This window comes from Kiritimatiellia bacterium (assembly GCA_026417735.1).
Lineage (GTDB): Bacteria > Verrucomicrobiota > Kiritimatiellia > PWTM01 > PWTM01 > CAACVY01.
In genome coordinates this window covers 230,686-279,914 of the sequence record JAOACR010000003.1, presented here as the reverse complement: position 1 = coordinate 279,914, position 49,229 = coordinate 230,686, and the positions used below count along the sequence as shown (strand labels likewise).

39 protein-coding genes, 1 tRNA gene and 1 pseudogene (1 of these 41 running past the window's edge) are annotated in these 49,229 nt (G+C 66.8%); 22 read left to right on the top strand and 19 right to left on the bottom strand.

The features are described 5' to 3' along the window. The coding region (locus N2652_01340; protein ID MCX7817852.1) for an autotransporter-associated beta strand repeat-containing protein at window positions 1–611 on the top strand (611 nt) is incomplete at its 5' end. 7 nt (window positions 612–618) lie between these two features. On the opposite strand, the gene N2652_01335 is transcribed toward N2652_01340, so the two are convergent. Genes N2652_01335 through N2652_01325 form a run of 3 tightly spaced genes read right to left on the bottom strand, consistent with a single transcriptional unit; the run spans window position 619 to window position 2,119 of the window. Beyond that, a complete protein-coding gene (locus N2652_01335; GenBank protein ID MCX7817851.1) occupies window positions 619–1,080 on the bottom strand; it encodes a hypothetical protein in 462 nt (153 codons plus the stop codon). Next, window positions 1,077–1,616: a rhodanese-like domain-containing protein gene (locus N2652_01330; protein MCX7817850.1), complete on the bottom strand. Its 540-nt coding sequence runs from the start codon at window positions 1,614–1,616 to the stop codon at window positions 1,077–1,079. Before N2652_01330 ends, N2652_01335 begins: the two co-directional genes overlap by 4 nt. Continuing rightward, window positions 1,592–2,119: a hypothetical protein gene (locus N2652_01325; protein MCX7817849.1), complete on the bottom strand. Its 528-nt coding sequence runs from the start codon at window positions 2,117–2,119 to the stop codon at window positions 1,592–1,594. The genes N2652_01330 and N2652_01325 overlap by 25 nt, the downstream gene beginning before the upstream one ends. Before the next feature lie 304 nt (window positions 2,120–2,423). Between N2652_01325 and infA the strand changes: the two genes are divergently transcribed. The 3 genes from infA (at window position 2,424) to N2652_01310 (ending at window position 5,922) form a co-directional block, all read left to right on the top strand. Next, window positions 2,424–2,696 (top strand): translation initiation factor IF-1, encoded by a 273-nt coding sequence (infA, locus tag N2652_01320; protein MCX7817848.1) that lies wholly within the window; start codon window positions 2,424–2,426, stop codon window positions 2,694–2,696. 61 nt (window positions 2,697–2,757) lie between these two features. Further along, window positions 2,758–4,488: an FAD-dependent oxidoreductase gene (locus tag N2652_01315; GenBank protein MCX7817847.1), complete on the top strand. Its 1,731-nt coding sequence runs from the start codon at window positions 2,758–2,760 to the stop codon at window positions 4,486–4,488. Window positions 4,489–4,668: 180 nt separating this feature from the next. Further along, the gene (locus N2652_01310) at window positions 4,669–5,922 is read left to right on the top strand and encodes a transaldolase family protein (protein MCX7817846.1); all 1,254 of its coding nucleotides are present in this window, start codon (window positions 4,669–4,671) and stop codon (window positions 5,920–5,922) included. 112 nt (window positions 5,923–6,034) lie between these two features. Here N2652_01310 and N2652_01305 read toward each other — a convergent pair whose 3' ends face one another. From N2652_01305 to N2652_01280, 6 genes are all read right to left on the bottom strand, one after another. Next, window positions 6,035–7,297, bottom strand: a complete 1,263-nt coding sequence (locus tag N2652_01305) for a TRAP transporter large permease subunit (GenBank protein MCX7817845.1) — start codon at window positions 7,295–7,297, stop codon at window positions 6,035–6,037. Next, window positions 7,294–7,812: a TRAP transporter small permease subunit gene (locus N2652_01300; GenBank protein ID MCX7817844.1), complete on the bottom strand. Its 519-nt coding sequence runs from the start codon at window positions 7,810–7,812 to the stop codon at window positions 7,294–7,296. The genes N2652_01305 and N2652_01300 overlap by 4 nt, the downstream gene beginning before the upstream one ends. Next, window positions 7,809–8,858 (bottom strand): TRAP transporter substrate-binding protein DctP, encoded by a 1,050-nt coding sequence (dctP, locus tag N2652_01295; GenBank protein ID MCX7817843.1) that lies wholly within the window; start codon window positions 8,856–8,858, stop codon window positions 7,809–7,811. The genes N2652_01300 and dctP overlap by 4 nt, the downstream gene beginning before the upstream one ends. Continuing rightward, entirely contained in the window at window positions 8,845–9,648 is an 804-nt protein-coding gene (locus N2652_01290; GenBank protein ID MCX7817842.1) for a TRAP transporter TatT component family protein, read from the bottom strand. Before N2652_01290 ends, dctP begins: the two co-directional genes overlap by 14 nt. 390 nt (window positions 9,649–10,038) lie before the next feature. Beyond that, window positions 10,039–12,267, bottom strand: a complete 2,229-nt coding sequence (gene glgB / locus N2652_01285) for a 1,4-alpha-glucan branching protein GlgB (protein MCX7817841.1) — start codon at window positions 12,265–12,267, stop codon at window positions 10,039–10,041. Window positions 12,268–13,525: 1,258 nt separating this feature from the next. Further along, window positions 13,526–13,600, bottom strand: a tRNA-Asn gene (locus N2652_01280). Between the two features lie 236 nt (window positions 13,601–13,836). Between N2652_01280 and acs the strand changes: the two genes are divergently transcribed. From acs to ilvE, 3 genes are all read left to right on the top strand, one after another. Beyond that, window positions 13,837–15,813: an acetate--CoA ligase gene (gene acs, locus N2652_01275; GenBank protein MCX7817840.1), complete on the top strand. Its 1,977-nt coding sequence runs from the start codon at window positions 13,837–13,839 to the stop codon at window positions 15,811–15,813. Window positions 15,814–15,894: 81 nt separating this feature from the next. After that, entirely contained in the window at window positions 15,895–17,283 is a 1,389-nt protein-coding gene (locus N2652_01270) for an OFA family MFS transporter (protein ID MCX7817839.1), read from the top strand. Between the two features lie 154 nt (window positions 17,284–17,437). Continuing rightward, window positions 17,438–18,349 (top strand): branched-chain-amino-acid transaminase, encoded by a 912-nt coding sequence (ilvE, locus tag N2652_01265; GenBank protein ID MCX7817838.1) that lies wholly within the window; start codon window positions 17,438–17,440, stop codon window positions 18,347–18,349. A gap of 333 nt (window positions 18,350–18,682) precedes the next feature. Here ilvE and N2652_01260 read toward each other — a convergent pair. Next, window positions 18,683–18,787: pseudogene (locus N2652_01260) on the bottom strand (regulator). Here N2652_01260 and N2652_01255 point away from each other — a divergent pair. The 7 genes from N2652_01255 to N2652_01225 all read left to right on the top strand — a co-directional run bounded on the left by N2652_01255 (window position 18,757) and on the right by N2652_01225 (window position 25,123). Further along, window positions 18,757–18,897, top strand: coding sequence for a UvrB/UvrC motif-containing protein (locus N2652_01255; GenBank protein MCX7817837.1), 141 nt, complete (start codon window positions 18,757–18,759; stop codon window positions 18,895–18,897). The pseudogene N2652_01260 and the gene N2652_01255 sit on opposite strands and share 31 nt — an antisense overlap. A gap of 65 nt (window positions 18,898–18,962) precedes the next feature. Then, window positions 18,963–19,970: a protein arginine kinase gene (locus tag N2652_01250; protein ID MCX7817836.1), complete on the top strand. Its 1,008-nt coding sequence runs from the start codon at window positions 18,963–18,965 to the stop codon at window positions 19,968–19,970. Then, window positions 19,967–22,471 (top strand): ATP-dependent Clp protease ATP-binding subunit, encoded by a 2,505-nt coding sequence (locus N2652_01245; GenBank protein ID MCX7817835.1) that lies wholly within the window; start codon window positions 19,967–19,969, stop codon window positions 22,469–22,471. Before N2652_01250 ends, N2652_01245 begins: the two co-directional genes overlap by 4 nt. A 52-nt stretch (window positions 22,472–22,523) precedes the next feature. Next, on the top strand, window positions 22,524–23,408 hold the full coding sequence (locus N2652_01240) for a lysophospholipid acyltransferase family protein (GenBank protein ID MCX7817834.1): 885 nt from the start codon (window positions 22,524–22,526) through the stop codon (window positions 23,406–23,408). Between the two features lie 13 nt (window positions 23,409–23,421). Further along, window positions 23,422–23,892 (top strand): phosphatidylglycerophosphatase A, encoded by a 471-nt coding sequence (locus N2652_01235; protein MCX7817833.1) that lies wholly within the window; start codon window positions 23,422–23,424, stop codon window positions 23,890–23,892. Window positions 23,893–23,923: 31 nt separating this feature from the next. Continuing rightward, window positions 23,924–24,586, top strand: coding sequence for an SOS response-associated peptidase (locus N2652_01230; protein ID MCX7817832.1), 663 nt, complete (start codon window positions 23,924–23,926; stop codon window positions 24,584–24,586). 327 nt (window positions 24,587–24,913) lie between these two features. After that, window positions 24,914–25,123 (top strand): hypothetical protein, encoded by a 210-nt coding sequence (locus N2652_01225; GenBank protein ID MCX7817831.1) that lies wholly within the window; start codon window positions 24,914–24,916, stop codon window positions 25,121–25,123. A 187-nt stretch (window positions 25,124–25,310) separates the two neighbouring features. Here N2652_01225 and zwf read toward each other — a convergent pair whose 3' ends face one another. Next, window positions 25,311–26,879, bottom strand: coding sequence for a glucose-6-phosphate dehydrogenase (zwf, locus tag N2652_01220; GenBank protein MCX7817830.1), 1,569 nt, complete (start codon window positions 26,877–26,879; stop codon window positions 25,311–25,313). A gap of 173 nt (window positions 26,880–27,052) precedes the next feature. Here zwf and N2652_01215 point away from each other — a divergent pair, with 173 nt between their 5' ends. Both N2652_01215 and N2652_01210 read left to right on the top strand, forming a co-directional pair. Further along, complete coding sequence (locus N2652_01215; GenBank protein ID MCX7817829.1) at window positions 27,053–29,173, top strand: hypothetical protein; 2,121 nt, start codon at window positions 27,053–27,055, stop codon at window positions 29,171–29,173. Then, window positions 29,170–29,925, top strand: a complete 756-nt coding sequence (locus N2652_01210; protein ID MCX7817828.1) for a hypothetical protein — start codon at window positions 29,170–29,172, stop codon at window positions 29,923–29,925. Before N2652_01215 ends, N2652_01210 begins: the two co-directional genes overlap by 4 nt. Window positions 29,926–30,025: 100 nt before the next feature. Here N2652_01210 and xth read toward each other — a convergent pair whose 3' ends face one another. Genes xth through N2652_01190 form a run of 4 tightly spaced genes read right to left on the bottom strand, consistent with a single transcriptional unit; the run spans window position 30,026 to window position 34,739 of the window. Then, window positions 30,026–30,799, bottom strand: coding sequence for an exodeoxyribonuclease III (gene xth / locus N2652_01205; protein ID MCX7817827.1), 774 nt, complete (start codon window positions 30,797–30,799; stop codon window positions 30,026–30,028). After that, window positions 30,796–31,551, bottom strand: coding sequence for an outer membrane lipoprotein-sorting protein (locus N2652_01200; GenBank protein MCX7817826.1), 756 nt, complete (start codon window positions 31,549–31,551; stop codon window positions 30,796–30,798). The genes xth and N2652_01200 overlap by 4 nt, the downstream gene beginning before the upstream one ends. Further along, window positions 31,548–33,932 carry an endopeptidase La gene (gene lon, locus N2652_01195; GenBank protein ID MCX7817825.1) on the bottom strand — a complete coding sequence of 795 codons (2,385 nt, stop codon included), beginning with the start codon at window positions 33,930–33,932 and terminating at the stop codon, window positions 31,548–31,550. The genes N2652_01200 and lon overlap by 4 nt, the downstream gene beginning before the upstream one ends. A gap of 48 nt (window positions 33,933–33,980) precedes the next feature. Continuing rightward, on the bottom strand, window positions 33,981–34,739 hold the full coding sequence (locus N2652_01190; protein MCX7817824.1) for a sugar phosphate isomerase/epimerase: 759 nt from the start codon (window positions 34,737–34,739) through the stop codon (window positions 33,981–33,983). Between the two features lie 589 nt (window positions 34,740–35,328). Between N2652_01190 and N2652_01185 the strand changes: the two genes are divergently transcribed. From N2652_01185 to N2652_01175, 3 genes are all read left to right on the top strand, one after another. After that, window positions 35,329–36,447, top strand: coding sequence for a lactonase family protein (locus N2652_01185; GenBank protein ID MCX7817823.1), 1,119 nt, complete (start codon window positions 35,329–35,331; stop codon window positions 36,445–36,447). A 131-nt stretch (window positions 36,448–36,578) separates the two neighbouring features. Continuing rightward, window positions 36,579–37,577 carry a pyridoxal-phosphate dependent enzyme gene (locus N2652_01180; protein ID MCX7817822.1) on the top strand — a complete coding sequence of 333 codons (999 nt, stop codon included), beginning with the start codon at window positions 36,579–36,581 and terminating at the stop codon, window positions 37,575–37,577. Between the two features lie 229 nt (window positions 37,578–37,806). Continuing rightward, a complete protein-coding gene (locus N2652_01175; protein MCX7817821.1) occupies window positions 37,807–38,127 on the top strand; it encodes an RNA-binding protein in 321 nt (106 codons plus the stop codon). Between the two features lie 578 nt (window positions 38,128–38,705). Here the strand turns inward: N2652_01175 and N2652_01170 are convergent. The 4 genes from N2652_01170 to N2652_01155 form a co-directional block, all read right to left on the bottom strand. Beyond that, window positions 38,706–39,569: an AAA family ATPase gene (locus N2652_01170; GenBank protein MCX7817820.1), complete on the bottom strand. Its 864-nt coding sequence runs from the start codon at window positions 39,567–39,569 to the stop codon at window positions 38,706–38,708. 9 nt (window positions 39,570–39,578) lie between these two features. Beyond that, complete coding sequence (locus N2652_01165; protein ID MCX7817819.1) at window positions 39,579–40,454, bottom strand: hypothetical protein; 876 nt, start codon at window positions 40,452–40,454, stop codon at window positions 39,579–39,581. Next, window positions 40,447–40,851, bottom strand: coding sequence for a response regulator (locus N2652_01160; protein MCX7817818.1), 405 nt, complete (start codon window positions 40,849–40,851; stop codon window positions 40,447–40,449). Before N2652_01160 ends, N2652_01165 begins: the two co-directional genes overlap by 8 nt. A gap of 114 nt (window positions 40,852–40,965) precedes the next feature. Further along, window positions 40,966–44,778: a DUF3857 domain-containing protein gene (locus N2652_01155; protein MCX7817817.1), complete on the bottom strand. Its 3,813-nt coding sequence runs from the start codon at window positions 44,776–44,778 to the stop codon at window positions 40,966–40,968. A gap of 96 nt (window positions 44,779–44,874) precedes the next feature. Between N2652_01155 and N2652_01150 the strand changes: the two genes are divergently transcribed. From N2652_01150 to tilS, 3 genes are all read left to right on the top strand, one after another. Beyond that, complete coding sequence (locus tag N2652_01150; protein MCX7817816.1) at window positions 44,875–46,659, top strand: FHA domain-containing protein; 1,785 nt, start codon at window positions 44,875–44,877, stop codon at window positions 46,657–46,659. 96 nt (window positions 46,660–46,755) lie between these two features. Further along, entirely contained in the window at window positions 46,756–48,030 is a 1,275-nt protein-coding gene (gene serS, locus N2652_01145) for a serine--tRNA ligase (protein ID MCX7817815.1), read from the top strand. Between the two features lie 14 nt (window positions 48,031–48,044). Further along, window positions 48,045–49,229, top strand: the 5' portion of a protein-coding gene (tilS, locus tag N2652_01140) for a tRNA lysidine(34) synthetase TilS (protein MCX7817814.1). 300 nt of this gene lie beyond the right edge of the window; 1,185 of the gene's 1,485 nt are visible here — the first part of the coding sequence; it begins with the start codon at window positions 48,045–48,047; its stop codon lies off the right edge, out of view.

Here is a 49,229-nt window from a genome sequence, read left to right as displayed (position 1 = left end):
CTGGTTCGCTGGTGCAGGTCGGCAGCGGGACGACGATTCTGACCGCCTCGAACTCGTATAGTGGCACGACGACGATTTCGAATGGCACGCTGCGGATCAACGGTGTCCACACCGGCAGCGGCCTGATCACGGTGGCGGGTGGCCGGCTGGAGGGGCTTGGCTCGGTGACGGGGGTGATCCAGGTGCTGGCGGGCGCGACGCTGGCCCCGGGTGCAAGTCCCGGCCAGTTCACCGCGTTGCACAACGTGGTGCTGCAGGGTGGGTCCATCTTTGAGGTCGAGCTGAACGGTCTTACGCCGGGCACTCAGTACGACCAGTTGCTGATGGGGACGAACACGGTGCTGACGCTGTCGAACCCGACGTTGCAGGTGATTCTCGGTTTCACGCCGAACATTGGGGATACGTTCCAGGTCGTCAGCGGATTCGCGTCGCTGAGCGGCACATTTGCGGGATTGCCATCTTCCGGAAGCACGTTCAACGTCGGTTCGACGCAGTTCCAGATTGACTACAACGCGAGCGACATCACGCTGACGGTGATTCCGGAGCCTTCGACGCTGGGACTGGTGGGCATGGTGGCGGCGGCAATGCTGCTGCGCCGTCGCCTGCGCTGAGGCGCGGTTAGGGGCAGGGGCCCCCATCCCGGGGGCGAGCGCGGGGGAGAGGGGGCGTGGGCTCGTGGCGTAGACCGACTGCGCTAAGCGCAGCGAGCGCCAGATTCGCGGCGACGTGCCACCAGGAGGGGGGAAGCTCGGCGATCCCGGGGAGACATCCGCAGGGAATTTGCATCCGGCGCAGGAGCAAAGACGCGACGGCGGCGGCAAAGACAAGAAAGAGAGCGATCGCCAGCAGCCAGCCGCCGCGGCGCAGCGTTGGAATCGCGATCAGCGCCGCGGCGGCGGTGAGCTCGAGCCACGGCAGCAGCCACGCGAGTGGCAGCCACCAGGTGCCGGGCCACTCGTAGGCGGCGACGCGCGCTGCGAAGGTGGTGGGATCGAGCACCTTGGGGATCGCGGCAGCGGCCAGCAGCGCAGCGATCCCGTTGCGATAGAGCGCCCCGATCCAGTGGGATGGAAGCTTCATCGCTCCTGCTCGCCAGTTCGCTCAATGGGTCCGCCCGCAGCGGCCCAGCCGGCGTATCCTTCGACAAAGATTGCGACTCGGCGGAATCCGGCCGCGCGCAGCCGCAGCGCCTCCCGCAGCGCCGAGTCGCACGCCGGGGAACCGCAGTACAACACGAGCGGGCGGTCCGGCTCCACGGCCGGAAGTGGAGGCGCGGCATCTGCGGGGACCGCGTGGGGCAGGGGGATCGCCCAAGGAATCCGTCCCTGTCTCTGCTCCGCGAGCGGGCGAACGTCCACCCAGACTTGCTCGCCGCGCAGCGCCTCTTCGAGCGCGCCGGGCAGGCGAACCGTTTCGATGTCAGCCGTGCGCGCGCGCCAGTCGAGCAAGTCCGCCGCGGTGCCCACCAGCGGCGGTCGCGGCGGGGCATGGATCCACCATCGCGCCGCGGCGCCGGCCACGGCGACGAGCACGAGCACCGCAGCCTCCGCCAGCGCACGTTGGACGCCCGCGGCGGATATGCGCGCTGCGGTTAGCTCGTAGCTCGTGTGCTCCATCGCGACCGCCGCCCCAGCTCAGCGCAGGCGACATCTGCGGGCGTACCACGGTGACGTGCGGCGAGCGCGGCCGCGGCACGGGCAGCCTCGCCGAGCCGATTTGCCTTGCCGATCATCCCCTGAGCCGCGTGGACGCGAAAATCACCGTTCATGCAGCGGCCCGGCATCATTCGATGGCGCGGATTCGCCGAGCCAGGCGCGCGAGACGGGATGTCGCAGGGTCGGGTGTGCCACGTGGAGGCGACGACGTCCCGCGCACGGGTCACGAGGACGCCGTATGGATGGTTGGGGACCGGCGCAACCAGGTCGGTGCGGACGCGGTGGCGGGCGGGCGTTGCGCGAGACGGCGTGCGGCCGCCGCGCTCCATTTCCCTGCATGGACGATTCTTCGGCGGAGTCCCCTCGCCGCGCTCGTCGTGGGGATGGAACGGCGCGATTGTGGCCGCGCTGTGTGCGGTCACCACCAGCTCGGTCAACGACACCCGTGGGATGCGGCTGGTCATGGGACATCCGGCGCGAATGCGCAACCGGCGTGAACGGCGAGGTCGCTGCCACTGGTGCGATCCATAAAGACACGTGCCGGTAGCCGGCGATCCGATACTCGCACGCGGGCGCCAGAGGGCGTTCGGCGACGGATCTCGCCGCGGCTGGGGCCGGTCTCCTGCGTGAGCGCCGGCGAAGCGGCGAAGAGACCCGCAGTGCAATGAAATGAACGGCGATGAACGGTCCGCCGGCTCATCGTGTGCGTGCCGTCGCAGCGCGGCGGCCGCGCTTGCGTTGGTGGCCACCTCTCCGTATAAAGCACCCATGCCGAAAGAGCAACCAGATCGGCCGACGGGAGACAGCGCGCCACCGGCGCATGAGTCGTCGGACTGTATTGTCGTGGACGGCATCGTGACGAAGGTGCTGCCGGCGACGATGTATCGCGTCAAGCTGCCGAACGGTCACGAGGTGCTCGCGCACATTTCGGGCAAGATGCGAAAAAATTTCATCCGCATTACTACCGGTGATCGTGTGACGCTGGAAATCTCGCCGTATGATCTGACGAAGGGTCGGATCACGTTCCGGCACAAGACCTGATCCGGGCGCACGCGCGAAGGGAGGCGGCGCGGGCGTCAGCCCGGACCAAAGGTGTTTCGCAGTGGGTGCGGTCATCCGGGAAACCGTTCCTTCGAGGGTGCTGTCGGTGGAGTCGGGGTGGGCCCGCACGCGGGCCGACCTCGACTGGCTGGCCCGCAACATCCCCTGCGAGGCGGCCTGTCCCGTGCGGACGGACATCCCCGGGTATCTTGAGGCGATCGCGGCGGGGGACTACGACGCCGCCTACCGCATCAATCTCCGCGACAACGTGTTTCCGGCTGTGCTTGGGCGGGTGTGTGCGCGGCCGTGCGAGCCACCCTGTCGGCACGGTTGGCCGGGACTTGGCGAGCCGGTGGCCATCTGCTGGTGCAAGCGCTCGGCGGCGGACTTTTCGCGGCGAAACGATTTGGTGGTGTTGCCGTCCTGGTTTCCGCCGAGCGGCCGCCGGGTGGTGGTGGTCGGCGGCGGCCCGGCGGGGCTGGCTGCGGCGCGGGACCTGCGGCTTTTCGGGCACGAGGTGACGGTGTTGGAGCGGGATGAGGCTCCGGGCGGGCTGCTGCGCACCGGCATTCCGCCGTTCCGGCTTCCACGCGACATCGTGGAACGGGAGGTCGCGCAGGTGATCGCGCAGGGCATCACACTGCGCTGCGGCGTCGAGGTGGGGCGCGACGTGACGGTTGCGGAGCTCCTCGCTGACCACGATGGGGTGATCGTCGCAACCGGCGCAGAGCGTCCGACGCTGCCGGACGTGCACGGCGTGCAGGCGGTGGGCGTTGAACACGGGCTGAAATTTCTGCGCGAGGTGAACGTGGGGGCGCGCCGGGCGGTGGGACGCGCAGTGCTGGTGATCGGCGGTGGATTCACCGCGCTCGACTGCGCGCGGGTCGCGCTGCGGCTCGGTGCCGCATCGGTGACGATCGCCTATCGGCGGGGGGCGGAGGACATCGCGGTGACGCCCGGCGAGCGCGAGGAGGCGGAGCGCGAGGGTGTTCGGTTCGAGTTTCACGCAATGCCCGTGGAGGTGCGGGCCGGGTCGGACGGCCGCGCGACCGCGGTGCGAATGATGCGGACCCGGCCAGGTCCGCCCGACGAGCGCGGACGACGACGGCCGGTTCCGGTGCCGCAGGAAGAGTTCGAGATTGCGGCGGATCATGTGTTGTTCGCAACCGGGCAGACGCCGGTGCCGCCCGCGCTGCCGGACCCGCGGCCGCCGCGGTTGCTGGTCTGTGGCGATGCGGCGGCGGGCTCGTCGAACCTGATCGAGGCGATCGCGGACGGCCGCCGGACGGCGGCCGAACTGGATGCGCGGCTGATGGGCGAGTATCGCGTTGCGGAGGGGGGACGTGTCACCAGCGGACGGGCGCTCGCGCGCACGCGCGCGGACGACGCGATCCCGCGCCACAGCATGCCGTTGCTGGATCCGGCCGAGCGTGCGGCCAATGCGGAAGTGGAGACGGGCTACTCGGAAGGCGCCGCGCGTGCGGCAGCGCGGCGATGTTATCTGTGCCACTACAAGTACGAAATTGACGTGTCGCGCTGCATCTACTGCGACCAGTGTGTTGAGGTGAAGCCGCGCGAGGCCTGCATCGTAAAAGTCGCCGCCATTGAACGTGATGCGGAGGGTCGCGTAACGGGCTGGACTCCCCGCGAGTGGCGGTTAGATCCTCCGATTCCCTTTCACGCGTATTTTATCCAGCAGGCGGAATGCATTCGCTGCGATCTCTGCCGGCAGGTCTGTCCGGTGGACTGTATATCGGTGCAACAAGTGTCCTGGACGATTGCGCCGCGCTGAGGTTTGCGCCGCACGCCGCAGCGGTGCGCGGCACCGGTGGGGGCGTCGGAGCGTTGGCTGAGATCGGGCGGGGCCGCTCCAATGATTGGATGGGGGAGGTTCCCCCCGATGACGGTGAGGGTGCGCCGCTGGACAATGTGGCGCGGTGGGCTAGGTTGTTGAGGTGCGGAGGCTGCAACGATGAGCGCAGAGGTGGCGGACTCGCTGAGGGAATGGATTCTTGATCGGGCGGCGGAGCTTGGTGCCCCGGCGGTGGCCGCTCCCGCCGCGCACGCTGGCTGGGCGGCGGTGCGAGCGACCGGGACGCGGCTGTGGCTGGATACCGGTGACCTCGAGGCGGCGCGCGCGCTCTGGACGGCGGAGTTCGAGGCGCTGACGACGAACAACACGCTGCTGAACGCGGAGGTGCAAAAGGGTCAGTACGACGGCCTGGTGCGCGCGGCCGCTGCACGGCTGCGGGAGCTGACACCGACGATCTCCGCGGACGAGCTGCGGCTGGAGATCGCGTTCGTGTTGAACGCGGTGCACGGCCTTCGGCTGGTGCGCGCGTTTGGCGCACGAGTGAGCGTGGAGCTGCACACGGACCTGGCCAACGATGTCGAGCGTTCGGTGCAGTACGGCCGGCGGTACCATGCGATCTCGCCGGATCGATTCATTGTGAAGGTGCCGCTGACGCCCGCCGGATACCTTGCGGCGCGGCGGCTGGTGCGCGCCGGCGTGCCGGTGAACTTCACGTTGGGGTTTTCGGCGCGGCAGAATCTGCTGGCTGCGGCGCTCGCGCAGCCGGACTACGTGAACGTGTTCATGGGCCGCCTGAACGCGTTCGTGGTGGATCACCGGCTGGGCGACGGACGGAACGTTGGCGAAAGGGCGACGCTGGCGACGCAGCGGGGGCTGCGAGCGTGGCGCGCGCGGGGAGCGACGCGGACGCTGTTGATCGGAGCCAGCATGCGCGATGCGGACCAGATCGTCACGCTCGCGGGCGTGGACGTGTTCACCCTTCCGCCGAAGGTCGCCGCCGCGTACGCGGCGCGGCCGTCGGCGCCGCTGCAGGCACGGCTGGACGCGGAGCTGCCGGTGCACTGGGCGGACGGCCTCTCGGAACGGGCGGTGGGCGCGCACGTGCTCTGGGAGGTGTCCGAGCGCGATCGTGCGCTCGCGCGCCGGGCCGCTGCCGAGCTGCACGATCGCTCCCGACCGGAGGAGCTGGTGGCGCTGGTGCGTCGCGAAGGAATCCACGATTTGTTTCCCGACTGGACGGCGGAAGAGTGGGCAGCGATCCGCGCGGAGGGGAAGATTCCCTCGTGGTCCCGCTGGCGCGAGGCGCTGGGCGCGGGGCGAGTCGGGTTGGATGCGCTGATGAATGCGGCCGGTCTGATGAGCTTCGTGGAGGATCAGGCCGCGCTCGACCGCCGGGTGATGTCGCTGATCTGAGCGCCGTCGGGCGCGCGAGCGGGCGATCGGTCGACCGGCCGCGGTGAAGCGGGCCGACGGGGGCGTTCATCTCGGCGCCCGGTGGGGAGCGGGCGGTGCGTGCGAGGGGCCGTCAGTTCGCGAGCCAGAGGCTCAGCCCCGGCACGAAAGTGATCAGCGCCAATACCGCCAGCAGTACTACGATCATCGGCAGCGAGGCCCGCGCGAGCGAGAGCAGCGGCCGGCGGAACCGCAGGGCGGCGATGAAGAGGTTCATGCCGACTGGGGGGGTCGAGTAACCGATGGCGAGGTTTGCGAGCACAATGATCCCGAGGTGGACGGGGTCCACGTCGTAGGCCGCGCCCAAGGGTACCAGCAGCGGTGCGATCACGACGATGGCCGTGTAAATATCCATCGCGCAGCCGACCGCCAGCAGAAAGGCGTTGACGACCAGCAGGAACATGGCCGGCGAGCCGACGTGCGCGCGGACCGCCTCGAGCAGCTGTTGGGGGACCTCCTGGTCGACGAGCCAGTTGGTCAGCGCCATACCCATGCCGAGGATCACCAGCACGCCGCCGACCAGCACCAGCGCGTCGCGAGCGATGCGCCCGAAATCGCGCCATCGGACCTCGCGGAGGATCGCCACCTCGACGATGATCGCGTACGCGGCGGCGACTGCGGCGGCATCGCTGATGACGAGGCGGCCGGAGTAGATGCCGACGAGCACCAGCGCGGGCAGCGGAGCCTCCCAGCGCGCGGCCCAGAGCGCCGCACCCAGCTCCCGCCAGCTGAACGGCGTGCGCGCGATGCGCTGCCGGCGGGCGGCCCAGGCGCCGTGCGCGACCAGCGCCAAAACGCCCAGCGCCGCCGGCAGCAGCGCGGCGCGGATCAGCCGCTCGATCGTGACCGCGGGCGCGATCGGATTTGCGATGATGCCGTACAAGATCAGCGGAAGACTCGGCACGAGCAGCACGCCGCAGTTGCCGCCGCTGGTCAGCAGGCCCAGCGCGTAGGGCTCGCGGTAGCCCTCGCGGAGCAGCGCAGGTAAGAGCAGACCGCCGAGCGCGACGATGGTGACGCCGGAGGCGCCGGTGAACGCGGTGAAGAGCGTGCATGCGAGGATCGCGACCGCGGGCAGCCCGCCCGGCAGCCAGCCGAATGCGGCGCGGGAGAGGCGCAGCAACCGTTCCGGCGCGCGACTTTCCGCCAGTAGATATCCTGCGAGCGCGAACAACGGCAGCGCACGCAGCAGCGGCATCGTCGCAAGCCGGTTCATCTCCGCGACGATCAGCGCGGGCGCGATGCCATCGCGGCTGTAGAGCGTCCACGCCAGCGCCGCGAAGACGGCGAACATCGGCGCGCCGACGAGCGCTGCGAGCAGCAACGCTGGAATCATGGCGGCGGCTCGTCCGGAGGGGCGGGCGCAGCGCGGGCGGTCGCTTCCCGCGCGGCCAGGGCCGCGTGGAGGAGAAAACGGGCGGCCATCAGCGCGAACGCCAGCGGGATGGCGATACTCGCCCACCAGATTGGCCGGCCGAACAGACGGCCGGTCTCCGTTTCGCTCTGCAACCGTATGAACGCGACCGCAGCCGAGGTGAGCGCACCGCACACCCCGGCCGCGAAAAGGTTCACCGGCACGCGCAACGCTGCGCCCGCGCGCCGCCGCAACAGGTGGCCAAGCAGGTCCATTGCGATATGGCGGTGCTGGCCGGTGGCGGCGACCGCACCGGCGAGCGCGGTCCAGAGCAATAGAACACCGAGCAGCGGTTCGATCCACGGCCACCCAATGCCGAACGCGCGAAGCGCGATTTGCAGCAGCGCGAGAGCGACCATGGTGGCGCCGAGGGTGGCGAGCAGACCGCGCTCCAGCGCGTCGAGCACAACCGCGAGCCGGCGGAGCATCGGGCTCATGCGCCCCGGCGCCGGCGGAGGAACTGCTGCACGCGGTCGTCCGCCTCGGCGGGCACCAGCGAGCCGCGCAACGCCGCCCGAGTGCGCTCGCTGATCTCGCGGAAGCGCTCCACCTCCTCGGGCGGTGTGACGACCGGCGTGAGGCCGGCCTTCCGCATCACGTCCAGCGCCTCCTCGTTGCTGCGCCGGACGCTGGCGGTCAGTTCCGCGGTCCGGCGGCGCGCCGCCTGCAGAATCGGTGCGCGAAACGATTCCGGGACGCGCTCCCAGGCCCGGCGGGCAATGAACAACCCCCCGAAGCTGTAGGCGAGTCGCAGCTCGTTGAAGTGCTTCACCCGGCCGGTCCACTGCATCGCGACCGCCGCCAGGGGGGGGGAGTAGACCGTGTCGAGCAGGCCGGTCTGCAGCGCGGTCAGCACGTCGGCGACGGGCACCGGCACGGCGCCGACACCGGCCTGCCGGAACAGCTCCGCGAGCATCGGCTCGTTCGGGAGCGCCCAAACCTTCGCGCGCCGCAAATCGTCCAGCGTACGGATCTGGCGGTTGCTGAAGAGCAGGCTGAAGCCGACCTCGGTCCAGCCCAGCACGACGAATCCGTTCGCGAGGGAGCGCTCCTCCAGCCACGGTCCGAGCTCCGCCATCGCGGCGTCCACCTCGGCGTGGTCTTGGAACGTCAGCGGCAGCATCAGCGCATTGGCTTCGGGGCAGATGCGCGCGATGCCGTTGCCGAGGAACCCGCCGCCGTCGAGCTGGCCGGCGCGGATCTTCATCAGTACGTCCTTTTCCTCGCCCATGATGCCGGCCGGATAAATGCGAAGCCGCACTTCGCCCTGGCTGAGTGTCGCGACCTCGTCCTTGAGCTGTTCCAGCGTGCGCATCCACGCGCTGCCCTCGGGCGCGAGGGTGGCGATTTTGAGAATGGTCGCCGCGGGCGCCGTCAGCGGTGCGGCAGCGAGCACGGCGGCGAGTGCGGCGATGCGGCGAGGGTGCCGGCCCGCAGCGGGGACGCACCCGAGTGCGCCGATCGGACCTTCAGAACCACTCATCGGCAAGGGCCCTCAGTTCGCGCGCGCGCCGCCGCGCGAGCGCGTTCGGCAGCTCCAGCCCGGGCGGATCGTCCGCGTGGGCCTCGACTTCCGCCAGCAGGCGGTCAAACAGCTCGCGATCCATCGCGTATCGCGCATAGTACTCCGCCATCGCCACGCGCGGCATCAGCGCGCCGTCGCCGGCGACGGTCTGCGCGCGCTCGAAGTGCCGTCGCGACGCGGCCAGATCTCGGCCGGCGCCGGCCGGCTGAACCGCGCAGTAGATCCCAAAAAACAGGTGCACGCCGCCGCGGTCGTGGTCCGGGTCCAGCTCCGCAACGCGGCGCATCATCGCGACAGGTCGCGCGAGCTGCGCGAGCGCCTCCGGGGCACCATCGCTGTTGAGGATCCAGCCGAGCCATGCGATGGCGGCGGTATATAGCGCCGGCACGTGGCGACGCCCGAGGCGTGCGACTTGCGCCTCGAACTGCGGGATCGGCGAAGCGACTGGGTCGCGCAGCGCGCCGCTTGCGGACAGCACGCCGAGCGCCTGGTCGCGCGCGCGCGCGTACATCAGGCGCGCCCGCTCGCGGTCCTCACGACCCAGAAAGGCGGTTGCATACGCGACTCGAGCGCGCGCGGCCGCGAGTGCGGCCGCGGGGCGGCCGGAGCTCTCCGCCAGCCCGTCCATCAGGAGAATCAGCGATGGCGCACCGTCGCGGACCAGCTCGGCATCGCGCTGCCGTTGCAGCGAGGCGGCCAGATCGTTCGCGAGCGGCTCAACCGCGGCAGTGGCCGCGGAACGCAGCATCGCGCAGCCGGCACACAGCGCCGACCCGCCGATTGTCACCAGCCATCGAATGCTGCAGGAAGCCCGCATGTCGCCGGCAGAGTCTATCCGCCCGAGGATGGGCCGGCAACGCCCGCGCGGTCGGGGTCGTGGGCATCACGGCCGTACACGAGCCGATAGGCACGGCAGAACGGGCACCAGCGGTGCTCCACGGCGCGAACCGCACGGGACGCATAACCGGTCGGGTGCCGTCGAGCCGCGCGGCAAAGGGGACACCGTTCGCAAAAGCGAGCGAACACGCGCAGCCATACCGGCGTGGCGACCTCATCCGTCACGGCCGATCTCGCTGGCGATGCATCTTACGCGCGCCCGGCTCCGTCGCAATCCCGTGCGGAAGGGCGCCGGCCGGCATCAGGCGGGATCGTCGGCGTCCGCCGGGGGCGGCTCGGGCTCCGGAGGCGGCGCCTCGAAAAGCAGCAGTCCCAGCGGCGGCAGCGTCAGCTCCAACGACCATGGCCGACCGTGCCAGGGACGTGGTTGCGCCCGGGCGGAGCCGCCGTTGCCGACGTTCGTGCCGCCGTAGCGGTCCGCATCGGTGTTCAGAATTTCGCGCCATACGCCGCCGCGGGGCACGCCGATGCGGTAGCCGTGTCGAGGCACCGGCGTGAAATTGCCGACCGCGACGATCTCCTGCGCCGGCGGCCGGCCGCGGCGCAGAAACGCGAGCACCGACTGCTCCGAGTCGTGGAGTTCAAGCCACTCGAATCCGGCCGGCTGCGTGTCCTGCTCGTGGAGGGCGGGCAGTTCGCGAACGAGCCGGTTGAGATCGCCGATGAGGTTTCGAATGCCCGCGTGAGGCGCATGCCGCAGCAGGTCCCAGTCGAGCTGGCCGTGGCAGTCCCACTCTGTCCATGGCGCCATTTCCGCGCCCATGAAGAGCAGCTTCTTGCCCGGATGCGCGGCCATGTAGCCCAGCAGCAGCCGGAGGTTCGCAAACTTCTGCCAGGGATCACCGGGCATTTTTGCCAGCAGCGATCCCTTGCCGTGGACCACCTCGTCGTGCGAGAAGGGCAGCACGAAGTTCTCGGTGAACGCGTACACCATCGAGAACGTGAGCATGTTGTGGTGGTACTTGCGGTAGATCGGGTCTTTGCCGAAGTACTCGAGCGTGTCGTGCATCCACCCCATGTTCCATTTGAAGTCGAAGCCGAGCCCGCCGAGGTAGACGGGGCGGGAAACCATCGGCCAGGCGGTGGACTCTTCCGCGATGGTCAGAAACCCCGGGTACTCCGCGTGCACCACCTCGTTGAAGCGGCGGAGAAAGTCGATCGCCTCCAAGTTTTCCCGCCCACCGAATCGGTTGGGGATCCATTCGCCGGGGGGGCGGGAGTAGTCGAGATAGAGCATGCTGGCGACAGCGTCCACCCGCAGCCCGTCGACATGGAACGCGTCGGCCCACCACATTGCGCTGGAGAGCAGAAACGATCGGACCTCATGGCGCCCGTAGTTGAAGATGAGCGTGCCCCAGTCGCGGTGTTCGCCCTGGCGAGGGTCCGCGTGTTCGTAGAGCGCGGTTCCGTCGAAGCGGGCCAGACCGTGCGCGTCCTTCGGGAAGTGCGCGGGTGTCCAGTCCACGATTACGCCGAGGCCCGCCTGGTGGCACCGGTCCACGAACTCGCGGAACTCGTCCGGCGTGCCGTAGCGGGAGGTCGGCGCGAAGTAACCGGTGGTCTGGTAGCCCCATGACGCGTCGAGCGGATGCTCGGCGATGGGCAGCAGTTCGATGTGCGTGAAGCCGAGCCCCAACACGTGGGGGATCAATTCATCGGCCAGCTCGCGCCAACTGAGCCACTGTCCGTTGCGGCGGCGCCACGAGCCGGCGTGCACCTCATAGATCAGCAGCGGCGCCTCGTGCCAGCGCCCGCGGCTGCGGTGTTCGATCCACGCGGCGTCCGACCACCGGTAGCGGTCGGGCGCCCAGACGATCGACGCGGACCGCGGCCGCACCTCGGCGAAAAACGCGAACGGATCCGCCTTTTGCTCCACCGGCCCCAGCCGGCTTCGGACCTCGAACTTGTAGAGATCACCCGGCGCGGCGCCGGGCACGAACAGTTCCCACACGCCACCCAGGCCGCGGCGGTGCATCAGGTGGATACGGGAGTCCCACCGGTTGAACGAGCCCACCACGCTCACGCCCGCCGCGTTTGGCGCCCAGACCGCGAAGTGGACGCCCGGCACTCCCTCGGCGACGCGGGGGTGGGCGCCCATTTTCTGATAGGCGCGGTACTGCGTCCCCTCATGAAAGACGTGCAGGTCAAAATCCGTCAGCCAGGGCGCGAAGCGGTAGGGATCCTCCACGTCCCGACGGTTACCGTCTGCTGTGGTGACGCGGTAGCGGTAACGGAAAGGTCCGCCGCGCTCCGCCTTCCACTCGAACAGCCCGGGCACCACGCCCGCCGCCATGGGCAGTGTCCGCCCGTGCTGGAGATCGAGCAGTTCAACCTGTACGGCGTGCGGCTGCCAGGTGCGGACGAGGACGCGGCCGTCGAAGACGCCCATCCCCAGGACATCCGCCGGCGTTTCGTGTCGGCCCTGAGCGAGTGCGCGGGCTTCGTCGGGAGCGAGCGTTGGGCGAATCATGGCGCTGGGTCTCCGTCACACCCTCGCCAGTCTAGCGGTCGCCCCTCCTTCGCACAACGTGGCAGCGCGTCGGAAAAGGTCAGTTGGCGCGTCGAAGGTTCGCCGACGCAATCGCCGTGGTCGCATCAGCGTGGATCAGGGGCGTTCGGGGCCGCGGCGCAAAGTCGGGCTCGCTACGGGCTCGGAATCGTGACGTGCGAAGTAACGCTTTCACGCCGCGCTTTGTTTGTCGGCCATCGCCATCCGTTACACGAAGGTCGCTCGTAGATCAGTCGGAGCGGAGGACGGCTGCTAGTGCTCGTCGTTGCCATCGTCGACATGCCAGGCGCCGGCTTTCACTTCGAGGGTGCGGTGCGAGCGCACAATCTCCGCCCTGTCGCGCCGGCGAAGATGGACGTCTGGGTGACGCCCGACGGCCCGACCGCGCAAATTGTCATCAAAGGCATGATTCCACAGCTCCAACACGGTCGATGGGAAAGAGCCGGCGATGATGTGCGCGTGCAACGGACCCGCGAGGAGGGAAGCCGACTGGCTTGGCATTTCGCCAGGTACCGCTGAACACGACCGCGGTGGTCTGTCCGATGTGTCCCTTTCAATGCGCGGCAGGCTCATCGGAGAGCCCTCGCATTGTCCCCTGGTAAGGAGTTGTGCGGTGGTTACACCCCATAGCAGTATTGAATTTTCTGCAAATGGCCGTCGGAAGATCGCCATCGCAGGGGCAATTTCGTGATACGTGGGAACCGCGGGGGCGCGTTTCTGCATGTCCGGTCAATGGGATAACGGACAATCGGGAGGCGCCCCCCCGAGGGTGGCGCACCGAGGGGGCGAACCGGTCGGCGTGAACGCCGACCCTCCAAGTGCGTCTGGTCACGCCGGCCAGCGTGGCGAATGCAGCGCACGTGGAGGGCCGCTTTCCCGCCGGCCACAATCCCCAGAACAACGGTACCGTTTGAGCGGCGCCCTTCACACGCGCCACGATGCGACGCCTCCGGCTCAGCCACCACTCTGGAAGGTTGGGTTCTAACCCAACCGCCCCCGTGGAGGGCCCAGTTTCACCCGGGCCGTGAAAGGGAATATGGGCAAAGCGTTGGTTGGTCTCGGCGTCCCGGCGGCGAAAACAACGCGCAGACTGTAGAGTCGGGCCCTCGGGGTGCTTGCCGGCGAGGGGGAGTTGGTTGTGGCGGCGGGCAGCCTCCGGGTGGTCGCGGTGGCCGGTGGTGTTGGAGTGCGGGATGTGAACGACGAAAGTTTGCCGGTTTGGCTCCGGCGGTAGGATTCGAACCTACGACCAAGTGATTAACAGTCACCTGCGCTACCACTGCGCTACGCCGGAACGCAAAGAACACCGAAATGTTATCCGGCGCAACGCGCGGAGTCAATCCGGCAAGGTGTTCGTCGCTGCGCCGCACGAGTGCGCATCAGGCCGCCTGGGGGGCGCGACGGTTCGAGTTGTGGAAGGGTCTCTCGCAGCGTACACTCCCTCCGGGCCGTGTTGTGCGGCCCGCCGAGATGGGTTGATACAGGCTCGGTGAGCATGCAGCAACGTGAGCGAGGAAGGAGCACAGAGGTATGGCTGAGACGACAGGCACGCCGCAAGTGAAGAAGTTTCCACCACCCCCGGAGTTCGCCGCGAAGGCGCACATCCAGTCCTTCGAGCAGTACCAGAAGATGTACGAGCGGTCGATCCGCGATCCGGAGGGATTTTGGGCGGAGATCGCGGAGCAGTTTGTGTGGAAGCAGCGATGGACGAAGGTGCGCGACTACAGCTTCCATGAGCCGGTCTACATCAAGTGGTTCATCGGGGGGAAGACGAACATCACTGTGAACTGTCTGGACCGGCACCTGCCGGCGCGCGCGAATCAGACCGCGATCATTTGGGAGGGGAACGTGCCGGGCGAGGACGGGAAGCTGACCTATGCGGAACTGCTCGCCGCAGTGAATCGGCTCGCCAACGGGCTGAAGTCGCTCGGCGTGAAGAAGGGCGACCGGGTGTGCATTTATCTGCAGATGATTCCGGAGGCGGCGATCGCGTGTCTGGCGTGTGCGCGCATCGGCGCGATTCACTCGGTCGTGTTTGGCGCGTTCAGCCCGGATTCGCTGCGGGACCGGATCAACGACTCCACCTGCAAGGTGCTGATCACGCAAGACACCGCGCTGCGCGGGCCGAAGAACGACATTCCGATGAAGGCGAACGCGGACACCGCGCTCGCGCAGTGTCCGAGCATCGAGAAGGTGATCGTGGTCCGGCGGACGGGTCACGCGGTGCCGATGCAAGCCGGTCGGGACATCTGGTACCACGACCTGGTGGCGAAGCAGTCGGCGGAGTGCGAACCGGAGTGGGTGGATGCGGAGGACCCGCTGTTCATTCTGTACACCTCCGGCTCCACCGGCAAGCCGAAGGGTGTGCTCCACACCACTGGCGGCTACATGGTGTATGTCGCGACGACGTTCAAATACATCTTCGACTATCACGATGGCGACATCTGGTGGTGCACCGCGGACATCGGCTGGGTGACGGGGCACTCGTACATCGTGTACGGACCGCTTGCGAACGGCGCGACGACGATCATGTTCGAGGGCGTGCCGACCTGGCCGGACGCGGGCCGGTTCTGGGACGTGGTGGACAAATATCGCGTCACGCAGTTTTACACCGCTCCGACCGCGATCCGAGCGCTGATGCGTGAGGGCGAGGCGCCGATCAAGAAGCGGAAGCTGGACAGTCTGAAGCTGCTGGGCAGTGTCGGCGAGCCGATCAACCCGGAGGTGTGGCTGTGGTACCGGGAGCATGTCGGGCGCGGGCGCACGCCGGTGGTGGACACGTGGTGGCAGACGGAGACCGGCGGGATTTTGATCACACCGCTGCCCGGCGCGCACACGCTGAAGCCCGGCAGTGCGTCCCGTCCGTTCTTCGGTGTGGAGCCGGTGATTCTGGACGATCAGGGCCGGGAGTGCCCGCGCGGTGTGTCCGGGAAGCTGTGCATCAAATCGGCGTGGCCCGGGATGATGCGGACGACCTGGGGTGACCACAAGCGATTTGTGGACACCTACTTCAAGGCCTATCCGGGTTACTACTTCACTGGCGATGGATGCCGCCAGGACGAGGATGGAGACTACTGGCTGCTTGGCCGGGTGGACGATGTGATCAACGTCTCTGGCCACCGGCTGGGGACCGCGGAGGTGGAGAGCGCGCTGGTGTCCCATCCGGCGGTTGCGGAGGCGGCGGTGGTGGGCTGTCCGCACCCGATCAAGGGGCAGGGCATTTATGCGTATGTGACGCTGAAGGCGGGTTACGAGTACAGCGACGCGCTGAAGAAGGAGCTGGTGCAGACGGTGCGCAAGCTGATCGGCCCGATTGCGACGCCGGACGTGATCCAGTGGGCACCGGGGCTGCCGAAGACGCGGTCCGGCAAAATCATGCGCCGGATCCTGCGGAAGATCGCGGAGGGTGAGACGCAGGCGATCGGCGACACGACGACGCTGGCGGATCCGAGCGTGGTGCAGAATCTGATCGAGGAGTCGAAGAAGCTGCGCGCGGCGCTGCAGTAGGATGGGTGGATGGAGGCACCGGCCGGGCGGGCGGTGGAAACCCGCCCGGCCGGTGTTCGTGCGCAGAGGAGAGGAATTCGAATGAGCGAGACGGGTCGGGGATTTAACCGGTGGTGGGTGGTGGTCGGCGCGCTGGTGATCCAGGTGAGCCTGGGCGCGGTGTACATTTGGAGCGTGTTTCAGACGCCGCTGAAGGCGGCGTTTCCCTCGTGGACGGAGACGCAGGTGACGTTGCCGGCGCAGATCGTGTTGGCGGTGTTTGCGCTGGCGGTGATTTTTGGCGGCCGGATTCAGGACCGCCTCGGGCCGCGGGTGGTCGCGACTGCGGGGGGGCTGATTTTGGGTGTGGGGTTGATTCTGGCGAGTTTCACCAACCGGTTTGCGGATCGCGCGGCATTGTACTGGCTGCTGCTGACCTATGCGGTGCTGGGCGGGGCGGGGATCGGGGCCGGGTACGTGTGCCCGATCGCGACCTGCGTAAAGTGGTTTCCGGACAAGCGCGGGCTGATCACCGGGCTGGCGGTGGCGGGATTTGGTGCGGGGGCATTTTTCTTTGCACCGCTCGCGCGCGGTCTGATTGGCGGCACACCGTACAACCTGTTCAATGTGGATCTGTTCGGCCTGCCGGAACTGGGGGTGTTCCGGACGTTTCTGGCGCTGGGCGTGATCTTCTTGGTGGCGGTGGTCGCCGGCGCGCAGCTGCTTCGGAACCCGCCGCCGGGCTATGTGCCGGCCGGATGGACGCCGCCGGCGGCGGCGGCCGGCGCGGCGCCGAAGGCGGATTTCGGACCGCGGGAAATGCTGTGCACGCCGGTGTTTTGGCTGTTGTGGCTGACCTACCTGGCCGGATGCGCGGCGGGGTTGATGGTGATCATGAAGGCCTCACCGATCTGGCAGTCATTTCGGATCGGTGCCCTGACGCCGCCGGTGTCAGCGGAGGACTTCAAGGCGATCGGGACCGCGGGTGCGATGGCGGTCTCGATTCTAGCGGTCTTCAACTCGCTCGGGCGGATTCTCTGGGGCAAGATTTCTGACGTGATCGGCCGCCGCCCCTCGTTGGTGGCGATGTTTTTCATTTGCGCGGGCGGCATGCTGGCGCTGGACTGGATGCGGAGCTATCCGCTGTATTTGCTGGGCGTTTGCGTGATCGGGCTGTGTTTTGGCGGTTTTCTGGCAATGTATCCGGCGGTGACCGCGGACTTCTTTGGGACGAAGCACATCGGGGTGAACTACGGCTGGATGTTCTCCGCGTACGGAGTGGGGGGGCTCGCGGGGCCGTGGCTGGCGGCGCGCCTGATGAAGGTGGTCGCGCAGGTGCCGTACTTCTCGAAGGCGGGCCTCGCGGCGCCGGACAAGACGTTCGCGGTGGGTGACTATCGCGCGGCGTTTTTGACGGCCGGGGTTGCGTGCGTGCTGGCCGGGCTGCTGATGCTGGCGGTGCGCAAGCCGGAGCGGCCGGCGCCGGCGTAACGACGGCGGTTCGATCCAACGGTTGGATGCGCCGGCGGATGGAGCGTCCAAGGATTGGATGCGGGGCCGGTCGCGTTGCGCGGGGCGGCTGCTTGTGTATGATCCGACCGATCGGGGCGCCGCGCGCCCTTCAGAGAACTGGAGCCCGCACATGATGCGCGTGTGGATCAACGGCCGGCTGTACAATGAGCGCGACGCAAAGATCTCGGTGTTCGATCACGGGCTGCTGTACGGCGACGGCGTGTTCGAGGGCATTCGGGCGTACAACGGGCGGGTGTTTCTGTTGGACGAGCACCTCGAGCGCCTGTGGAACTCTGCGAAGGCGATTGCGCTGACGATCCCGATGAGTCGCGAGGCGATGGTGGAGGCGGTGCTGGCGACCTGCCGGGCCAATCGCGTCCGCGACGGGTACATCCGGCTGGTGGTGACGCGGGGGGTGGGGACGCTCGGGCTGAATCCGTACCACTGCCGGCAGGCACAGGTGATCATCATTGCGGGAACGATCCAGCTTTATCCGGCCGAACTCTACGAGAAGGGAATGGCGGTGGTGACGGTCGGCACGCACCGCAATTTGCCCGAGGCGGTGAATCCGCGGATCAAGAGCCTGAACTACCTCAACAACGTGCTCGCGAAGATCGAGGCGATCAACTCCGGGGTGATGGAGTGCATCCTGCTCAACGCGCAGGGCTATGTCGCGGAGGCGTCGGGCGACAACGTGTTCACGGTGCAGGGCCGGACGTTGCGTACCCCGCCGACATGGTGCGGTGCGCTGAAAGGGATCACGCGGGACGCGGTGATGCGGCTGGCCGCGGGGCTGGGCTACGAGGTGCGCGAGGATGTGCTCACCCGGTACGACCTTTACGTTGCGGACGAGGTGTTTCTGACCGGTACAGCGGCGGAAATCATTGGCGTCACCACGATCGATCGCCGCACCATCGGCGATGGCCGTCCGGGACCGGTCACGCGCCGGCTGGCTGCGGAGTTCGCCGCGTATGCGCGCAGCACCGGCACGCCGATCGGCACCAGCTCGCGGCCGGCGGCGCGGCGGCGGAGGGGGACGCGGTGAAGTGCGACAAGTGCCGCGCCGCCGAGGCGAGGGTGCATCTGACCCAGGTGATGGAGGGGCGGGTGCTCAGCGTACACTTGTGCGAAGACTGTGCGCGGAAGAGCGGTTTCAGTCCGGAGGATCCCTCTTCGCTGAGCGAGCTGCTGTTCGGGCTGGGGGTTTCGGCGTCGCCTCCCGCCGGTGAGGAGAACGTCCCGCCGCCGGCGCCGCCCCGGTGTTGTTCGACGTGCGGTGCGTCGTTGGGGGACTTCAAGGCGATGGGCCGGCTGGGGTGCCCGGACTGCTATGTGACTTTTGAGAGCGAGCTGGAGGAGCTGATCCGGCAGATGCATCGGGCGGACCGGCACGTGGGGCGGCGGCCGCGGGCTCGGGGCTCGAACGGCGCCGGGAGGGAGACGGGGGCGGGGGTGGATGTGGCGGAACTTCAGCGCGAGCTGGAGCGTGCGGTGGCGGAGGAGCGATATGAGGACGCCGCGCGGCTGCGCGATCGAATCGCCGCTTTGCGGGGCAGCGCTCCGGCGCCGGACCGCCGAAGGGACGCGACGTGACGGTTGAAGAATTTTTGAAGCACGAGCCGAGCGGGGAGGGCTGGATTGGCGGCGGAGAAATCGCGGTGAGCAGCCGGATCCGGCTGGCGCGAAACCTGGTGGGCCGGCCGTTTCCGGAGCGGGCGGGGGAGCGTCTCTGCGAAGAGATCTGGGAGCAGCTGCGCTCGCAGCTAACGGCACTCGAAGTGTTGCGGCCGTGCATGGCGGCGGGGGGAGAAAAACTGGCGCCGCTGCATCGGCAGATTCTGGTGGAGCGCCATCTGGCGAGCCGCGAGTTTGCGATGCGCAGTCGAGGCAGCGGCCTGGTGGTGCGGACGGACCACACGCTCTCGGTGATGGTCAACGAGGAGGATCACCTGCGGTTACAGGCGCTTGGGCGGGGGCTGTGCCTGGAGGAGGTGTGGTCGCGGATGATCGCGCTGGACGAGGCGGTGGAGGAGTGCGTGCCGATCGCGTTTTCCGAGCGATGGGGATACCTGACGGCCTGCCCGACGAATGTGGGCAGCGGCCTGCGCGCCAGCGTCATGTTGCATTTGCCGGGTCTGGGATTGCTGGAAGAAATGTCCCAGGTAGTTCGGGGCGTGCAGATGATCGGAATGGCGGTGCGCGGGCTGTGGGGAGAGGGGACTGAGGCGGTGGGCCACATGTACCAGATCTCGAACCAAGTGACGCTGGGGGAGCGCGAAGAGGTGTTGATTGGGCGGCTCAACATGGTGGTGCGAGAGCTGATTGAGCATGAGCGCAACGCGCGGCGCCGGCTGCTGAAGACCCGCGAAGTGGCGTTGAGGGACCACGTGGGCCGCGCACTGGGAATTCTCGCGAACGCGCATCTGTTGAACGCGCGCGAGGCGCTCGCGCACCTCTCCGCATTGCGGCTCGGTTTGGAGACGGGTATATTGGAAACGCCGGAACACGTCGAGGTTGACCGAATGCTGCTGTGGGTGCAGCCGGGACACGTCCAGTTCATGGCGGGCCGGCAGCTGGATGGTCGTGAACGCGACGAGTTCCGGGCGAGTCTGATCCGTGGGTGGCTGAACCCACCCCATCGGCGTCGCAAAACGACGAAAAAATGAACAACTTTACACCGAGAGCGCAACAAGTTCTGCGGCTCGCCCAGCAGGAGGCGGAGCGGTTCAACCATGGCTACGTCGGCACCGAGCACTTGCTGCTAGGGCTGGTGGCGCTGGGGCAGGGCGTTGCCGTGTCCGTGCTCCAGAAAATGGGGGTGGACCTGCAGACGCTGCGGATGGAGGTCGAGAAGGCGGTGGGGGTGGGGCCGGAGACGAAGACCATTGGCAACATCCCCTTTACGCCGCGGGTGAAGAAAGTGTTGGCGCTGGCTGCGAGCGAGGCCCGCGCGCTGAACCACTCCTACCTGGGAACTGAGCACATTTTGCTGGGGCTGCTGCGCGAAGGGGAGGGAGCCGCGGCGCAAATCCTGAAGAATTTGAACATTGACCTCGAGAAGACCCGCATCGCGATCATGAAGGAGCTGGATCCGGACTACGAACCGGGACCGGCTGCCAACGCGGACTCGTCGGAGGAGGAGGCGGCAGAGGCCTCGGACCCGTTCGGCGCGCCGGGTGGCGCAACGAGCACGCGCAAGTCGGGCAAAACGCCGGCGCTGAGCACGTTCGGTCGGGACCTGACGGAACTGGCGGCGAAGGACGCGCTGGACCCGGTGATCGGTCGTGCGGCAGAGATCGAGCGGGTGATCCAAATCCTATGCCGCCGCACGAAGAACAACCCGGTGTTGATCGGCGAAGCGGGGGTTGGCAAGACCGCGATTGTGGAGGGACTCGCCCAGGCGATTGCGGCCGGCGACGTTCCGGAGCTGTTGCGGGACAAGCGGGTGATCACGCTGGACCTGGCGCTGATGGTGGCGGGGACGAAGTACCGTGGGCAGTTTGAGGAGCGGCTGAAGGCGGTGATGGATGAAATCCGCCGCCTGAAGAACGTGATCCTATTTATCGACGAGATGCACATGTTGGTCGGCGCCGGCTCCGCGGAGGGCGCGATGGACGCGGCGAACATCATCAAGCCGGCGCTTTCCCGCGGCGAGATCCAGTGCATCGGGGCGACGACGCTTGCGGAGTACCGGAAGTTCGTCGAGAAGGATGCTGCGCTCGAGCGTCGGTTCCAGATCGTGATGGTGCGGGAGCCGACGGTGGAGGAGACGGTGCAGATCCTTGAGGGATTGCGGCCGCGCTATGAGCGCCACCACCACGCGAAGTTTTCCGACGACGCGGTGCGTCTCGCTGCGGAGCTGTCCGCACGGTATTTGACCGACCGCTTTTTGCCGGACAAAGCGATTGACGTGATGGACGAGGCGGGCGCGCGGGCGAGGATCCGCACGATGACGCGGCCGCCCGAGCTGAAGGCGCTGGAGCAGCGGATCGAGGAAGCGCGGCGGGCGAAGGAGTCGGCGATCGCGCGGCAGGACTTCGAGGAGGCGGCGCGGCGGCGCGACGAGGAGCGTCGGTGTCGCGAGGAGCTCGACAGTGCGATCGCCGCGTGGCGGCGTACGCGGGACGAGACGATCGTGCCGGTGGGTGCAGACGACATTCTGAACGTGATTGCGAAGTGGACCGGCATCCCGGTTGCGCGGATGGAGGAGGAAGACATGGCCCGCCTGCTCCGGATGGAGGCGGAGCTGGAGCGGCGGGTGGTGGGACAGAGCGAGGCAGTCGCCGCGGTCGCGAAAGCGCTTCGCCGTTCGCGGGCCGATTTGAAGGATCCGCGCCGGCCGATTGGATCATTTGCGTTTCTTGGGCCGACGGGGGTGGGGAAGACGCTCTTGGCGAAGGCGTTGGCGGAGTTCATGTTCAACGACGCGGACGCGCTGATTCAGATCGACATGTCCGAGTACATGGAGAAGTTCAGCTCGTCCCGGCTGGTCGGCTCGCCGCCCGGCTACGTGGGTTACGAGGAGGGCGGACAACTGACAGAAAAGGTCCGGCGACGGCCCTATTCGATCGTGCTCTTCGACGAGGTCGAGAAGGCCCATCCGGACGTGATGCACATGCTGTTACAGATTCTCGAAGAGGGGAAGCTGACCGATGGGTTGGGGCGGATGGTGTCGTTCAAGAACACGATCATCATCCTGACCTCGAATCTGGGGGCGGAGTTCATCCGCAAAGGTGGTGCGCTCGGCTTCGGGAAGGGGAGTGCGGAGGAGAGTTACGAGTCGCTGAAGCAGCGGATGCTGGACGAGGCGCGTCATGTGTTCAAGCCGGAACTGCTGAACCGGATTGATGAGATCATCGTGTTCCGGCCGCTCGGGCGCGAGGACATCGTGCGGATACTGGATCTGGAGCTGGCGAAGGTGCACGAGCGGGTGGCGGCGCGGCGGATTCAGCTGCGCGTGACGCCGGCGGCTCGCGAGTTTCTGATCGAGAAGGGATTCAATCCCCAGTTTGGTGCCCGGCCGATGCGACGCGCGATTGAGCGGTACCTGGAAGACCCGCTGGCCGAGTACATCTTGAAAGGCGGGGTGCAGGGCGAAGCGATCGAGGTGCGGGTGGAGGGTGATCATCTCATGTTCTCGCAGCCGGCCGGCACCGCCGCCGGTTGACGATGCGGCGGCGCTCCGCAGAGGGTCGGGGAGGGGAGGGGCGTCGTCGGCGGTGATCTGCGCGCTTCGCGGGGTTGAGCGGTGGATTCGTCGTCGTTCGTACGACAGCGCCCTGTGGTGGGGTGAACGCATCGGTGCGGTCTGGTGGCATGGGGTGTGGCGGCGGCGCGCCGAAGCGGAGGCGGCGGGGCGTCGCAGCCTCGGTGGGGGGGACGGGAGCGCGGCACGGCGGATCGTGCGGGACATGTTCCGGCATCTTGGAATGAGCGCGGCGGAGTCGCTGTGGCTTTCACCCGATCGCATTGTCGGATTCGTTCGCGATCGCATTCGCATCGAGGGCCTCGAGCACGCGGCGCGGGCGAGGGAGGCGGGGAATGGGGGGCTGATTTTGACCGCGCACCTCGGCAACTTCGATCTGCTGTGTTGCGCAGCTCCGGCGATCGGTTTTCCGCTGACGATCGTTGCGAAACGGATGCGAAACGCGGCGGTGGACGAATGGGTGCGGCGGCGGTGGGGGGCGTTCGGCGTTGAGGTGTTGCCGCCGCGCGAGTCGATGCGGGATTGCATCCGCGCGACGCGCGCGGGACGTTTTCTCGGTTTCATGCTGGACCAGAACATGACGCGGGACGAGGGCGTGTTCGTGGAGTTTTTTGGCCGGCCGGCGTGCACGACGGTGGGACTCGCGGTGCTCGCGGCCTACACGGGGGCGCCGGTTCTGCCCGTGTTTATTGTGCGGGAGGCGGGGGGGCGCCACTGTGTGCGGGTGTTGCCGGCCCTCGATCCACCGCGCGGTCGGGATCGCGAGTCGCTGCGCGCGGCGACCCAGGCATACACGCGCGTGATTGAAGAGGAAATTCGAAAGCGGCCGGAACAGTGGATCTGGTTGCACCGGCGCTGGCGGACGCAGCCCTTGGACGAAGACCGTGACCCGGTTTGAACGACCTTGGGGGGTGGCGGAGTGGTTGGCGTCGGGCCTCGGACTCGGGCGGATCCCATGGATGCCCGGCACATTCGGGACACTGCCCGGGGTGCTGCTGGTGGCGGGGGTGTGGCCGCGCCTGACAGGTCGCTTGTGGGCGTCGGTCGCCGTGGCTCTTTTGTTGCCGCTGCTTGGCGTGGCTCTTTGTGGCGCCGCGGAGCGACAACTGGGGCGCAAGGACGATCGGCGGATCATCGCGGACGAGTTTCTTTCGTTCCCGCTTGCAATGGTCGGCCTTCCCGTAGGCTTGGACACGTGGTGGGTGGTGGTGATCGCATTTTTTGCGTTCCGCTTCTTCGATGTGTTGAAGCCCTGGCCGGCCCGGGCGTGTGAGCGGCTCGCGGGGGGGTGGGGGGTCGTGCTCGACGATGTCGTCGCCGCGCTGTACGCGCTTGCCTGCACACACGGTTTCTACCGAACGATCATGTACTATCTCTTCTAGCTCTATTGTGCGAAGAGTCGCTGGCAGAAAGATGTGTGGTCGGTACAGCCTTGTACTGAGAAAAGAAGAGATCGCATCGGTTCTGGGCATCGATGGCGGCGCGGTGGAGGTGGAACTTCCGCACCGCTACAACATTGCACCCGGTCAGCTCGCGCCGGTGGCAGTCTCAGTGGACAAGCGCCGTCGTCTGATTTCGGCACGGTGGGGCATTCCCGGCCGGCGTTCAGTCGCGGGCCAGCCGCTCCTCATCAATGTACGCGCGGAAAGCGTGATCGAAGGGCGACCTGTCGGGCTGTGGCTTTCAGAGCGCCGCTGTGCGATTCCCGCCAGCGGCTTTTACGAATGGTGTGACCGTGGCGGTGTGCGGACCCCTTACTACTTTTCGAGGCGGGACGGCCGGCCGATGTTGTTTGCCGGGTTTTGGAGCCCGACTACGTCTGGCGAGGAGGTTGGTTTTGTGATTGCGACCACCTGCCCGAACGAACTGGTAGGTCGGATTCATAACCGAATGCCCGCGATCCTCAGGGAGGAGCGGCTCGGCGAATGGCTCGAGGGCGAGGGTGGGGCCCTTGTTCAATCGGTTGATTGGTGCGAACCGTTTCCTGCGGATTTGCTCCGATGTTGGGAGGTCTCCCGGCGGGTGAACAACCCCCGCTATGATGACGCCACCTGCATTCAGCCTGTCGGGTACTGACCGCGACGCGGACTTTTTTTGAGCCGGGCTCCTACTTCAAGCCGGCAGGGTGGCCACGTTCCGGCATCCGTGCGTTTGCGCGTTACTCGTCGGAGCCTATCCGCGCGTTTTCATTTTTTTCATTATGGACTTTGCAAAACGGAGAAGAATCTTCCTTTGCCCCGAAAAATCCATCTACGCTGTAATTCTCATTCTGAAAGCATCTTACGGATTATGGACCACAAAAGGATGAGACCATGCCAGGATCGCACTGAGCGATCTCGTCGCTGCGTGTGACCTTGGCACGGCCCTTGCTCCATCAAAGGGAGGATGAATGAGGGCTGGACCATGCAGACGATACAACAGCGACGGGCTGAGTACGCCGCGGTCTGTTCTGAAGCGTTGACCGCAGCGCGTGGGCCGGTGGTTGTGCCGGCTGCGCGACGTCATCACTGGTCGGTCTATCTGATATTCGCATCGTTCAGCCTGTTGGTGGCCGGGCTGGCGTCGGATCCGCGATTCCATCAAATTGTGCGTGAGTGGCTTTTGAGACGGTAACCTCCCTCAGTCCCTCCCCAGCCCAGACCCCCCTGGCGGTTCCCGCCGGGGGGGTTTTTTTGGTGAGGCATTACCAGAGTGTCCACGCCAGACAAGCGTTTTATGGCGGTGGGCCTTTGACGGCACCCGTTGGAGGAGAGGCCGAGAGCGGTGTTAAGATGGCACCAACGCGCCGGCGGTGCGCGGGTCAGGGGGGGCCGTCTGGCGAAGGTGTGTGCCAGTCGGTATCGTAGTTCGCGAAGATCGAGGCGGCTTCTCGCGGCCCCCAGCTGCCGGCGGGATAGAAGTAGAGCGGTGCGCCGCTATCCAGCGCTTCCCAGGCGTGGAGGATGGGATCGACGACGCGCCACTGTGCTTCGACTTCGTCGGAGCGAGTGAACAGCGTGGAGTCGCCGCGGATGGCGTCGAGCAACAATCGCTCATAGGCATCCGGCAGAGTGCCCGGCCACTTTTCGGAGTAGAGGAAGTCCATCACCACATCTTCGACATGGACGTGGAGGCCCGGTCGCTTCGCGGAGAACCGCAGCGCGATGCCTTCCGCCGGTTGAATGCGAAAGATCAGCCGGTTCGGTCGCGCATGAGTCAGGTCGCACACGTCGCCAACACACTCGACGGTTTCGAAGAGTTGGAGGGGGGGGACCCGGAACTGCACCACGATTTCGGTGACCCGCCGAGCCAGCCGCTTGCCGGTTCGCAAGTAGAACGGAACGCCGCTCCAGCGCCAACTCGCAATGTCGAGCCGCAGTGCGGCGAAGGTCGGCGTGTTGGAATTCGGCGCGATGCGTTCCTCGTCTCGATAGGCCGGCACGGGCATGCCGTTGATCGTTCCCCCGACGTACTGCCCGCGCACCGCGACGCTATCGACGCAGCCCGGCGAGATCGGCACGATGGACTGCAGCACTTTCACCTTTTCGTTGCGGATCGCGTCGGCGCTCATGCGTGCGGGCGGTTCCATCGCGACGAGGCAGAGCAGCTGCAGCAGGTGATTCTGGACCATGTCGCGCACGACGCCGGTTGCGTCGTAGAAGGCTCCGCGGCCGCTTTCCATGCCGACGGTCTCCGCGGCGGTGATCTGTACGTGGTCCACGTACTGCCGGTTGAAGAGGGGGTCGAAGATCGCGTTCGCAAACCGGAACGAGAGAATGTTCTGAACAGTTTCCTTTCCGAGATAGTGATCGATGCGGTAGATCTGGGACTCGTCGAGATAGGTGAGCGACATCCGATTCAGCGAACGGGCGGTTGCCAGATCACGGCCGAACGGTTTTTCGATCACCACGCGGCTCCAGAGCGGATCGAACGGCGTCCGGATCAGGTTGTGTTCACTCAGCGCGCGAATGATCACCTCAAACAGATCGGCTTTCACCGAAAGATAGAACAGGTGGTTTCGCGGAAACGGGGGCGTGCGTTGCAACCTCTCCCGCAGCGAGGCGAATGCCTGCGGGTCGGATTCGACATCGCCGAGATGGTAGTAGACGTGTCGCAGAAAGTCCGCGATCGCGGTGGGGGGCAAAGGGCGGGGGGCGAATCGCGGGATGGCTTCGGCCATCCAGTTGCGGAACGACTCATCGGTATAGGAGCGGCGGGCAAAGCCGATGATGGCGTACTCGGGGGGCAGCAGTTGGCGGGCGTGCAGCGAACAGAGTGCCGGGATGAGTTTTCTGAGCGTGAGGTCACCGGTGGCGCCGAAGATCACGAGGGTGAAGGGATCCCGGGCGCTCAGCGAGGGTGCGGCAGTGTCGCGGGCCGGATCGCTCATGGTATGTCGTGGCGGCCACGGGCTGGCGCGGCCGCGCGCCTACTGTAGCGGTGCGGCGGGGCGCGTCAACCGCTTCGTTGCGGGCATGAACGCGATGCGGTCTGCTTGACAATCGAGCGCAGTCGGCTCAAAAAAATTTCTCCGCAGAGGGACCGGTTCCGGGAGGTCATGCGATGCGCACTCGAATGCTTGGGCTGCTTGGAATGGCATTGCTGGTGGGGCGGGTGACGTTGGGATCTCCGGTGATCAGCTATCAGGGGGTGGTGACCGTTCACGGTGCGGCGTACACGGGGACGGGCTATTTCAAATTCGCGCTGGTCGACGGGCAAGGAGTTCAGTTTTGGTCACATGATGGCTCGCCGCCTGGGGCGCCGCCGGCGGGGTGGGTGGCGCTGCCCGTGAACCGTGGGTTGTTCCAAGTGTTTTTGGGCGACACGAACGTCCCAGGGATGACCGTGGCGATTCCTGCGCCTTCGCTGCACGTGCCACCGATCCGGCTCCGCACTTGGTTCTCGACCAACGCGAGCTCAGCTCAACTGCTGAGTCCGGACGTGGTGCTGAAGGTGCCGGACTGGTCGTTGTTGGATACCGGTGCGATGTTGGTGGTGGATGAGGGAGGGCGGGGAGATGTCAGCGGCCTCGCCGCGGCGATGAGGGTGGTGGCGGACAGTCCGTGGATTCACACCGTCTGGGTGGCGCCGGGGTTTTACGAACTGTCCGAACCGGTGGTGATGCCGTCGAACCGCTGGGTGGTGATCCGGGGGTTTGACGAGGGTAGTGTGACGATCCGGCGGGCGGCTGGACCGGCGCTGATTCTGCGCAGTGGTCGGATCTCGAACCTCCGCATTGAGGGTGCGCCGGCGGCGACGGATTCAGGTGGCGGAACGAACGTGTCGGTAGAGCTGGCAGACTGCGTGTTCGCCGGGGCCGGTGGTTTCACGGCGATGGTGCTCGGCGAGACCGGCACGGTGGTGTCGGCAAGCAGGGTGCGGTGGGAGTCGGGTGTCGGAGATGCGCTGCGGGTGGGTGGGGGCGCAGTTCTTTTGGCGAGGGAAAGCCGGATGGAAGTTTCGGGCGGCGGTGGGGCTGCGCTGCGGTTAACGGGCTCGGCGGTTGTGCGCCTTTCGGGTTCGACGATGCAAGGGAACTCCGGGCGAGCGGTGTGTGTCGAGAATGCGGCGATGTCGGGGGGGTTGGAGGTGGTGAACTCGGAGCTGCGCGGTGGTGTCACGAAATCGAACTCTCTGTGCAACACAGTGTTGCGCCTGTGCACGATTTCTGCTGCCGCGACGAATGGGCCGGCGGTGCTGGTGGGGGGTGCGCCCACCTGGAATGAGACGCGGCTTGAGGAATGCGTGGTGGAATCTATCGGGGTGCCCGCGGTATCGCTGTTCGCTCCTCCGCACCTTCAAGCGAGGTTTGTGGTGAGTGACAGCCGGATCCGCGGGGCTCAACTGGGGGCGGGCGCGGCGGTGATGGAGGCGGCGAACGCGAATGCGGTGTGGGCTCTGCAAGTGGAGGTCCAGGGGAGCGAGATTGCGGAAACGACTGACGCGGTCGACGTGCGCGGGGTGAGGTTGTCGGGTGCGGAGCTCCGCTGCGTGGGCAGTGTGATCCGCGGAAGCATCGGGATTGAGGCGAGCATTGGCAGCGAGGTGGCGCTGCGGGGGGTGTCGGTGGATGGCGGCAGCCGGGGACTGTGGTTGAGGCTGGGGGCGAAGGGCAGCGCCATGCACAGTGAAATGATCGCTGGGTCGGAGGAGAGCGACGGTGTGGGCCTTCTCGCGGAAGCGGGCACGGAAATGGTGCTGATCGGGTCGTGGACGGAGGGCCAGGGACCGGGCGCTAGCGCCGTGGGGATCCGCTGTGTCGCGGAGGGGACAAGCGGGCCGACGGTGTACGTCGCGGGCGGCGGTGCGATGGGCGGGAGGCGCGCGGTGCTTGTGGAGGGAGGTGTGCTGGCGGCGATGAACGCGACGTTGGTGACGATGAACGGGTTGCCGGTGGAAGTTCGGCGCACCGCTGCGGAGCCGAACACCCAGTTCCACGCCTGCCAGTTGATGCGCTTGAGCCCGGCGTCGACGCCGGCGTTGCTGCTGGCCGGCAACCCGGCGCCGGTGCCGACAGTCGTCAATTGCTACCTCAGCGCGCCCGGCGCGGGAGCTTCGATCGCGCTGGAAAGCGCTTTGGGTGGGCAGGTTCGCCTGCTCAACTCGGTGTTGAGCACGAACATGGGAGCAGGGGTGACCATCGCCCCGGCGACCAGTTTGGGCTACGGGAACTACGTGCCATGAGCGATCGGCGATTGTTCTGCCTCCTGTGTTTCGCGGCTGTCGCCTGCTGGGTGGGCCGTGCGTTCGGTGCGGTGCAACAGGGTGGGGCCTATGCGATCGAGCAGGCGACGGTGGCGATGTCGTCAACTCCGATTCCCTCCGGAGCGGGTAACTGCCAGGTGCTGGCGGTGTTGGGGCAGGAAGGGGGGATCGGCGAAAGCGCAACGGGGGCTGGAGTGGAGGTGGCGTGGGGCATTCTGGCCATCCGACCCGCCTGGGACACCGACGGCGACGGCCAGCCGGATGACGAGGATCCCGATCTGGATGACGATGGTTGGGCGAACGCGATAGACGCTCTGCCTTACGACACGGACAACGACGGTCTGAACAACGTGGTGGATGAGGACGACGACAACGATGTTCTCACCGACCTCGAGGAGGGGGAACTCGGCACGAATGCGCTGCGTCCGGACACCGACGGCGACGGATTCGATGACGGCACGGAGGTGCGCGTGCTGGGGACGGACCCGCGGCAGGCCGGTGACCATCTCCGATGTGCGGACGTCCGCATATCGGGAGGTCGCGCGCTGGTGACGTGGCGGGCATCCCCTGGGATCGTCTACCGTCTGCAACGTAGCCACGGCCTTGCGCCCGGCAGATGGAGCGACGTGAGCGGGCCGGTGGTCGGTTCGGGCCTTCTGCTCACCGTGACGGACTCGGTGCCGACGGCTGCCGCTTTCTGGAGAGTCCGAGTTTCAGCCGGTGCACCGTGAGGCGAGCCACGGCGGCGCTGGGTCGGCTGTTCCAGCCCACAGAGCCGTTGCGCGCGGCTGATGCGGCGGCAGGGCGTTCGGAATCTTGGTCACCGCATGGTCACGGAAACACCGCGACAACGGGAGCGTGATCGGAGGGTTTCTCCCACGTGCGGGGTTCGAGATCAATCCACGCATCTTTCGCCTCGTCCGCGACGGGCGCCGTGGCGAAGATGTAGTCCAACCGCCAGCCCAATCCGCGCCGAACGGCGTTCGGAGTGCGGTAGTCGAAGAAGGAATACCGGCCCGGCTCGGGGTGAAAGCGCCGATAGACGTCGATGAAACCCCAGTCCCGACAGGCGGCCAGCGCGCGACGGGCGTCAATGTGAAAGCAGACGTGATCGGTGTATTGGTCGGGGGCATGCACGTCTTCCGGTTCGATCGCAACGTTCATGTCGCCAACCCAGAGCACGCGGTCCCGGTCGGGCCGAAACCGTGATGCCCAGAACTCCCGGAGGCGCGCGAACCATTGAAGTTTATACTGGTAATGTGGGTCGCTGATTTCTCGTCCCTGCGGCACATATGTGTTCACGACCCACAGATCGCGAAACCGGGCGCGCATGATGCGGGTCTGATCGGGGGGAGTTCCGATGGGGAGGCCGAATTCAACCTCGTCCGGCGGACTTCGGGAGAGAATCGCGACACCGTTCCAGGCTTTCTCGCCGCGGAAGGCAACGTGGTAGCCAAGCTGCTCGAGCTCGCGGCAGGGGAACTCTTCGTCGCGGACTTTCGTTTCCTGCAGGCAGAGCACGTCGGGTCCCGCAAGGGAAAGCCAGCGCACGAGCACAGGCATGCGCGATCGGATGGAGTTCACATTGAAGGTGGCGATCTTCATGGAGGTACCTCTCTCGGCAGTGCGCGGCTTTCGCGGACACGAAGGGTGATACGAGCCGGCTGCGCGGGCAATTCGAAGTCGACGTCCTCGATCACCCAGCGGTCGTTGATCTTTCGCACACTTTTTACGGAGAACCGGCGAAGTACGCGGCCGCCCGGTTCGCGTCCTTCCGCCTGAAGCAGGAGATGTTCGCGGGCGTCCACCCACACGCGCACCGAGGCAAAGCGGCCGGGGGCCGGCGGCAGCAGCTCGGCGACCCAGCACTCGCGTGCCCGCTTCATTTCCATGCCGAGCACGCGACCGCGGTTCCACCATAGAAAATCGAACAGGAAGTCGGACCACTGCAGTCCGGTGTCGAGCACGGTGGCGTCGGGCGGAACGGCGCGGCTCAGCGCGTGTTCCGGCGCTTCTTCGCGCAGCGTGACGGTGCCGTCCGGTTCGAGCTGCGCCTGTACAGCCGCCAGCTCCGCGCCGAACGCGTCCGCGATCCGCACGCGACCTGAGGGAGGATGTCCCCGCAGGTCGAGCCGGATATCGGCGAGGAGCGTTCGCACGGGTTCGCCGCGGTTATCGCGGATCAGCAATTCGCCGTTGATGTGCCAAGCTCCGTGGGGGAACGTGTCGCGCACCCGGGCCATCAAGTCCGCGACGGAGGGCGGAGGTGGAATGGCGGGCTCGACGTTGGACTCCTGGGCGCCGACGTTCAGCACGGCGGCGGCGAGCACGGCGGGGCCGAACCGCCGGATCATCATGAGTCATCTCCGAAAATGACCGCGAGCGCGGCGTCCACGTCGCGGACGCGGATCAGTTGGAGCTGGCGGCGGACCTCGAGCGGCACCTCAGCGAGATCGTCGCGGTTGGCGGCGGGCAGAATCACACGTCGGATGCCGCCGCGCGCAGCCGCGAGAACTTTTTCCCGGATGCCACCGACCGGCAGCACGCGCCCGCGCAACGTGATTTCGCCGGTCATCGCGCAGTCGGAGGGGACGGGTTGGCGTCTCAACAGCGAGACCAGCGCGACCGCGATGGCCAGGCCGGCGGAGGGGCCATCCTTGGGGACCGCGCCCGCGGGGACATGAATATGCAGATCGTGATGTTCGGTAAAGTCGGCGGGAAGGTCCCAGGCTTCCGAACGGGCGCGCACGAGCGATACGGCGGTTTCAGCAGATTCCTTCAATACGTCGCCGAGGAGCCCGGTAAGAATGCGGCGACCCTGGCCGTGCATTGTGGCGACTTCGATCGTGAGGATGTCGCCGCCTTCCGGCGTCCAGGCGAGCCCCTGCGCGAGACCTGGCGGGGGGTTCAGATCCCGACCCGCATCAGGAATACGCGGTGGACCGAGCCAGCGCCGGAGGCGGTGGGCGCGTGCGCAGAAGCGCGCGCGGGGGCGCGCGACGATCGATCGGGCGGCCTTGCGGCACAGCGCGGCCAGATGACGGTCGAGTTGCCGCACGCCGGCTTCGCGGGTGTAGCGGCGGATGATCGTATCGATCGCCTCATCCGGGACCTCGAGCTGATGGGGGCGAAGGCCGTGTTGCTCTATCTGTCGGGGCAGCAGGTGGCGCCGTGCGATCTCGAGTTTTTCGCGAGGGGTGTAGCCCGGCAGCTCGATCACTTCGAGACGGTCACGCAGCGCCGCGGGGACCGGATCGAGCACGTTTGCAGTGGTGATGAACAGCACGTGGGAGAGGTCGAAGGCGACATCGAGGTAGTGGTCGCGGAACTGGCGGTTCTGTTCCGGGTCGAGCACTTCGAGGAGCGCTGCGGCCGGGTCGCCGCGAAAGTCGCGGCCGATTTTGTCCAATTCGTCCAGCATGAACACCGGATTGCGGCTGCCGGCGCGTCGGATGCTCTGCAGGATGCGACCGGGTAGCGCGCCAACATAGGTGCGCCGATGGCCGCGGATTTCGGCCTCATCCTGCAGGCCACCCAGCGAGAGCCGGACAAACCGGCGTCCCATCGCGTCGGCGATGGCCTGGCCCAGTGAAGTCTTGCCGACGCCGGGAGGCCCTACGAAGCAGAGAATGGGACCGGCGAGGTCGCGCTTCAGCCGCAACACCGCGAGAAATTCGAGGATACGTTCGCGGACCTTGTCGAGTCCGTAGTGGCGGGACGAGAGTACGCGACCGGCCGCGCGCAGATCGAGGCGGTCTGTCGTCTCAACCGACCATGGCAGCGAAGCGAGCCAGTCCAGATAGGTGCGGGCGACACCGTACTCGGGTGAGGCGGGTGGCAGCACCGCGAGCCGTTCCAGTTCTGCCTCCGCCGCGCTGGACGCCTCCGGCGGGAGTTTGGCCTCGCGAAGCCGTTCGCGCAGCCGCTCGATGTCCGAAACGGTGGACTCCGTTTCGCCGAGTTCCGCCCGGATTTGGCGGAGCTGTTCGCGCAGCACGTGTTCGCGCTGCGTCTTCGAAAACGTCTCTGAAACACGCGCCTGAATTTTTCTGCCGAGCTGCAAGACTTCGCGTTCCCGGTTCAGCAACACCAGGATCCGTTCGAGCCGCGTTCGGACGGAGAGCTCGGCGAGCAACGCCTGGCGCTCGCTGATCGGCATCGGCAGGTTGGCCGCGATGAGGTCGGAGAGGCGGGCCGGATCTTCGGTGTTGAACAACGCAATTTTGAGCTCCTCCGGCAGCACCGGCGAGAGACTGATCACTTCCATGAACTGATGCGACGCGGTACGCGCGAGCGCTGCGAGTTCCGGACCGCTTTCCACTATGTCATCCAACAGCATCACGTCGGCACGGAGGAACGGATCGCCGGTGCGCTCCCACGGGCCGAGTCGACAGCGGCGTTCGCCCTGCACGAGCATCCGGACGGTGTCGTCGGGGAACCGGAGCATGCGCAAGACCCGGGCGAAACACCCCACATCGTGCAGCTGCTCAGGGCCCACCTGGTCGTCGGGCAGGTCTCCCTGCCGCTGCAGCACGCCGGCGAACAGACGATCGCCAGCGGAGACGAACTCTGCCAGGCGTTTGGAACGGGCCGTGTTGATCAACAACGGCGCAATCATCGCAGGGAAAAGAACGACGTCGTTGAGCGGCAGGATGGGGACGGCAGGGAGCACCGTCCCGCGGCTTTGAGTGCCCGGTGGCGGCGGGCTGGACGAATGGCCCATCGCGCGCGTGTTCATAAGGAGCATTCTACGGAGGGACGAGGCGCGGAGCGACCCAGCCCGGCATCAGGGAAACGCCGCTCGCCAGGCCGCGATCGAGTTCCGCAGATTGTCCTGTTTCAACCCGCCGATGCCCCATAGCTGAAGACAGATCGGGCCCCGGAAGCCTCTCCGGTCAAGTTCACGGACAACGGCGGCCCAGTCGAACGTGCCCCGGTGGAGGGGCTGGATGAGGTTGGCCCAGGAAGTGTCGTTGGTGACGGTCGCGCCGTTGATGGTAACTGAGTCCAGCAGCGGCATCGCCTCGTCGAGGTGCTCGGCCAGGTTGCGACCGTCCGTCTTGAGCCAGTGGGCCAGATTGAACGTTACGACGACGTTGGGCCGCGCCGTTTTGCGGGCGAGTCGCACGGCATGTTCAATTCGTTCCATCCAATAGCCACTGTGATGGTAGAGCGAGATCGTGACCCCGGCGGCAGCGGCGCGGTCCGCCAGCCGGCGAAGCCCATCCACGGCCGGCTCGTCTCCAGCTTCCGAAGATCGGGCGAAGTCGCTGCTTTGAATCGCGAGCCAGAGACGCGGTGCGAGCCCGCGCATCGCGGCAAGCACGCCATCCACTCGTGGGTCGGGAACCAGCGCGTCCCGTTTCAGTTGCGCAACCGTGTACACGGCGATCAGTCGCAAGCCGATGCGCTCGGCGTGCTCGCCGACGCGGCGCAGACGCTCCGGATCGCCGAGTGACCAGGTCACGCCGGCGAAGCCGAGGCTGCGCACAAGTTCTAGCTGCTCGATTTCGTTCATGCCCGGCACCTGGAAGCCGGTGTCCATCGCGAAGAGGTCGCGTCCGGCAGAGGCACATGCGGTCCCCAGGAGGGCCAGTGTGATCAGCGAGCGGACGGCTGGGGCGTGGAGGTGCTGGCGAGCTCCTCTCGTCGGCTCGTTTCCCCCCGCGGGTCGCGGGACTTCACCTGCGTGCGGTGTCATTGCGATGACTCTTTTTGAGCGGCGGCTGCAGAGGCGCCTTGTAGGACCGAACGCGGACGCAATCAAGCCGTTCGGGACCTGCGCGTCTGCCGGCATCGGGTGGGTCGCAGCGGACGGGCGCCGGTGCGTACCGTGTGGATCGGCGACGAGGGGGTACCGGCGCCGTGGCGGTGGTCGGTTGCTGGCGATGCGACGCTAGCCGATCGCACCAGAAGTGCGGATCCCAGGGGGCGCAACGGGAACCATCTGGTTTTCACGGATTGGCGGTCATGCTGGTGAGAAATGGGCGTTGGGTTCGCCGCGCGATGCGATGGTCAATGGAGGCGATTGTTCGATGGCCGGTGACCGCGACCAATGGGAAGTTGGTGGCCTTTGGCTGGTGATTTGGCGCACGGGGCTTATGATGGGGCTGACGGAATAAGCGGGGGATCACATGTGGCACATCCATCAGCGGGTGATGGTGATTTCCGCCGCGGCGATGACGGCCGGTGTGGCGGCAGCCGGGCATGTTCTGATTGGGACGTATTCACGGCGCGGCAGCGAAGGAATTTATTCGGCCGAGTTTGACCCTGCCGCGGGGCGTCTGAGCGTTCCCCGCCCGGTCGCCGCGGCGACGAACGCGTCGTTTCTGGCGCGGCATCCGAGCCGGCCGGTGGTTTATGCGGTGTATGAGCTGAACCGGTACGAGGGGCGAGCGGAAGGCGCGGTAGCCGCATACGCTTGGCGGGCAGATGGTGGGCTGGACCTGCTCGTTGTGCGTCCCACGGAGGGGCCCGTGCCATGTCATTTGGCGGTGGATCCTCGGGGACGCTGGCTGGTGGTGGCCAACTATGCGGATGGGAGTGTCGCGGTGTTCCCGCTCGATTCGGAGGGGCGGCCGGGTGCGCGACGGCAGCGCATCCAGCACGAAGGCTGTGGGCCGAACACGCGTCGGCAGCAGGGACCGCATGCGCACGGGGTGACATTCGACCAGCGGGGCGATTGGTGCTGGATACCAGATCTGGGGGCCGATGCCGTTTTCGGTTATCGGGTGACGGACGCTGGGCTGAAACCATCCGCAACGGCCACCGGTCGGCCGCCGTCCGGATCCGGTCCTCGCCATTTCGCGCTGCATCGGAATGGCCGGTGGGCATATTCCGTGAACGAGCTGACATCCTCGGTGACGGCGTACGAATGGGATGCGGAACGTGGAGTGCTGACGGCGAGGGAGACGGTCTGCGCTCTTCCGCCGGAGTTTCAAGGCGTCAGCACCGCCGCGGAGATTTCGATTCACCCCAGAGCGGAGTGGCTCTACACCTCCAACCGGGGCCATGACAGCATTTCGAGGTTTCGCCTGGACGCAAGTGGACGGCCGGCACTGATGGGTCACACCGCCACAAGAGGCCGGACACCACGACATTTCGGGGTGGACGCCTCGGGGCGGTGGCTCGTGGTGGCGAATCAGGACACCGACAACGTGGTGGTGTTTCCGTTGGATGAGGGGACGGGTGCACTTGGTGAGCCAACAAGCGAGATCTCGGTGCCGGCGCCGGTGTGCGTGCTGTGGCTCTGATAGGGCGGGATGTGAGGGCGTCGCGCGGCGCGAAGGGGTCAGGAGCCCGCCATGCATGTGGAGGTTGCGGCGCGCCGTATCCATCGGACGCGCTGCCGTGGCGGTGCGAGCAGTGCGGCGGGTTGTTTTGCGTGTTGCCGTGCGGTCGGGCGCCGCTGCCGGAAAGGAAGGCGCCGGGTCTGGCACGGTGGGCGCAGTGGCTGGGGGTACCTTCGGACGCGCTGAGGCGGGTATCGTTGGGAGAAGGGGGAACGGCGCTGTGTTGGGCGCGCACCGCCGGCGGGGCGGAGGTGGCGCTGAAGGTCGAGGGGCAGAACCCCACCGGATCGTTCAAGGATCGTGGTGCGGCGGTGCTCGCAGCGGCAACCCTCTGCAGGAACCTTCGCGAGGTGGTCGAGGATTCTTCCGGCAATGCAGGCGTGGCGCTTGCCGCGTATGCGGCGCGAGCGGGTATTCGCGCGAGGGTGTATGTGCCGGAAGGTGCCTCGGGCACAAAGGTGTTTCAGATTGCGCTGCATGGCGCGCAGTTGATCCGTGTGCAGGGGTCAAGAGCGGCGGCGGCCGCCGCCGCAATTGCGGAGGCGGAGAGCGGCGTGGCATATGCGAGTCACGCGTATCAGCCGTTCCAGATCGCGGGGTATGCAACGATCGCCTTCGAACTGGTTGAGCAGTTGGACACACTGCCCGGCACCGTGGTGGCGCCGGTGGGGCAGGGGGGGCTTCTACTGGGATTACACCTGGGATTCATGGAGATCGTGGGTGGTGAAGCAACCCGCCTGCCTCGTTTGGTCGGCGTGCAGGCGAGGTGTTGCGCACCGTTGGCGCACTCATCCGGTGTGGCGGGAGCGGAGGTGGCGGGCCGGACCTGCGCGGAGGGGATTTGCGTGGAGCGACCGGTCCGGACGGCGGAACTGCTCGGGCTGGCGCGGCGGGGGGAGGTTGAGCTGGCGGTGGTCGACGAGCCGGACATTCGTGCCGGTCGCGCGGAGCTGGGCTTGCGTGGCTTCGGCGTCGAGACGACCTCGGCGGTGGTTTGGCGGGCGATCGAGCGCGGTCTGGAGGGGGGTGGGTGGCGAGATCCCGTGGTGGGGATTCTGACCGCGCACGCGCTGAAGACACCGGTAATGTGATCCCTGAAGAGTGCTGTCTCGACCCGCATGCGTCGCGACCGTGACGGAGTTGCATTGTGTTCGGAATGATGTATCCTGGCTGTGCTTGCATGCGGATCGTAGCAGCAGTTCGGTTGGTAGATTGCCCACCTGGCCGGTGTTCGTGCCTCGGTGACAGTCCGAAACCCGAAAGACTCGGGAACAGCCACTGAGGCGTCCGCGTTGCCGGCGGGAAGAAAGAGAACACAACATGGCCACACGACTGTTCGTGGGGAATCTGTCCTTCGACACCACGGAGGACGAGCTGCGCAGCCTGTTCGAGAAGTCCGGGCAGGTGGTGAGCTGCGAGATCGTGCTCGACAAGTTCAGCGGGCGATCGCGCGGGTTCGCGTTTGTGCAGATGGCGTCGGATGACGAGGCGTCACGTGCGATCGCCGACTGCAACGGCTATCGGCTGGGCGGGCGTGCCCTGACCGTGAACGAGGCGCGTCCGCGTGAAGAGCGCGGGCCGCGCGGTGATTTCGGCGGTGGCGGTGGGCGGTTTGAGCGCGGCCGCGGGCGCCGGTTTTAACGGAAGACGATCAAGATGGTGCGGGCGCCCGTGTGGGCGCCCGCGCTTTTTGTTACTACGCATCCCCAAAACGGCGCAGGAGGCCTTGGTCCCGGCATCACCCGCACCGCTTTGCATGTGAAAGCGGAGTGCTTCAGCTGGGCCGCACATTCACTCCCAGATCAGTTCGTTGGGATTCTGAGCGGAAGCGTTGCCGGGGGGCGGGGGCTGCAGGGACCTGGGAGCGATGGCGTAGCGTTTGAACTGGGTGATTGGCGAATTCGGGGCCCGACGAGGCGCCGGAGCCTCGGTGGACGCCGGGATCACGGGAGGGGCGGCCGCCGCGGGGGCGGCGGGGCCGGGACGAAAGCCAGTCGGTTGCGAGGGGGCGGTGGTGGCCACCGCCGCGCTCGGGGTGGGTGAGGCTTCTGGCGGGGGCGACTGAACGTTGCCCTGCTCACGAGCGTCGAGGAGGCGTCGAAGGTTTTCGCGTTCTCTCGCGCGCCGCGTGGTCGTGGCGTGGGCGGCTGCCGCGAACACGAGACTCAGGACCGTCGCGATCAGACCGGTGATGGTAAGAGCGGCCGGATCCCAGCTCATCAGGCGGGCTCTCCGGCGCCGACCGCCGATGTCACGGAACGCTCGATGCCGGCCTCGGCGACGGCCTGGTGCACGATTTGCCGGGTGATCTTCGTCGCCTTCATCACGTATCCCATCATCAACGCAACGTCACAGAGATTGTTGATGACGCGCGGGATTCCTCCGGAGGCCAGCGCGACCTCCCGCAGGGCGTCTTCATCAAACACCCAGATGTCGCCCCCGGCCGCGCGCATCCGGAATTCCACGTACTCGATCACCTGACGTTCATTGAGGGGCTGGAGATGCCAGATCATGGAGAGTCGCTGACGGAGAGCTGCTTCGCGGAAGATGCTGGCGACGAGTTGATCGTGACCGGCAAGGATGATGGTGAATGCGGCGGACTCGGTTCGTCCCGTGGTGGAAGGCAGCCGGATATTGGTCAGCAGATGAAGGAAATCCAGGGAAGCGGAATCCCGAATCAACTGTGCCTCGTCGATCGCGAGCACAGTGTGCACGAACGGTGGCCGAGTGGCGACGACGAGCTCGCGCACCGCATCGAGCACGGCCGCCACATCCGCAAACGACATTGATGGGATCAGCGCACGGCCGATCTGGCGAGCCAGTGTGTCGACGCCGCCTGGCGGCACGTCCAGTCGGACCATTTTCGAGGTGCCCTGGCTTTCGACATGCCGGGCAAGAAGCTCCAGAATCATGGACTTGCCGACGCCGTACGGTCCGACCAGTACGCCGCCAAGTTTGCGGCCTTGTACGATATAGATCAGGCGAGCCAAACCCTCCTGGTGTTGGTCGGAGAGATAGGCAAAACGCGGGTCAGCAACGTTCTGAAAGGGCTCCTCGCGCAGATTCCAGTGCGACAGGTACATTGCACCCTCTCATTTGCCCAACGTGATTCCGAAGCGAAAACCGCGCGATGGCCCCGTTTCAGGTTTGCCTTGCTCGCCGAGCACCACTTGGGAGAACCGCACACGCGGCGATGGAGACGGCGAGATGGCGGGGGCGGCGGGGGCCTCGGCCGGAGCCGTTGCGGCTGGAGCGGCGACCTCAGCGGCGGGGGGAGGCTCCGGTTCGACTCCCTCGACGGCTCCGCGACCCGCCACCAACACATACGCAGTCGGGGGAGTCCCTCGGCTGGCACCGAGGTATTTGGAAGTGGTCCACGTCCGCTGGCCGCTGCGCGGGTCCAGTGAGAGCGTGACCGAGATCGGAACAACATCATCCAATGCGTTTTTGATCCGGCACGCGGCGGGGGAGACGGGGCGGGGGAGGGTGAGCAACGTGGTGCAGCGAAGGCGTTCGAAGGCACGAACGAACGAAAACACGTGTTCGGCGACCAGCTCCGGTTGGGCGGCGGCAACCCATGGGACGATGGTATCGATTGCCATCCGGCGGACGGCCTGCGTCTCAATGATGTCCTGAAGCTCCAAGAACCCTTCGCTGGGCAGCATGAGGCTCGACTCGCTGTTCCGTCCCGGCACGTAGTGGCTGTATTCCAGCAAGGTGAGTTCACCGCTTTCGATCGCGGCCTCGACGTCAGAACCGTAGGCCGCCGCCCAGATCGCCGAGTCGGCGGCGGGACGTGAGGAGAGCAGCAGGGCGCGCTGTCCTGATCGGATGCCCTGCGCGAGGAATTGCAAAGAAATCGCCGATTTTCCGGAGCCGGTTGGTCCGCAGAGCAGCCAGCAACGTCCAGCGTACACTCCGCCGGTGGCGGTGTCGAAGAATTCGACGCCTGTCAGCTCCTTATGCACGTTCGCTCTCGTCTCCTCCGCCTTTTCCGGGTACAGGGCTGTTGAGCCACCGGCGGACCACTTCGCGGACAAAGCCCATTTCGAACGGTTTTGTCAGAAAATCTCGTACGCCAAGCCGACGGCATTCCTCGACGAATGCCGGATTGGGATAGCCCGAGATGGCGACCAAGGGGCAGTCGGGGCGCAGCGTAATCAAACGCCGGATGAACTCAATACCGTGAGGTTCGCCGGGCATGTATACGTCGGAGATTACCAATTGAATTTCCGGATCCACGATCGCTTTGAGCGCAGCGTCCGCCGCTGATGCCGAAACGATTTCACACCCTGTGGAGTTCAGGACGCGTTGGAGGAAGCCCAGAACTCCCGGATCATCATCCACAATCAAGATTTTCGGCATCGGCACCTGCCCTTCGCCCCACTGGCACGGACCATACTACGACACCACGGCGCAAGAGCAAGCAAGAACGTGGGGGAACGCGAACCCGAGTGACGGCATCCGGGCGGAACCGGCTCATGGGGTGGGCGCGGCGACACGACCCGCCCACGTTCTCGATGCCGGATGGCGCAGACGTTGCAACACGTTTAGCAGCTTGTCGAACGCAGAAGGAGGGTGAAGGCCGGCTGCGAGAGCTGTTTGGAGAGTGTAGCTGAGTGTGCCGTCGGCGCCACGCGCGACTGAGACTTGGATGGTTCCCGACCCCGGATCGGACCATGCCATGGGGATCGGCAAGTCCGGAAAAGCGGCGAATGCCGGCGGGGGGCGGATGGGAATGGTAATAGTTTCGCGAAAGGGTTTCTCCCAGTACAGCGGCTGGGTCCGCCGTTCTCCCTGAACACCGGGGATGGTCGTCAGCGGCAGCGGCGGCTCAAGATGCCACCACACACCCGCGCGCTGAGCGAGGGAGGCGATGCGAAAGCGAAGCTCTTCGACCGCTGGATGTTCGTTGAGAATGTGAAGAGGCGGGCCATCGGGATCCGCGTCGAGCGCGATCTCGGCGAGTTCCGCGAGGTCGCGGCGTCGGAGTTCTTCCGGCGTCAGCTCGCAGAGTTGGCGAACATGATCGGCGTGGTGCATGCCGTAGAAGCGGGTTCGCCGCAGGACGCGCGCAGACCCGTCCGCGTTGAGCGCGATCTGAAACTCGATCTCGGTACGGTCGCTCAGCTCGGGTGGATCGGGAAGGGTGATGATGCGCCCATCGACAAGGTCCAGTGCGAGCGAGCCCCGAGAGGGAGAGGCGCCGATCACGGCGTACTGGTCGGTATCATTGAGCAAGACGGCGGAGCCGTCCGGGAGAGGAACCCTGAGCAGCACCCGGTCGAAGGGAGACAGCCAGGGTGCCTCGCAGAAGGGAGCGTGCGGGGCGGCGCTCCCTGGGACAGGGGTGGCGAGCAGCCATTCGGGAGACAATTCAATCGCGCGGAGCATCGCCATGAGGACGATGGCGCGATCGGCACTGTGGCCGTAGCCGTCCGCCCAGACACGGTCCGCGGGAGTGAGCGCGTCGGACGGCAGGGAGGTGGGGGACGGGCCCGCGGCGCGGACCCTCAAAATGACCGCGTCGCGGATGAGCCTCAGGCGGTCCTTCAGCGGTAGCGTGGTGGGTGCGATTGCGCGGGCGTGTTCCGTGACCTCGCGGCTTTGCGAGGCTGCCTGCTCCAACCTTTCCCGGAGCTGGCGCGCGTAGCCGGCCCAGTCGCCGTCGCTGAAGATCCAGCAGCGTCCAGCGAGCCATGGCGGGGGTTCGGAGGGCTCGCGAGCGGTGGCGGGAATTTGGAGTATGCGCCAGGCTTGCACCTGCATACCGTTACGGATGTAGTCCTCCCGCCGGGCAAGTTTTGCCGCGGACGGTTCGACGACGCGGAGTGCGATGCCGGTCGGCGCATACAGGCGAACGATTCGCTCTCGAACCGGGTCACGGCCGGCAAGCACCGGCGCCTCCGCGAAAAAGGGGCGGTTTCGCACCGTCAGCAGCGTGCGGTATCGAATCCGCGCCCCCGGCGCGACAGCGGGGAGGCCCGCCACAAGGAGACGCCCGGCGGGGTAGCGTGGTGCGCCCGCGGTCCAGGGCTGGTCCATGATTTGCAGATCCCGTGGAGCGGGAACATTCGTCGTACCCTCCGGGGTGATCACCTCCGCCAGCAGCACCCGCGGCTCGTCGTGGCGTTCGAGGAAGGGCAGTTTCAGCTCAGCGGCGTTTTTGACGCCAGCGTAGGTGAGAAGTACCTGTTCGACCTCGTTGGTGACCATCCATGCGCCGGGGCCGATCCAAACCACGTCAGTGATGTGACGCTGGATGTCGAGGTCCGGCGCGGCGGGCGGAGGGTCGGGCGGGGCGGCGGACGAAGCGGACGGAGCCGGAGATGCGCGAAAGACCACGCGTCGCCTCTGTTCACTGACCAGCGCACGAACGGCGTCGCGAAATTGTCGGTAGGCTTCGGGCGCAATCTCGATCGCGTGGAACGTCCACCGGTGATGTCGCCGCAGGATGTTGCCATCCACCTCCCAATCGACGGCCGATCGCACCGTCGGCAGCTCGACTCGGTGCGGTGGGGGCACATGGAGCGGAGGCATGGGAAGACGGGTTGTTTCTACCTGACAAGTCTCGTCCACGCCGCCCGTCGAGCGAAGGCGGAGCGGGTAGCGGCGATGTTCAAGCGAGAGCGCATCCAGTTCGCGGTGGATCACGCCGAACGCGCGTGCAAAGGAGGGCGGAGAGAGAAGCGCGATCTCCCCGGTCAGCACGGCGGGGGCCGGCGCCTCAAACTCCCATTCGGCGCGCAGCGGACGGCTTCGATCGCGCAGGTCGGGGGGATCGAGGGTGAGTGCACGGATTCGGCAACCGGGCAGCGCGGACTGGGCGACCGTTTCAAAGAAGCGACGGCGCTCCGTCGTGCTGCGGCGCGCGAGGTAGTTGCGGTAGGCATTGTCATTGATGCCAAGGAAGACTGCCGCGCAGCGACCGAGCAGCCGCCCATCCGGACCGAGACGGCTTTCGGTGACGAGACGGACGAGGTTGGATTCAGCGGGGGGGATCGGGGATATCCGTAGGGGCTCTCCAACGGGGGTCGCGATCAGGTAGCTGCGGTGAGCCAAGTAGGCCGGCAGCCAGTCGCGGCTGGCCTCGTCGGTCGGGTCGAGCAGCGCGGTCGTGTCGTCCGAAAAACGAATCGCGGCGATTGCGTGGTTGAAATAGGGGAGAGGCACCTCGGGATCGAGTGACATGCCGGCGTGGATGAGCACGGGAAAACCACGCAGACCCGCCTCGGAGGCCATCGCGGCCAGCAGTGCCGCTTTGTCGCGACAGACGCCGTGACGCTGTCTAAGCGTGAGGGTCACGTCGTGGGGTTCGTAGCCGGGCGCTTCGGTTTCCGCGGTGATGCCGAGGTAACGAATGTGTTGTGATACGAAGGTGAACAGCACATCGGCGCGGGTGCGCTCGTCGGGCCGGTCTCCGACGAGGTTCCTCACCTGTTGCCGAAGCGTATCGTCCGGCGTCATGCGAGGGCGGCACAGGTTCCAGTACCAGCGGGAGACTTCCGGCCAGTCGGAGCAGGTGCTCACCAGCACTCGCTGCAGGACTCCACCGGGCTCGGGCATGCGCGGTTCCGGGAACATCCGGGGCACGTTGGTGGCGATCCAGCGGTGCCGCGTTCCGCCCGCCCAGGGTTCTTCTTCATAGCGGACATGGCCGGCCGGCCCGCCTCGTAGCGCGAGGTGGCGCAACGGCCGTTCGGTCGGCGCCTCGACCTCATACACCGCACGCAGAAGGGGAGATTCGCCTTCGAGCATGCAAAGATCAAACCAATGGCCGGGAATTCGCGTTCGATGCCGTCGCTCGACAAGCGAGACGCATACAACGTCGCCCGTTTCGATGCCCGGCACCCCGATGGCGAGCACTTTGATGTCGGGGTCGTAGATGTTCTCCGCCATCTGATCGGCGTGAATTGCAACACGGGTGGTGCGCGACATATCGACCGGCTCGTGCCGGCCGTCCGGCCGTACGAGCTCGACCCGGGCGACCTCGATGGTGGAGTACATGGAGAGGAACCGGATCGAGAGTTCCGCGAGATCGCGGCGGCCCTTTTCAGTTAGGACGAGTGTGCAGTTTTCGTACCAGCTCGTGGAGGTGCCGTCGGGCCCGTATCGGGCACGTTCGAACTGATCCAGCACGACGAGATCCGCATTGGCGATGAACGCCGGGTCGCACTGTTCCGCGAGACGGCGGGCGGCCGTCGGGTCGATCGCGAGCCATGCCGATACATTTCGGGCGATGAACAGCGGGAGGAGAAGGAGCGCGGTGCTGGCGGGTGTGCAACGGATCATGACAGAAATATACGACGCGAGTCGGGCCCCACCAAGGGAGGCGGCAGGATGGCGGGGTTCAGGAGGGGCGGGAATTTGGCTATCCTTGGGCGCGGAATGTACTGGCTCGACATTCTCAATGGTCCCGCCCGAGGGCGGAGAAAGATTCACCGCCGCTCGCTGGTGATCGGGTCGGATTTGACATGTCACTTCTGGGTGGATGCGCCGGGTGTTGCGCCCCGACACGCGGAAATCGTGGAGCGGGCCGGCGCGGTCATGTTGCGACGCCTGGCTCGAGCGCCGTCCGACCTTTTGAAGCTGAATGGCGAGATCGTAACAACGGACCGCTTGTTGTCTGACGGTGATACGATCGAAATCGCGGGTGTACGAATCCGCTATCGTTCGAGGTTGCCGTGGATGGAGAGATGCGCGCCGGCGCTGCGGTGGGTGGTACCGTTGGCGCTGGCTCTGGGGGGAGGCGGATGGGCCGTGTGGCGATGGTGGTCGACGGCCGCGACGGTGCCGCCGGGCGCAGAGGCTGCGGCGCTGAGTGAAGCGGCGCGCGTGGTGACGCCACAGACACCGCCGCCGGGCGGGCTGTTGATCAGCGAGCTGTCGACCGCAGCGACGTCTTCCCCGGTGGCTGCGGCCGAGACTGCGGGCCGAGAGGCCGAGCCGGTCGAGCTGCCGCGGCCCACGCCAGCGCCGCCAGCAGAGCCGGCGTTGGCGGCGTTACCCCTCTCCAGCACGGGGGTGACCACCCGTTCCGCGACGGTTGACACCGTCCGGCTTGCGGGACCGACCGAGACGTCTTCGCCGGCAGCTCTGGTCGTTTCGGATGGAGGGCGGCCGGCTGTGCCGGAGGCGGCGAGGCGCTCGCCCTACGAGCTTCAGGTAAAAGCGGCGGAGGCGCTGGCGGAGGCGGGTGCATGGGAGCGCGCGGCTCGCGCAGTGGAGGGCGTACCGCGCGAGGATCCAGCATTTCCGCGCGTGCTGATGATCCGGGCGCGCGCGGCGGAGCAGGCCGGCCGCTTTCGAGATGCGGAGGCGCTATGGACCGACGTGCTTCGGCTCGGCAGCGATTCACCCTTCTACGAGACGGCATTTCAGGAGCTTGTGCGGTTGGCGGAGCGCCAGGTGTCGCTGGCGCCCCCGCCGTTGCTCGAGCGTGCCGCATCGGTCACCGGTGCGGCGCCGACGGCGCCGACTGCGCCGGACTTGCCGCCGTCCGTGTTGGCGGCACTCAGGGCCCCGCGACCGCAGCCTCCCGCCGAACCGCCAGCGCCGCCTGCCGCGCCCGTGCCGGTCCGCGGGCCCGGCGAGGTGACGGCGAGAGACACTCCGGCGACAGGTAATCTTGTCGGCGCAGGTGGGGCAGTGGGCAGGCCGCCTGGCGGGCAGACCGCGGCGGTGGCGACGGTGGTGGGGGGAACGCTGTCCGGCCCCACTCCGGCGGAGCCCGTCCGGACGGCATTGCGAACGCCGGCGACGACAGCGGATGCCCGGCCGAGGTTCACAGTGCGGAAGGCGGAGTTGACACGCTTCCCGCCCGATACCGAGCGCGACGAGGTGAGGGTGCTCAATCTTCAGCTCCAGTTGGACGGTGTACGCGAGCCGCTGCCGCTGGATCAGTTGCAGGTCGACGTCGCGTTTTTTGATCGTCGCGGGGATCCGCCGCGGGTGTTTCGCAGCCGTGTGGCGCAGGGCAGCCGGCGGTTCAATCTGACGGGGGAACCGTGGCAGCCGGGTGAAGTGCGTCAACTCTCGTTTTCCTACTTGGTCCCCCGTGGTGCTCGTGAGCGCGACGGCTCGGCATTTCACGGCTACCGGGTTCGGGTATTTCACCGTGGTCAGACGGTGCTCGAGACGGCACGGCCGGCGGATTTGGAAGGACTCGACTGAACACCGCTCCTTTGTGGCGGCGGCGGGGCGGATTCGCTCGCGGGGAGGCGGGTGCTAGTATGGCGACGGCCGGTGCGCGGCCGGTGGGAGAACGGAATGCTCGACATTCGAATCATCCGGGAGCGCGAAGCGGACGTTCGCGCGGCGCTCAAAAATCGTGGCTCGGACTTTGATCTTGACGGGTTGCTTGAACTGGATCGCCGGTGGCGGGCGCTCGTGACGGAGCGGGACGCGTTGAACGGCGAGCGCAACGCTAAGTCGAAGGAAATTGGGCGGCTCCGGGCGGCGGGGGCCGACACGGCGGGCGCGCAGGCGGAGGTGCGGGCACTAGGCGAGCGGATCGGTGGGATCGAGCGTGAACTGCGGCAGGTGGAGGCGGAGCGGGATGCGCGGCTGTTGCTGTTGCCGAACCTTCCGCACTCGACGACGCCGGTGGGGGCCGATGCGAGCGGCAACGTGGTGGTGCGCACGTGGGGGCGCCCGCGCGAGTTTGCATTTCCGCCACGACCCCATTGGGAGATCGGGGAGGCGCTGGGCTTGTTCGATCTGCCCCGCGCGGCGCGGATGTCCGGCGCCGGATTCCCGCTGTTCCGCGGATTTGGTGCGGAGCTGCGCCGCGCGCTGATCCGTTTCATGCTGGATCTGCACACGCGGGAGCATGGTTACCTGGAGGTGGCGCCGCCCTATCTGTGCACCACCGCCGCGATGACCGGTACGGGTCAACTGCCGAGGTTGGCGTCGGACATGTATCGGCTGGCCGAAGAGGATCTCTACCTGATCCCGACCGCGGAGGTGCCGCTGACCAACCTCTATCGCGAGGAGATCATCACGCAGCCGCTACCGATCTGCGTGACGGCCTATTCCCCCTGTTTCCGGCGTGAGGCGGGGGCGGCAGGTCGGGACACTCGGGGCATCATTCGGGTGCACCAATTCGACAAGGTGGAGCTGGTGCGGTTTGTCGAGCCTTCGCGGTCCTATGAGGAGCTTGAACTGCTGACCGCGCATGCGGAGGAAGTGCTGCGGCGGCTCGGTTTGCACTACCGGGTGGTGGCGTTGTGTACGGGGGATCTCAGCTTTGCGGCGGCGAAGTGCTATGACCTGGAGTTGTGGGCGCCGGGGCACGGGGGTTGGCTGGAGGTCTCTTCCTGCAGCAATTTTGAGGACTTTCAAGCGCGGCGGGCGGGCATCCGATATCGCCGGCCCGATGGGAAGGTCGCGTATGTGCACACGCTGAATGGGTCTGGGGTCGCGCTGCCGCGGCTGCTGGTGGCGCTACTGGAAAACGGGCAACAGGCCGATGGATCGGTCGAGTTGCCGGAGGCGTTGGCACCCTACCTGGAGGGTCGGACGCGCATTACGCCGCCGGTCTGATGGGAGGAGGCGGGGTGCGAGGGGAACCGCGGTGGATTGCGGCGGTCCGTTGCTCGCTTCGGGAGCACCGGCTGCTCGAGGGCTGCCGGACTTTACTGGTGGGGGTGAGCGGCGGCGCTGATTCGGTGGCGCTGTTGACCGCGCTGCGGCGGATCTGTGGTGACGGCCCGCCCAAACTGATCGCCGCACATCTTGACCATCGGATTCGCGGTCGCGTGGCGGAGCGAGATGCAGCGTTTGTGCGGCGGTTTGCGCGGCGCATTGGCGTGGCGTGCGTGGTTGGCCGTCGGGACGTTCCCGCTATCGCGCGGCGACGAGGGCTTTCCCTTGAGGCGGCTGCGCGGGTCGCTCGGCTCGAGTGGTTCGCAACCGTGGCACGGCGGGTTGGCGCCGATCGCGTTGCGCTTGCGCACACGCGCGACGATCAGGCGGAAACGGTGCTGTTGCGTCTGTTGCGCGGAGCGGGGGCGGAGGGCCTTTCCGCGATGTCGCGCGATACCGTCGTGCAGGGGCTGCGGATTGTGCGCCCGCTGTTGGAGGTTTCGCGCGAAGAGGTGAGGGAGGGTTTGACAGCCGAAGGTCTTCCGTGGCGGGAAGACGCCTCCAACCGGGACTTGCGGCACGTCCGCAATCGCATTCGGTTCCGGCTGCTGCCCGCGGTTGAGCGCGAAGTTGCTCGCAACGTTCGCGTGACGCTCGCACGCGCTGCGGAGATCCTGGCCGCAGAGGACGCACTGCTGGCGGTGCTGACGCGGCGCGCAATGCGGCGTCGCTTGAAGAGACGGCAGCTGATTGTGGAGGGTTGGGGGCGGATGCCGCTGGCGATTCAGCGACGCGTCGTGCGATTGTGGTTGCGGTCTGTGGGCGTGCCTGACAGCGCGCTGACGTGGGCCGTCACGGAGTCGGTTCGCGGCATCGCCTCGACGGGAGGCGACCAACGCCTCACGTTGGCGGGTGGGTGGAGGATATCGGTGGAGTCCGGCCGGCTGCGAGCTCTGCGAGCGCAAACGGATCGTCGATGCTGCACGGGGTGGAGAGCCGTACGGTTTCGGCTGCCCGGCGTCGTGCGGCCGGCCGGAGCCAATTTTGAGCTTGAGGCGGTGGCGGATCGCGGATGGCGAACCGTGGGGGAGCACGGGATCGGTCGGTTGCCGGCCACCGCGTGGATCGCTCGCGGCACTGGTCGAGAGGTGCTGACC

What these genes read in the sequence shown, in the direction of transcription:
- N2652_01335 (MCX7817851.1), bottom strand. Translation starts at nt 1,080, where the DNA reads ATGAAGCTTCCATCCCACTGGATCGGGGCGCTCTATCGCAACGGGATC.
- N2652_01330 (MCX7817850.1), bottom strand. Translation starts at nt 1,616, where the DNA reads ATGGAGCACACGAGCTACGAGCTAACCGCAGCGCGCATATCCGCCGCG.
- N2652_01325 (MCX7817849.1), bottom strand. Translation starts at nt 2,119, where the DNA reads ATGACCAGCCGCATCCCACGGGTGTCGTTGACCGAGCTGGTGGTGACC.
- infA (MCX7817848.1), top strand. Translation starts at nt 2,424, where the DNA reads ATGCCGAAAGAGCAACCAGATCGGCCGACGGGAGACAGCGCGCCACCG.
- N2652_01310 (MCX7817846.1), top strand. Translation starts at nt 4,669, where the DNA reads ATGAGCGCAGAGGTGGCGGACTCGCTGAGGGAATGGATTCTTGATCGG.
- N2652_01305 (MCX7817845.1), bottom strand. Translation starts at nt 7,297, where the DNA reads ATGATTCCAGCGTTGCTGCTCGCAGCGCTCGTCGGCGCGCCGATGTTC.
- N2652_01300 (MCX7817844.1), bottom strand. Translation starts at nt 7,812, where the DNA reads ATGAGCCCGATGCTCCGCCGGCTCGCGGTTGTGCTCGACGCGCTGGAG.
- dctP (MCX7817843.1), bottom strand. Translation starts at nt 8,858, where the DNA reads ATGAGTGGTTCTGAAGGTCCGATCGGCGCACTCGGGTGCGTCCCCGCT.
- N2652_01290 (MCX7817842.1), bottom strand. Translation starts at nt 9,648, where the DNA reads ATGCTGCGTTCCGCGGCCACTGCCGCGGTTGAGCCGCTCGCGAACGAT.
- glgB (MCX7817841.1), bottom strand. Translation starts at nt 12,267, where the DNA reads ATGATTCGCCCAACGCTCGCTCCCGACGAAGCCCGCGCACTCGCTCAG.
- acs (MCX7817840.1), top strand. Translation starts at nt 13,837, where the DNA reads ATGGCTGAGACGACAGGCACGCCGCAAGTGAAGAAGTTTCCACCACCC.
- N2652_01270 (MCX7817839.1), top strand. Translation starts at nt 15,895, where the DNA reads ATGAGCGAGACGGGTCGGGGATTTAACCGGTGGTGGGTGGTGGTCGGC.
- ilvE (MCX7817838.1), top strand. Translation starts at nt 17,438, where the DNA reads ATGCGCGTGTGGATCAACGGCCGGCTGTACAATGAGCGCGACGCAAAG.
- N2652_01245 (MCX7817835.1), top strand. Translation starts at nt 19,967, where the DNA reads ATGAACAACTTTACACCGAGAGCGCAACAAGTTCTGCGGCTCGCCCAG.
- N2652_01230 (MCX7817832.1), top strand. Translation starts at nt 23,924, where the DNA reads ATGTGTGGTCGGTACAGCCTTGTACTGAGAAAAGAAGAGATCGCATCG.
- N2652_01225 (MCX7817831.1), top strand. Translation starts at nt 24,914, where the DNA reads ATGCAGACGATACAACAGCGACGGGCTGAGTACGCCGCGGTCTGTTCT.
- zwf (MCX7817830.1), bottom strand. Translation starts at nt 26,879, where the DNA reads ATGAGCGATCCGGCCCGCGACACTGCCGCACCCTCGCTGAGCGCCCGG.
- N2652_01215 (MCX7817829.1), top strand. Translation starts at nt 27,053, where the DNA reads ATGCGCACTCGAATGCTTGGGCTGCTTGGAATGGCATTGCTGGTGGGG.
- N2652_01210 (MCX7817828.1), top strand. Translation starts at nt 29,170, where the DNA reads ATGAGCGATCGGCGATTGTTCTGCCTCCTGTGTTTCGCGGCTGTCGCC.
- xth (MCX7817827.1), bottom strand. Translation starts at nt 30,799, where the DNA reads ATGAAGATCGCCACCTTCAATGTGAACTCCATCCGATCGCGCATGCCT.
- N2652_01200 (MCX7817826.1), bottom strand. Translation starts at nt 31,551, where the DNA reads ATGATGATCCGGCGGTTCGGCCCCGCCGTGCTCGCCGCCGCCGTGCTG.
- lon (MCX7817825.1), bottom strand. Translation starts at nt 33,932, where the DNA reads ATGAACACGCGCGCGATGGGCCATTCGTCCAGCCCGCCGCCACCGGGC.
- N2652_01190 (MCX7817824.1), bottom strand. Translation starts at nt 34,739, where the DNA reads ATGGACACCGGCTTCCAGGTGCCGGGCATGAACGAAATCGAGCAGCTA.
- N2652_01185 (MCX7817823.1), top strand. Translation starts at nt 35,329, where the DNA reads ATGTGGCACATCCATCAGCGGGTGATGGTGATTTCCGCCGCGGCGATG.
- N2652_01175 (MCX7817821.1), top strand. Translation starts at nt 37,807, where the DNA reads ATGGCCACACGACTGTTCGTGGGGAATCTGTCCTTCGACACCACGGAG.
- N2652_01170 (MCX7817820.1), bottom strand. Translation starts at nt 39,569, where the DNA reads ATGTACCTGTCGCACTGGAATCTGCGCGAGGAGCCCTTTCAGAACGTT.
- N2652_01160 (MCX7817818.1), bottom strand. Translation starts at nt 40,851, where the DNA reads ATGCCGAAAATCTTGATTGTGGATGATGATCCGGGAGTTCTGGGCTTC.
- N2652_01155 (MCX7817817.1), bottom strand. Translation starts at nt 44,778, where the DNA reads ATGATCCGTTGCACACCCGCCAGCACCGCGCTCCTTCTCCTCCCGCTG.
- N2652_01150 (MCX7817816.1), top strand. Translation starts at nt 44,875, where the DNA reads ATGTACTGGCTCGACATTCTCAATGGTCCCGCCCGAGGGCGGAGAAAG.
- serS (MCX7817815.1), top strand. Translation starts at nt 46,756, where the DNA reads ATGCTCGACATTCGAATCATCCGGGAGCGCGAAGCGGACGTTCGCGCG.